58 protein-coding genes (2 of these 58 only partly in view) are annotated in these 55,738 nt (G+C 71.5%); 13 read left to right on the top strand and 45 right to left on the bottom strand.

Translation table 11 applies throughout. The features are described from left to right. Together ACYQ1K_RS16885 and ACYQ1K_RS16890 are read left to right on the top strand one after the other, a co-directional pair. Window positions 1-194, top strand: partial view of an MFS transporter gene (locus tag ACYQ1K_RS16885; RefSeq protein WP_459984281.1) — the end only. The gene continues 1,267 nt to the left of window position 1, outside the view; only the last 194 of its 1,461 coding nucleotides appear in the window; its start codon lies off the left edge, out of view; its stop codon occupies window positions 192-194. A 130-nt stretch (window positions 195-324) separates the two neighbouring features. Next, window positions 325-1,197: a 1,4-dihydroxy-2-naphthoate polyprenyltransferase gene (locus ACYQ1K_RS16890; protein ID WP_459984282.1), complete on the top strand. Its 873-nt coding sequence runs from the start codon at window positions 325-327 to the stop codon at window positions 1,195-1,197. A gap of 424 nt (window positions 1,198-1,621) precedes the next feature. On the opposite strand, the gene ACYQ1K_RS16895 is transcribed toward ACYQ1K_RS16890, so the two are convergent. Then, entirely contained in the window at window positions 1,622-2,287 is a 666-nt protein-coding gene (locus tag ACYQ1K_RS16895) for a CG0192-related protein (RefSeq protein ID WP_459984283.1), read from the bottom strand. Continuing rightward, entirely contained in the window at window positions 2,288-2,545 is a 258-nt protein-coding gene (locus ACYQ1K_RS16900; protein ID WP_459984284.1) for a DUF4229 domain-containing protein, read from the bottom strand. A 48-nt stretch (window positions 2,546-2,593) separates the two neighbouring features. On the opposite strand from ACYQ1K_RS16900, the gene ACYQ1K_RS16905 reads away from it, so the two are divergent. After that, window positions 2,594-2,815, top strand: a complete 222-nt coding sequence (locus tag ACYQ1K_RS16905) for a hypothetical protein (protein ID WP_459984285.1) — start codon at window positions 2,594-2,596, stop codon at window positions 2,813-2,815. Here ACYQ1K_RS16905 and ccsB read toward each other — a convergent pair. From ccsB to hemL, 6 genes are all read right to left on the bottom strand, one after another. Then, the gene (ccsB, locus tag ACYQ1K_RS16910; RefSeq protein ID WP_459984286.1) at window positions 2,812-3,921 is read right to left on the bottom strand and encodes a c-type cytochrome biogenesis protein CcsB; all 1,110 of its coding nucleotides are present in this window, start codon (window positions 3,919-3,921) and stop codon (window positions 2,812-2,814) included. The genes ACYQ1K_RS16905 and ccsB overlap by 4 nt on opposite strands. Further along, the gene (gene resB / locus ACYQ1K_RS16915) at window positions 3,918-5,582 is read right to left on the bottom strand and encodes a cytochrome c biogenesis protein ResB (protein WP_459984287.1); all 1,665 of its coding nucleotides are present in this window, start codon (window positions 5,580-5,582) and stop codon (window positions 3,918-3,920) included. The genes ccsB and resB overlap by 4 nt, the downstream gene beginning before the upstream one ends. Beyond that, window positions 5,579-6,334, bottom strand: a complete 756-nt coding sequence (locus ACYQ1K_RS16920) for a cytochrome c biogenesis CcdA family protein (RefSeq protein ID WP_459984288.1) — start codon at window positions 6,332-6,334, stop codon at window positions 5,579-5,581. The genes resB and ACYQ1K_RS16920 overlap by 4 nt, the downstream gene beginning before the upstream one ends. 64 nt (window positions 6,335-6,398) lie before the next feature. Further along, the gene (locus tag ACYQ1K_RS16925; RefSeq protein WP_459984289.1) at window positions 6,399-6,980 is read right to left on the bottom strand and encodes a TlpA disulfide reductase family protein; all 582 of its coding nucleotides are present in this window, start codon (window positions 6,978-6,980) and stop codon (window positions 6,399-6,401) included. A 7-nt stretch (window positions 6,981-6,987) separates the two neighbouring features. Then, on the bottom strand, window positions 6,988-7,665 hold the full coding sequence (locus tag ACYQ1K_RS16930) for a histidine phosphatase family protein (RefSeq protein WP_459984290.1): 678 nt from the start codon (window positions 7,663-7,665) through the stop codon (window positions 6,988-6,990). Then, window positions 7,662-9,137, bottom strand: a complete 1,476-nt coding sequence (gene hemL / locus ACYQ1K_RS16935; RefSeq protein ID WP_459984291.1) for a glutamate-1-semialdehyde 2,1-aminomutase — start codon at window positions 9,135-9,137, stop codon at window positions 7,662-7,664. The genes ACYQ1K_RS16930 and hemL overlap by 4 nt, the downstream gene beginning before the upstream one ends. 241 nt (window positions 9,138-9,378) lie before the next feature. Here hemL and ACYQ1K_RS16940 point away from each other — a divergent pair, with 241 nt between their 5' ends. After that, complete coding sequence (locus ACYQ1K_RS16940; protein ID WP_459984292.1) at window positions 9,379-10,638, top strand: lytic transglycosylase domain-containing protein; 1,260 nt, start codon at window positions 9,379-9,381, stop codon at window positions 10,636-10,638. Window positions 10,639-10,754: 116 nt separating this feature from the next. Here the strand turns inward: ACYQ1K_RS16940 and hemB are convergent, their stop codons facing one another. The 7 genes from hemB to ACYQ1K_RS16975 form a co-directional block, all read right to left on the bottom strand. Further along, entirely contained in the window at window positions 10,755-11,735 is a 981-nt protein-coding gene (gene hemB / locus ACYQ1K_RS16945; protein WP_459984293.1) for a porphobilinogen synthase, read from the bottom strand. A gap of 85 nt (window positions 11,736-11,820) precedes the next feature. After that, window positions 11,821-13,491, bottom strand: coding sequence for a bifunctional uroporphyrinogen-III C-methyltransferase/uroporphyrinogen-III synthase (locus ACYQ1K_RS16950; protein ID WP_459984294.1), 1,671 nt, complete (start codon window positions 13,489-13,491; stop codon window positions 11,821-11,823). Between the two features lie 29 nt (window positions 13,492-13,520). Beyond that, window positions 13,521-14,468 (bottom strand): hydroxymethylbilane synthase, encoded by a 948-nt coding sequence (gene hemC / locus ACYQ1K_RS16955; protein ID WP_459984295.1) that lies wholly within the window; start codon window positions 14,466-14,468, stop codon window positions 13,521-13,523. Beyond that, on the bottom strand, window positions 14,465-15,754 hold the full coding sequence (locus tag ACYQ1K_RS16960; protein ID WP_459984296.1) for a glutamyl-tRNA reductase: 1,290 nt from the start codon (window positions 15,752-15,754) through the stop codon (window positions 14,465-14,467). Before ACYQ1K_RS16960 ends, hemC begins: the two co-directional genes overlap by 4 nt. Then, a complete protein-coding gene (locus tag ACYQ1K_RS16965) occupies window positions 15,751-16,416 on the bottom strand; it encodes a redox-sensing transcriptional repressor Rex (RefSeq protein ID WP_459984297.1) in 666 nt (221 codons plus the stop codon). Before ACYQ1K_RS16965 ends, ACYQ1K_RS16960 begins: the two co-directional genes overlap by 4 nt. Before the next feature lie 125 nt (window positions 16,417-16,541). After that, window positions 16,542-16,790, bottom strand: a complete 249-nt coding sequence (locus ACYQ1K_RS16970) for a glutaredoxin family protein (protein WP_459984298.1) — start codon at window positions 16,788-16,790, stop codon at window positions 16,542-16,544. Next, window positions 16,787-18,403 carry a class I adenylate-forming enzyme family protein gene (locus ACYQ1K_RS16975; protein WP_459984299.1) on the bottom strand — a complete coding sequence of 539 codons (1,617 nt, stop codon included), beginning with the start codon at window positions 18,401-18,403 and terminating at the stop codon, window positions 16,787-16,789. The genes ACYQ1K_RS16970 and ACYQ1K_RS16975 overlap by 4 nt, the downstream gene beginning before the upstream one ends. A 72-nt stretch (window positions 18,404-18,475) precedes the next feature. Here ACYQ1K_RS16975 and ACYQ1K_RS16980 point away from each other — a divergent pair, with 72 nt between their 5' ends. The 3 genes from ACYQ1K_RS16980 to ACYQ1K_RS16990 all read left to right on the top strand — a co-directional run bounded on the left by ACYQ1K_RS16980 (window position 18,476) and on the right by ACYQ1K_RS16990 (window position 21,722). Beyond that, window positions 18,476-19,351: an HAD family hydrolase gene (locus ACYQ1K_RS16980; protein WP_459984300.1), complete on the top strand. Its 876-nt coding sequence runs from the start codon at window positions 18,476-18,478 to the stop codon at window positions 19,349-19,351. Window positions 19,352-19,534: 183 nt separating this feature from the next. Then, window positions 19,535-20,326 carry a sigma-70 family RNA polymerase sigma factor gene (locus ACYQ1K_RS16985; RefSeq protein ID WP_459984301.1) on the top strand — a complete coding sequence of 264 codons (792 nt, stop codon included), beginning with the start codon at window positions 19,535-19,537 and terminating at the stop codon, window positions 20,324-20,326. Window positions 20,327-20,438: 112 nt separating this feature from the next. Then, window positions 20,439-21,722 carry a DUF5667 domain-containing protein gene (locus ACYQ1K_RS16990; RefSeq protein ID WP_459984302.1) on the top strand — a complete coding sequence of 428 codons (1,284 nt, stop codon included), beginning with the start codon at window positions 20,439-20,441 and terminating at the stop codon, window positions 21,720-21,722. 165 nt (window positions 21,723-21,887) lie between these two features. Here ACYQ1K_RS16990 and ACYQ1K_RS16995 read toward each other — a convergent pair whose 3' ends face one another. From ACYQ1K_RS16995 to ACYQ1K_RS17040, 10 genes are all read right to left on the bottom strand, one after another. Continuing rightward, window positions 21,888-23,171, bottom strand: coding sequence for a lysophospholipid acyltransferase family protein (locus ACYQ1K_RS16995; RefSeq protein ID WP_459984303.1), 1,284 nt, complete (start codon window positions 23,169-23,171; stop codon window positions 21,888-21,890). 7 nt (window positions 23,172-23,178) lie between these two features. Further along, the gene (locus tag ACYQ1K_RS17000) at window positions 23,179-24,222 is read right to left on the bottom strand and encodes an NAD-dependent epimerase/dehydratase family protein (protein ID WP_459984304.1); all 1,044 of its coding nucleotides are present in this window, start codon (window positions 24,220-24,222) and stop codon (window positions 23,179-23,181) included. Window positions 24,223-24,349: 127 nt separating this feature from the next. Then, on the bottom strand, window positions 24,350-24,451 hold the full coding sequence (locus tag ACYQ1K_RS17005; protein ID WP_017933175.1) for a 30S ribosomal protein bS22: 102 nt from the start codon (window positions 24,449-24,451) through the stop codon (window positions 24,350-24,352). Window positions 24,452-24,546: 95 nt separating this feature from the next. Next, window positions 24,547-24,747, bottom strand: coding sequence for a helix-turn-helix domain-containing protein (locus ACYQ1K_RS17010; RefSeq protein ID WP_459984305.1), 201 nt, complete (start codon window positions 24,745-24,747; stop codon window positions 24,547-24,549). Window positions 24,748-24,933: 186 nt separating this feature from the next. Then, a complete protein-coding gene (locus ACYQ1K_RS17015; protein WP_459984306.1) occupies window positions 24,934-26,127 on the bottom strand; it encodes an acetoin utilization protein AcuC in 1,194 nt (397 codons plus the stop codon). 119 nt (window positions 26,128-26,246) lie between these two features. Then, a complete protein-coding gene (gene proC, locus ACYQ1K_RS17020; protein WP_459984307.1) occupies window positions 26,247-27,053 on the bottom strand; it encodes a pyrroline-5-carboxylate reductase in 807 nt (268 codons plus the stop codon). A 102-nt stretch (window positions 27,054-27,155) separates the two neighbouring features. After that, entirely contained in the window at window positions 27,156-27,893 is a 738-nt protein-coding gene (locus tag ACYQ1K_RS17025; RefSeq protein ID WP_459984308.1) for an ABC transporter permease, read from the bottom strand. Next, window positions 27,890-28,606 carry a heme ABC exporter ATP-binding protein CcmA gene (gene ccmA / locus ACYQ1K_RS17030; protein ID WP_459984309.1) on the bottom strand — a complete coding sequence of 239 codons (717 nt, stop codon included), beginning with the start codon at window positions 28,604-28,606 and terminating at the stop codon, window positions 27,890-27,892. The genes ACYQ1K_RS17025 and ccmA overlap by 4 nt, the downstream gene beginning before the upstream one ends. Window positions 28,607-28,634: 28 nt before the next feature. Further along, window positions 28,635-29,426 carry a sugar phosphate isomerase/epimerase family protein gene (locus tag ACYQ1K_RS17035; RefSeq protein WP_459984310.1) on the bottom strand — a complete coding sequence of 264 codons (792 nt, stop codon included), beginning with the start codon at window positions 29,424-29,426 and terminating at the stop codon, window positions 28,635-28,637. Then, the gene (locus tag ACYQ1K_RS17040; protein ID WP_459984311.1) at window positions 29,423-30,370 is read right to left on the bottom strand and encodes a Ppx/GppA family phosphatase; all 948 of its coding nucleotides are present in this window, start codon (window positions 30,368-30,370) and stop codon (window positions 29,423-29,425) included. The genes ACYQ1K_RS17035 and ACYQ1K_RS17040 overlap by 4 nt, the downstream gene beginning before the upstream one ends. A gap of 55 nt (window positions 30,371-30,425) precedes the next feature. Between ACYQ1K_RS17040 and ACYQ1K_RS17045 the strand changes: the two genes are divergently transcribed. The 3 genes from ACYQ1K_RS17045 to ACYQ1K_RS17055 all read left to right on the top strand — a co-directional run bounded on the left by ACYQ1K_RS17045 (window position 30,426) and on the right by ACYQ1K_RS17055 (window position 32,683). Beyond that, window positions 30,426-31,187, top strand: a complete 762-nt coding sequence (locus ACYQ1K_RS17045; RefSeq protein WP_459984312.1) for a DUF3109 family protein — start codon at window positions 30,426-30,428, stop codon at window positions 31,185-31,187. Window positions 31,188-31,271: 84 nt separating this feature from the next. After that, window positions 31,272-31,931 carry a VOC family protein gene (locus tag ACYQ1K_RS17050; protein WP_459984313.1) on the top strand — a complete coding sequence of 220 codons (660 nt, stop codon included), beginning with the start codon at window positions 31,272-31,274 and terminating at the stop codon, window positions 31,929-31,931. Window positions 31,932-31,975: 44 nt separating this feature from the next. Further along, complete coding sequence (locus tag ACYQ1K_RS17055) at window positions 31,976-32,683, top strand: class I SAM-dependent methyltransferase (protein WP_459984314.1); 708 nt, start codon at window positions 31,976-31,978, stop codon at window positions 32,681-32,683. 3 nt (window positions 32,684-32,686) lie between these two features. Here the strand turns inward: ACYQ1K_RS17055 and ACYQ1K_RS17060 are convergent, their stop codons facing one another. Both ACYQ1K_RS17060 and ACYQ1K_RS17065 read right to left on the bottom strand, forming a co-directional pair. Beyond that, window positions 32,687-33,859, bottom strand: a complete 1,173-nt coding sequence (locus tag ACYQ1K_RS17060; RefSeq protein WP_459984315.1) for an NAD(P)/FAD-dependent oxidoreductase — start codon at window positions 33,857-33,859, stop codon at window positions 32,687-32,689. A gap of 39 nt (window positions 33,860-33,898) precedes the next feature. Continuing rightward, on the bottom strand, window positions 33,899-34,966 hold the full coding sequence (locus ACYQ1K_RS17065; protein WP_459984316.1) for a LacI family DNA-binding transcriptional regulator: 1,068 nt from the start codon (window positions 34,964-34,966) through the stop codon (window positions 33,899-33,901). A 109-nt stretch (window positions 34,967-35,075) separates the two neighbouring features. Between ACYQ1K_RS17065 and radA the strand changes: the two genes are divergently transcribed. Both radA and disA read left to right on the top strand, forming a co-directional pair. Next, window positions 35,076-36,485, top strand: coding sequence for a DNA repair protein RadA (gene radA / locus ACYQ1K_RS17070; RefSeq protein WP_459984317.1), 1,410 nt, complete (start codon window positions 35,076-35,078; stop codon window positions 36,483-36,485). 78 nt (window positions 36,486-36,563) lie between these two features. Then, the gene (disA, locus tag ACYQ1K_RS17075) at window positions 36,564-37,646 is read left to right on the top strand and encodes a DNA integrity scanning diadenylate cyclase DisA (RefSeq protein WP_459984318.1); all 1,083 of its coding nucleotides are present in this window, start codon (window positions 36,564-36,566) and stop codon (window positions 37,644-37,646) included. Between the two features lie 118 nt (window positions 37,647-37,764). On the opposite strand, the gene ACYQ1K_RS17080 is transcribed toward disA, so the two are convergent. Then, window positions 37,765-38,604: a hypothetical protein gene (locus tag ACYQ1K_RS17080; protein WP_459984319.1), complete on the bottom strand. Its 840-nt coding sequence runs from the start codon at window positions 38,602-38,604 to the stop codon at window positions 37,765-37,767. An 82-nt stretch (window positions 38,605-38,686) separates the two neighbouring features. Here ACYQ1K_RS17080 and ACYQ1K_RS17085 point away from each other — a divergent pair, with 82 nt between their 5' ends. Then, a complete protein-coding gene (locus tag ACYQ1K_RS17085; protein WP_459984320.1) occupies window positions 38,687-39,553 on the top strand; it encodes an HhH-GPD family protein in 867 nt (288 codons plus the stop codon). Window positions 39,554-39,688: 135 nt separating this feature from the next. On the opposite strand, the gene ACYQ1K_RS17090 is transcribed toward ACYQ1K_RS17085, so the two are convergent. The 17 genes from ACYQ1K_RS17090 to tilS form a co-directional block, all read right to left on the bottom strand. After that, window positions 39,689-42,247 carry an ATP-dependent Clp protease ATP-binding subunit gene (locus ACYQ1K_RS17090; RefSeq protein WP_459984321.1) on the bottom strand — a complete coding sequence of 853 codons (2,559 nt, stop codon included), beginning with the start codon at window positions 42,245-42,247 and terminating at the stop codon, window positions 39,689-39,691. A 198-nt stretch (window positions 42,248-42,445) separates the two neighbouring features. After that, the gene (locus tag ACYQ1K_RS17095; protein WP_459984322.1) at window positions 42,446-42,796 is read right to left on the bottom strand and encodes a histone-like nucleoid-structuring protein Lsr2; all 351 of its coding nucleotides are present in this window, start codon (window positions 42,794-42,796) and stop codon (window positions 42,446-42,448) included. A gap of 87 nt (window positions 42,797-42,883) precedes the next feature. Then, window positions 42,884-43,657, bottom strand: coding sequence for a type III pantothenate kinase (locus ACYQ1K_RS17100; RefSeq protein WP_459984323.1), 774 nt, complete (start codon window positions 43,655-43,657; stop codon window positions 42,884-42,886). A gap of 2 nt (window positions 43,658-43,659) precedes the next feature. Further along, complete coding sequence (gene nadC, locus ACYQ1K_RS17105; RefSeq protein WP_459984324.1) at window positions 43,660-44,595, bottom strand: carboxylating nicotinate-nucleotide diphosphorylase; 936 nt, start codon at window positions 44,593-44,595, stop codon at window positions 43,660-43,662. Beyond that, on the bottom strand, window positions 44,592-46,337 hold the full coding sequence (locus tag ACYQ1K_RS17110; RefSeq protein ID WP_459984325.1) for an L-aspartate oxidase: 1,746 nt from the start codon (window positions 46,335-46,337) through the stop codon (window positions 44,592-44,594). Before ACYQ1K_RS17110 ends, nadC begins: the two co-directional genes overlap by 4 nt. Before the next feature lie 134 nt (window positions 46,338-46,471). After that, on the bottom strand, window positions 46,472-46,891 hold the full coding sequence (panD, locus tag ACYQ1K_RS17115) for an aspartate 1-decarboxylase (protein ID WP_459984326.1): 420 nt from the start codon (window positions 46,889-46,891) through the stop codon (window positions 46,472-46,474). Window positions 46,892-46,902: 11 nt separating this feature from the next. Further along, a complete protein-coding gene (panC, locus tag ACYQ1K_RS17120) occupies window positions 46,903-47,769 on the bottom strand; it encodes a pantoate--beta-alanine ligase (RefSeq protein WP_459984327.1) in 867 nt (288 codons plus the stop codon). After that, the gene (locus tag ACYQ1K_RS17125; protein ID WP_459984328.1) at window positions 47,766-48,749 is read right to left on the bottom strand and encodes a Rossmann-like and DUF2520 domain-containing protein; all 984 of its coding nucleotides are present in this window, start codon (window positions 48,747-48,749) and stop codon (window positions 47,766-47,768) included. Before ACYQ1K_RS17125 ends, panC begins: the two co-directional genes overlap by 4 nt. Before the next feature lie 314 nt (window positions 48,750-49,063). After that, a complete protein-coding gene (locus ACYQ1K_RS17130) occupies window positions 49,064-49,663 on the bottom strand; it encodes a hypothetical protein (protein WP_459984329.1) in 600 nt (199 codons plus the stop codon). A gap of 95 nt (window positions 49,664-49,758) precedes the next feature. Continuing rightward, entirely contained in the window at window positions 49,759-50,265 is a 507-nt protein-coding gene (locus ACYQ1K_RS17135) for a DUF3180 domain-containing protein (protein WP_459984330.1), read from the bottom strand. A 3-nt stretch (window positions 50,266-50,268) separates the two neighbouring features. After that, window positions 50,269-50,838: a 2-amino-4-hydroxy-6-hydroxymethyldihydropteridine diphosphokinase gene (gene folK, locus ACYQ1K_RS17140; protein WP_459984331.1), complete on the bottom strand. Its 570-nt coding sequence runs from the start codon at window positions 50,836-50,838 to the stop codon at window positions 50,269-50,271. Beyond that, window positions 50,831-51,220, bottom strand: a complete 390-nt coding sequence (gene folB, locus ACYQ1K_RS17145; RefSeq protein ID WP_459984332.1) for a dihydroneopterin aldolase — start codon at window positions 51,218-51,220, stop codon at window positions 50,831-50,833. The genes folK and folB overlap by 8 nt, the downstream gene beginning before the upstream one ends. Beyond that, window positions 51,217-52,032: a dihydropteroate synthase gene (gene folP / locus ACYQ1K_RS17150; RefSeq protein ID WP_459984333.1), complete on the bottom strand. Its 816-nt coding sequence runs from the start codon at window positions 52,030-52,032 to the stop codon at window positions 51,217-51,219. Before folP ends, folB begins: the two co-directional genes overlap by 4 nt. 121 nt (window positions 52,033-52,153) lie before the next feature. Beyond that, entirely contained in the window at window positions 52,154-52,762 is a 609-nt protein-coding gene (gene folE / locus ACYQ1K_RS17155) for a GTP cyclohydrolase I FolE (RefSeq protein ID WP_459984334.1), read from the bottom strand. After that, window positions 52,759-54,795, bottom strand: coding sequence for an ATP-dependent zinc metalloprotease FtsH (ftsH, locus tag ACYQ1K_RS17160; RefSeq protein WP_459984335.1), 2,037 nt, complete (start codon window positions 54,793-54,795; stop codon window positions 52,759-52,761). Before ftsH ends, folE begins: the two co-directional genes overlap by 4 nt. A gap of 149 nt (window positions 54,796-54,944) precedes the next feature. Beyond that, window positions 54,945-55,496, bottom strand: a complete 552-nt coding sequence (gene hpt / locus ACYQ1K_RS17165; protein WP_459984336.1) for a hypoxanthine phosphoribosyltransferase — start codon at window positions 55,494-55,496, stop codon at window positions 54,945-54,947. 91 nt (window positions 55,497-55,587) lie between these two features. Then, window positions 55,588-55,738, bottom strand: partial view of a tRNA lysidine(34) synthetase TilS gene (gene tilS, locus ACYQ1K_RS17170; protein WP_459984337.1) — the 3' end only. It continues 824 nt past the right edge of the window; the window shows 151 of its 975 coding nt (coding positions 825-975); its start codon lies off the right edge, out of view; it ends in the stop codon at window positions 55,588-55,590.

The following is a 55,738-nucleotide window of genomic DNA, read 5'->3' on the forward strand; positions in this document are numbered from 1 at the left end:
GGGCGCCGGCGCTCTACACGTTCCTCGCCATGACCCTCGGCGCTCCCGGCTGGGTCATCATCGCCCTCATCGTCCTGGCCGCCGCGGTCGGGATCGGTCCGGCCTCGCATGCGGCCGAGCGCTACCTGGCTCGGTCGGCCGTCGGGCCACCCGTGACCGTCGGGGCGGGCGAGGCGCCTCCGCAGGCACGCTGAGCGAGACGACCCGCAGGAATCATCACGTCCCTGACGCAAGAGTCACAACCGGCGCGCGCCGGTGAGCCGGGTCACGGTCCCGTGGCACCGCGTCGGCGTCACGGGATCCCCCGGTGTTGAATGTCCCCTCGTGGCGACAGCAGCACAGTGGCTCGAGGGGGCGCGCCCGAAGACGCTCCCGGCGGCGATCTCTCCGGTCGTGGCGGGCACCGGCGTGGCGGCGTACGACGACGCCGTGGTCTGGTGGAAGGCGCTGCTCGCCCTCGTGGTGGCCCTCGCGCTGCAGGTGGCGGTCAACTACGCGAACGACTACTCCGACGGCATCCGCGGCACCGACGACGAGCGAGTGGGGCCGCTGCGGCTGACCGGGTCACGCGTGGCGGCGCCCGCAGCCGTCAAACGGGCAGCCTTCCTGGCCTTCGGCGTCGCGGGCCTCGCGGGCCTGGTGCTGGCGGCCACGACGGCCTGGTGGCTCGTCGCCGTAGGAATCGTGTGCATCCTCGCCGCCTGGTACTACACGGGCGGCAAGCGGCCCTATGGGTACGCCGGGCTCGGCGAGGTCATGGTCTTCGTCTTCTTCGGGCTCGTCGCCGTGCTGGGCAGCTACTACGTCCAGGCCGAGAAGTGGTCCTGGGCTGCCCTGTACGCCGCCGTCGGCGTCGGCGCGCTCGCTTGCGCCATCCTCGTCGCCAACAACCTGCGCGACATCCCGACCGACATGGTCGCCGGCAAGCGAACCCTTGCCGTCATCCTGGGCGACGGCCGCACCCGCGCGCTCTACACGCTGCTCGTCGCCGCCGCTGCAGTCGCCGTGGCCGCCGTCGCCGTCTCGACGACGTGGTGGGCCCTCATCGGGCTCGGCTTCCTCGCCATCGCCGGCCGGTCGGCCCGCATCGTCACCGGCGGGGCCGTCGGACCAGCCCTGATCCCGGTGCTTCAGGCGACCGGCCGCGCCGAGCTGGCCTGGGCGGTGCTGGTCGCAGTGCCCCTCGCCCTGAGCTGACGGCCCGCCGCCTGACACGCGGCTCGACCGGCGCCGCGGCACTCGCCGCTGCAGCCGTGCCGAGCGGATGCGTCTCTCGTGGGGTGCACAGGGTCAGCGCTCGCCGTCGGGGCCGCTGAGAGGTGTTGAAGAGGCGGTGCCACTTCGTGAACGAATTCACGAAGTGGCAGCGCCTCTTCAACACCCCGAAGATGGGTGGCCCACGAAGGAGACCACGAGGCCAAGAGTGGCGGATCCGATCACCGCGGAGCCGACCACCGCGGAGCCGCCCACCGCGGAGCCGACCAGCACGACGCCGACCAGCCCTGGGCCGCTACCTGCGGCGCGGGACCCCTTCGACGGCTGCGGGAGCAGCCGTGCGCATCTCCGCGCTCGAGGGGCAGCGCCAGGCGGCGGCGTGGCATCCGCCTGCCGACGGCGCCCGTCAGCGCACCGCCGCGACGACCCCTTCGCCGCCGTCCCAGACAGCCGCGAGCGTCTCGCGGCCCGTCACCTCGGCGGGGAGCACTCGTGGGACGACGAGGACGTGGCCGTCGCACTCGATGACGGCGGACGCCCCGCGTTCGCGCACGGCGACGACACCGGCCGCCGACTCCGGCCCCGACTCCGGTCCCGAATCCGGTCCCGAAACCGACCCAGAAGTCGCCGAGGCCGCCATCGAGCCGCTTCCCTTGACGCGAACCGTCGGCTCGCGCCGCTCGACGATCTCCCCGGCCTTCTCCACGTCGAGGGGCGCCTGCTCATCACCCGTGAGGATCACCCTGAGGTAGGCCCGGACCGCGACCGGGTCGGCGCACGCGTCGTAGATCCAGCGCGTGCCGAGCGCGGTGTGCTCGATCGTGCCGAGGAGGAACTCCTCAGCCCCGACAAGCGGAGCCCCGCGATAGGTCAGCGGGAGATGGAGGAGCCGGTCTCCGGCCCGGAAGAGGAGCGCCTCGATGCCGACCTCCCCGTCAGGGTCGTCGAAGCGGTAGGCGCCGATCTGCGCGAGGCCGTCGAGCCCGCGAGCCCACGGCTGCGTGGGCAGCCAAGCCGCGACGAGCTCGGGCTTGGTCGGCGCCAGCGACGCGTCGCCGTGGACGACGGCCATTCAGTCGTCTTCCTTGGAGCGCATCCGCTCCATGGCGGCGTCGGCGCGCCTCTCGACGCGCGAGGCGAAGGCGACGCGCTGGCCGCTGAGGAGGAAGTAGGACCCGACGCCGCTGAGGATGAACGAGATCAGGAGGACGACGAACACCGAGGTCGCCGACAGGCTGCCGTTGACCAGGATCCAGACCCCCGCGATGACCGCGAAAGTGGCGGCCAGCATCGCCAGACGCATCAGGGTGTAGACGACGAACTCCTTCACCCGATACAGCCTAGGTCCGCGCGTTGATTTCCGAACTATCGTGGGAACGTGCTCAAGGTGTTGTTCGTGCTGATCATCATCGCGATCGCCACGTACGCGCTGGTGCGGGTCGTCCAGCGCCGCGGCGTCACTCCGCCCCTGCCCGGCCCCCTCGCCGGTGCCCGCCGCGGCCAACGTCCCTCAGGGCCTCTCGGCCCCGACGACGACGACGAGTTCCTCCGTGATCTCGACCGGAAGCGCCTCAACGGCGACGGATCGGACAGCTCCTAGGCTCGGGCGCCCGCAGCAGTCACACCAACAGGCACACCGGCCGGCACCGACGCCGGAGCCGGTGCCGCGTAGGAGTGCTGCGACGTCGTCGAGAAGTAGTTGATCCCGATGAAGTTGAACCACAGCGTCGCCAGGCCCACGAGCGCGAGGATGGCGGCGTTGCGGCCACGCCACCCCGCCGTGGCACGGGCGTGCAGGTAGCCGGCGTAGACGACCCAGGTGATGAAGGCCCAGACCTCCTTGGGGTCCCAGTTCCAGTACGACGACCAGGCCTGGTGCGCCCAGATCGGGCCGGTGATGAGGACGGCGAACGTCCAGACCGGGAAGCCGAAGGCGTGGATCCGGTAGGCGACCCGGTCCAGCACGTCCAGCGACGGCACGCGGGAGAGCCAGCCGCCGACCGGACCGCCGCTCTCACGTGATCCGCTCTCACGCGACCCGTAGCGGGCCTTGACGAGATAGACCGCTGACGTGATCCCGCCGAGCGTGAACGCGCCGGTGGCGAGGATCGCCGAGATGACGTGGATGACCAGCCAGTAGGAGTTGAGCGCCTCGGTGAGCGCCGCGACCGGCTCGTAGAGCCACAGCACCGCCACCATGAGGCAGACGAGGACGAACGTCACGACGATCGGGGCCATCCACTGCAGGCCGAAGCGGCGGTGGAGGACGACGTACGCCGCGGCGACCACGAAGGTGCCGCTGAGCGTGAACTCGTACATGTTGCCCCACGGCACCCGGTTCGGGTCCGCGGCCATGCCGCGACCGACGAGGGCGATGAAGTGGGCGGCGACCGCGATGACCGTCAGCAGGAACCCCAGCCGGCCGAAGAGCTCGACCCGGTGCTCGCGGGCGTCGTCCGCCACTCGCGCCGAGGCACGACCCTCGCCGGTCGAGTAGCCGGAGCCGCTAGGCGAAGGCGTATCGAGACCAGCAGCACCGACGGCGGTCCCGACGCGGGTCTCGATACGCTCGCTGACGCTCGCTACTCGACCAGCGGAGTAGAGCGCGGACCACTCCACCAGGTGGGCGAGCAGCGCGAGGAAGTAGACGATCCCCGCAGCGCCGACAGCCTGGTTGGAGAGCATCCCCCAGCTGTTGTCGGTCATGACTTGTCCTCCTGGAGCGCTTCGACGAGCGAGCGTACGACGGCGTCGGTGTCCCCGCCGCCCGAGCGGTCGAGCGCGGCGACCTCGACCAGTGTGCCGCCCTCGGCGCGCCGGGCGCGAACCCAGACGCGTCGGGGCCGGATGAAGAGCGAGCCGAGCAGCCCGATGAGACAGAGGATGACCCCGCCGAGGGCGAGCCCCTTGCCGGGCGACTGGCTGATCTGGAGCCGGTTCCACCTGACGACCTTGTCGAAGGTGACCGACCCCAGGCCGCCCGGCAGCGTGACCGTCTGGCCCGGCTTCATGTCGAGCCGCAGCGGCTGCGACGGCTTGGCGGGGTTCATCACCTGCTTGGCGTGCGAGGTGTCGAGCGCATAGACCGACTGCGGTGCGCCGCTGGCGTTGAGCTCGCCGGCATAGACGTGCATCGAGATCAGCGGGTTGAGGTCGTTGCCCATCAGCGTCGCCGGGTTGCCCTTGTCGTCCATGATGAACGTCGGATAGAAGACGCCCTGCAGGCCGATCTGCTCAGGCTTCGCCGCCGGGGCCTTGACGACGCCGAACGAGAAGAACGTCTGGTTCTGCGGCAGGAAGACCGTGGGGCCGGAGTAGGCGACGTTGCCCTGGCCGTCGCGCACGGTGATGACCGGCGCGTAGCCGTGGCCGATGAGGAAGACCTCGGTGCTGCCGATCTTGAGCGGGTGGTTGACCCGCAGGTCGTAGCGCTTCGCATCCGAGCAGTCGGTCCTCTGACAGTAGGTGAGCTCCGACTGGAAGCCCTTCGCCATCCCCTGCCGTGGGCCCGAGTTGAGCCACTGCACCTTGAAGTCGTCGATGTGGAAGGTGAACGGGTCCATCCGCCTCTCCGAGAAGAGCGACCCGGGGTCGAAGTCGTCGTACTGGCTGAGGGTGTTGGTGAAGCCCGCGTCCTTGCCCACGACGACGATGACGCCGCCCTTGTAGCCGAGCATGCTGCCCATCGCGAAGCCGACCAGCACCAGGATGACCGAGAGGTGGAAGACGAGGTTGCCCGCCTCACGCAGGTAGCCACGCTCGGAGCTGACGGACCCGTCGGAGCCGTCCCCCTCGCCCTTGCGGATCCGGTAGCGCTGGCGCTTGAGCAGCGTCCGCGCCCGAGCGAGGACGACCTCCGGCTCCTCCGGGGTGGTGTACGACGCGGAGTCGGGCAGCCGCAGCAGGTGCCGAGGCGTCGCCGGCGGCTGCGCACGCAGCCCCCGCCAGTAGACGCGCAGGCGCGGCACGATGCAGCCGACGAGCGAGACCATCAGCAGCACGTAGATCGCGCCGAACCACGGCGTGGAGTAGACGTCGAAGAGGCCGAGCCGGGAGTAGATCGGCGTCAGCGTGGTGTGCGCGTCCTGCCAGTTCGAGGCCTTGATGGAGTCGACGCCGCTCTGCGGGATGAGCGAGCCGGGCACCGCCGCCAGCGCGAGCAGGAGCAGCAGGATGAGCGCGGTCCGCATCGAGGTCAGCTGGCGCCAGCTCCAGCGGGCCAGCTCACGCAGGCTCAGCTCGCCGGGCCGGCGGCCGGGCTGCTCGGGGCGATCCGGCTGGTCGGGCTCCCCGGCGACGCCGTCGGGCAGGTCAGGGATGCGACCCTCGGGGCCCGTCACTGTGCGCTGGGTGGTCTCGTGGGTCATACCGACACCGTCCAGCTGTCGACGAGGTGGATCTGAAGCCACTGCACCGCCCAGTCCCACCAGCCGGTGAGCATCGCGAGGCCGATGACCACGAACATCGCGCCGCCGATCCGCGTCACCCAGCGGATGTGCCGGCGGATGAACGTCATGGCGCCCAGCGCGCGCCGCCACAGCAGCGCGAAGACGATGAACGGCAGGCCGAGTCCGACGCAGTAGAACGCCAGCAGCAGGCCGCCACGCGAGGCGGTGCCCTCGTTGCCGGCGAGGTTGAGCATCACGGCGAGGGCAGGCCCGATGCAGGGCGTCCAGCCGACCGCGAAGAGCACGCCGAGCAGCGGAGCGGCCACCAGGCCGACGGCGGGCACGCGATGGAAGCGGACGTCGCGCTGCAGCCACGGCACCACGCCCATGAACGCGAGCCCGAGGAGGATCGAGATGACGCCGAGGACGACCTGGAGCTGCCGGTCGTACTCGACGAGCCAGTCCCCCACCGTCCCGGCCGCCACCCCGAGCAGCACGAAGACGGCGCTGAAGCCGAGCACGAAGAGCAGGGCGCCGGCCAGCATGCGGCCCCGGCCGCCCCGTCCCTCGGCGAGGTCGGCGCCCGAGAGGCCGGTGGCGTAGGAGAGGTAGCCCGGCAACAGCGGGATGACGCATGGCGAGAAGAACGAGACGAGGCCTGCGGCGACCGCCAGCGGGAGGGCGAGCAGCAGCGAGCCGTGGTCGGCGGTCGCGTGGACCCAGCCGGTCATCGGGGTCCCCGATCGGTTGTTCGTGGAGGAGCGCAGCGGGGGAGCGAAGAAGCGAGCGGGGTGATCATGTGCCGACCTCGCAGTGCGCGGCGGACGCCGAGGCCGCACAGTCGACCAGGTCGGTGAGCGTCAGCTTGCTGGGCACGGCACCGCTGATGGTGGCGCTCATCCGCCCTTCGGGATCGAGGATGACCGTGGACGGCGTGGGCCTCGGAACGCTGTGGAAGGCCAGCAGTGCGCGCCCGTCGGGCGCATAGAAGGACGGGTACGTCGCCCCGACCGACCGCTCGAACGCGAGACCGTTGTCCGCGCTGTTGTCGCGGGTGTTGATCCCGACGAACGTCGCCTTCCCCGCCAGGTCATCGCTCGCCTGCTGCAGGAGCGGCATCTCGGTGCGGCACGGGCCGCAGCCCGACCACCAGATGTTCACCACCACCGGCTTGCCGCGGTAGTCGGCCAGGTTCAGCTTCTTGCCGTCCAGGGTAGTCCCGGACAGCTCGACCGGTGCGCCGCGATCCTTCGGCGCCCAGGTCGTGACCTGGCCGTCGCCGGTGATGTAGCCGCCGGCGTTGGTGCCCGAGAGGCTCTGGCAGCCACTCACGACCAGCGCGAGCAGGAGGAGGACGGGGGGAAGTCGTCGGAGCATGAGGATGTCAGGGCTTCAGCTGCTCGGGGGCGTCGCCGGCCGAGAACGGCGCCTTCCGGTCCTTCGCGGGGATCAGGTCGCCGGCCGGCTCGCTGTAGGAGACCTGGGTCAGCTTGTCGCCGACGAACCCGAGCGAGGTCAGGGAGCAGAGGGTGCACTGGCGCTTGCGGGGGTCGTGGAGGAAGCTGCGCCGCTCGATGTGCAGACGGGTGGTCCAGATCGGGAGCTGGTGGCTGACGATGACGGCCTCGTGTCCCTCGGCCGCGGCGCGGGCGTCGTGGACCGCCGCCATCATCCGCGTGACGATGTCCCGGTAGGGCTCGCCCCAGCTCGGCTTCATCGGGTTGTAGAGCCGCAGCCACGTGCGCGGGTCCCGCAGCGCGTTGTCGCCCGGCGCGAACCGCTTGCCCTCGAAGTCGTTCCACGACTCGATGACCCGCTCGTCCAGCGTCGGCGTCAGCTCGAATCGCGAGGCCAGCGGCGCCGCCGTCTCCTGAGCTCGCTCGAGGGGGCTGGACACGATGTGGGTGATGTCGCGCTCGCGCATCACGTCGGCGACCCGCTGGGCCATCTTCTGGCCCAGGTCGGAGAGGTGGAAGCCGTCGCGGCGCCCGTAGAGGATGCCCTGCGGGTTGTGGACCTCGCCGTGGCGCAGCAGGTGGACGACGGTGTCGGGGGTGGTCATCGCGGTGCCTCCTCGCTGGTCGAGTAGGCCGAGCCGCTGGGCGAAGCCTCCTCGCTGGTCGAGTAGGCCGAGCCGCTGGGCGAAGCCTTCTCGCTGGTCGAGTAGGCCGAGCCGCTGGGCGAGGCCGTATCGAGACCCCGGCTCGCCTCCGCCGCGGCCAGCGCCGCCTCGGGCAGGGCTGCAAGGATCGTCTCGACGGCACGGTCGTCGTGGGCGGAGGAGAGGAACCAGGCCTCGTAGGCACTCGGCGGCAGGTAGACGCCGCGCGCGAGCATCGCGTGGAAGAACGCGGCGTACGCCGTCACGTCGGTCCTCGACGCGGTCGCGAAGTCCGTCACCGCGGAGTCGGTGAGGAAGATCGAGAACATCGTGCCGGCACTCTGGACGACGTGGGGGACGCCGGCCTGCGTGAACGCCTCCGATGCCGCCGCCTTGACGGTCTCCGCGGCCGCCCCGATGTGCGCGTACACGTCGTCGGTGGCCAGACGCAGCGTGGCGAGGCCGGCGGTGGTGGCGATCGGGTTCCCGCTGAGCGTGCCCGCCTGGTAGACGGGGCCGACAGGTGAGAGCCGCTGCATGATCTCGGCACGACCACCGAACGCCGCGGCCGGGAAGCCGCCGCCCATGACCTTGCCGAACGTCATCAGGTCGGGGGTCCAGCCCTCCGGCCGGCCGTCCAGCCCCCACGCCCCCTCGCGGGTCACGCGGAAGCCGGTCATCACCTCGTCGCTGATGAACAGCGCGCCGTGCCGCCGGCAGATCTCGGCGAGGAAGCCGTTGAAGCCCTCCGCGGGGGGCACAACGCCCATGTTGCCGGGCACCGCCTCGGTGATGAGGCACGCGATGCGGTCGCCGTGCTCGGCGAAGGCGGCCTCCACGGCACCCCGGTCGTTGTAGGGCAGGACCAGGGTCAGCTCGGTGCTGCTGGCCGGGACGCCAGGCGTGCCGGGCACCGCGAACGTCGCCAGACCGCTGCCGGCGCTCGCCAGCAGCGCGTCGACGTGACCGTGGTAGCACCCGGCGAACTTGATGACCACGTCGCGCCCGGTGAAGCCGCGCGCCAGGCGGATCGCCGACATCGTCGCCTCGGTGCCGGAGGAGACGAACCGGACCTCCTCGACGGGCGTGCGCGCGACGATCTCCTCGGCGAGCTCGACCTCGGGCTCGGTGGGGGTGCCGTACGACGTCCCGCGAGCCACCGCCGCCCGGACCGCGGCCTGGACCTCCGGGTGCGCGTGCCCGAGCAGCATCGGCCCCCACGAGCAGATGAGGTCGACGTAGGTGTTGCCGTCGACGTCGGTCAGCCACGGCCCCGTCGCCTCACGGATGAACCGCGGCGTGCCTCCCACGGCGTTGAACGCGCGGACCGGCGAGTTGACCCCGCCGGGCGTCACCGCCTTCGCTCGAGCGAAGAGCTGCTCGGAGACAGGCGCGCGGCGCACGTCCTCTGGGTGTCGGTCGAGCGTGGGCACCGGGTCATTCTCCCCGAGAGTGCCAACTCCGACGAAGTCGGGGCCCGCCGGTGGAGGCACGTGAGACCGGTCTCATGGGTACGTGTGTGCCGGGAGGCGTCGACGACCCGTCCAAGAGCCGCTCAGGACCCGCTCACGAGCCGCCCACGAGCCGCCCATACGGCGATGTGACTGGTGCGTAACTTGGGGGCGCCCAGCGTCGTTGGGACATACGTCACACGGGGAGCAAGAGGGAGAGCCCATGACCGCCACACGGCATGGTCGGCTGAAGAAGGCCACCGCGCTCGTGCCGCTCGCGCTGCTGTCGGCGGCGTGGACCGTCTCGATCAGCACGACAGGAGCGTCGCAGGCGACCGCCGGCGACTCGCACCCGACGCTGCCCGATGGCACGGCCGTCCCCGGCAAGGCCCTGCAGATCCCGGCCAGCGTCTCCACGCCCGACAGCACGCTGCTCGGGGTGACCGGGGAGAGCGCCACCCAGATCGTGTCGGACTCCTCGGCGTCCTCGATCCCGTCGGCGGCGCTGGCGGCGTACCAGCGCGCCGAGACGGTGATCAACAAGGCGGACACGACCTGCCACCTCCCCTGGCAGCTGCTCGCTGCGATCGGCCGTGTCGAGTCCGACCACGGTCGCGCGAACGGCAACCAGCTCTCCTCCGCGGGCGTCTCGCAGCCCGGCGTCATCGGCAAGGCCCTCGACGGCCACGACGGCACCACGAGGATCGTGGACACCGACGGCGGGCAGTACGACGGCGACACGGCGTTCGACCGTGCCGTCGGGCCGATGCAGTTCATCCCGTCGACCTGGTCGACCGTGGGCGTCGACGCCGACGGCGACGGTCAGCGCAACCCACAGGACATCAACGACGCGGCCCTCGCCGCCGCGGTCTACCTCTGTTCGGGCACCGACGACCTCTCGTCGTCCACGGGGCAGTCCGCCGCGGTCTACCGCTACAACCACTCCGCGTCGTACGTCGCCACCGTGCTGGCCGTCATGCGGTCCTACCTCGCCGGCGACTACACCGCCGCGCCCGACGCGACGATCTCCGCCAGCTACTTCGCGCCCGACCCTGCCGCGGCCTCGCGGCACGCGCGCCGGCACGGCGCCCGCCATCAGCACCGGCATCCGTCGGCCGGCTCGGTCGCCTCCCACGCCTCGCCATCGGCTCCGGCGTCGTCGAGTGGTTCGGCGACCGGCTCCACGCCGCACTCGCCGAAGCCGTCGACCCCGCCGGCGCCCCACACATCGGTCCCGGCGGCTCCTGTGCCGAGCGCTGTCTCGAGCGCCGCCTCGAGCGCGACGCAGCCGGTCGTCCACGTCCTCGACGCCGCCGAGGCGCTGGCCCTCTGCAACCAGCAGCTCGCCCCGATCGACCCGCTGGGCGTGCTCAAGGGCGCCAGGCAGGCGTGCGCGGACAAGGTCAAGGGCAAGACCAAGGCGGCCGCCCTGGCCATGATCCCGAACACCCTCGCCGGCGTCCGAGCCTGGCTGGGCCTCTGACGTCCGGCGGAGCGTCGTCCGGGGCGTGCGATGGCAAGGCGGCGGCGCGAAGGCGACCTTGAGGGCGAAGCGGTCGTCGAGCGCCGCCAACGCAGCCAGCGTTCGGTCCGGGGGCGCTAGAGGAGGCGGGTGGCCTCGACGGCCCAGTAAGTCAGAATCACGTCGGCACCGGCCCGCCGGAAGGCGGTGAGGGTCTCGAGGATCGCCGGCTCCCGGTCGATCCAGCCGTTCGCCGCAGCGGCCTCGACCATCGAGTACTCGCCGGAGATGTTGTAGGCCGCGACGGGGATGTCGACGGCATCCTTCACCTGCCGCAGCACGTCGAGGTAGGCGAGGCCGGGCTTCACCATCACGATGTCCGCGCCCTGCTCGACGTCGAGCAGCGCCTCGCGGACGCCCTCGAGGGCGTTGGCGGGATCCTGCTGGTAGGTCCGGCGGTCGCCCTCCAGGGAGGAGCCGACCGCCTCTCGGAACGGACCGTAGAAGGCGGAGGCGTACTTGGCGCCGTACGCCAGGATCGAGACGTCGGAGCGGCCCGCGCGGTCGAGCACGGATCGGATCACTGCGACCTGGCCGTCCATCATCCCGGACGGACCGACCATGTGAACCCCGGCGGCCGCGTGGGCGAGCGCCATGTCGGCATACCGCTCGAGCGTCCGGTCGTTGTCGATCCGGCCGGCCTCGTCGAGCACGCCGCAGTGGCCGTGATCGGTGAACTCGTCGAGGCAGAGGTCGCTCATCACCGTGAGGTCCGTGCCGACCTCGGCGACGGCGTCGGCGATGGCGAGGTTCAAGATGCCGTCGGGATCGGTCGCCCCGGACCCGACCGCGTCCTTGTGCTCGGGGACACCGAACAGCATGACGCCCCCGATTCCCGCCTCGGCCGCCTCCGCGACGGCCTTGCGCAGGGAGTCACGCGTGTGCTGCACCTGACCCGGCATCGAGCTGATCGGCACGGGCGCGTCCGCGCCCTCACGCACGAAGAGCGGGAGGATCAGCTGGCGCGGCTCCACCGACGTCTCGGCAACCATCCGACGCAGCGCCGGCGTCTGACGCAGGCGCCGAGGACGGATGACGGGCCGTTCGAAGTCGTTCATTCCAGACCCTCCTTGCCGGGATAGTTCGGGACGTTTCCGACCGTTACCGACAAGTAGACGGGGGGAAACGTCCCGAACTACCTCGCTACTTGGCCTTGGCCCGACGAGCGGCGGGCTTGCGGTCCGACGGCTTGGTGACGGGCTGGCCCGCCTCGATGAGGGACGCGCGACGTGCGGCGCCGAAGTCGGCGAGCGCGTCGGTGAGCGCCTCGATGGACGGCTCCGGCGAGAGCACGTCGACCCGCAGGCCGTGCTCCTCGGCCGTCTTGGCGGTGGCGGGGCCGATCACCGCGATCACGGTCGACGGGTGCGGCTTGCCGGCGATGCCGACGAGGTTGCGCACGGTCGAGGACGAGGTGAAGACGACAGCGTCGAACTTGCCGCTCTTGATCGCGTCACGGGTCGGAGCCGGCGGCGGAGCGGCCCGGACGGTGCGGTACGCGGTCACGTCGTCGCACTCCCAGCCGAGGTCGACCAGGCCGGCGACGAGGTTCTCGGTCGCGATGTCGGCGCGCGGCAGGAAGACCCGGTTGATGGGGTCGAGCAGGTCGTCGAACTCCGGCCAGTCCTCGAGCAGACCGGCGGCCGACTGCTCACCCGACGGCACCAGGTCGGGGCGAAGGCCCCACTCCAGCAGCGCGGCGGAGGTCTTCTCGCCGACGGCGGCGATCTTGAGGCCGGAGAAGGCGCGAGCGTCCAGGCCGTACTCGTCGAACTTCTCGCGCACTGCCTTGACCGCGTTGATCGAGGTGAACGCCACCCACTCGTAGCGACCCTCGACCAGGCCGCGGATCGCCTTGTCCATCTGCTGCGGGTTGCGCGGCGGCTCGACGGAGATCGTGGGGACCTCCTCGGGCACGGCGCCGTAGCCGCGCAGCTTCTGCGACAGGGCGGGGGCCTGCTCCTTGGTGCGGGGCACCAGCACGCGCCAGCCGAAGAGCGGCTTGGTCTCGAACCACGACAGCGTCTGGCGCAGGTCGACGACCTTGCCGACCACGATGACGGCCGGCGGGGCCATCCGGGCGGCGCGCGCGTCGGCGGCGATGTGCTCGAGCGTCGAGGTGACCGTCGCCTGCTCAGTCGTCGTGCCGACGCGGGTCATGGCGACCGGGGTCTGCGGCGAGCGGCCGGCGGCGATGAGCTCCTTGGCGATGTCGCCGACCAGGCCGACGCCGGAGAGCAGCACGAGGGTGCGGTCATCGGCGTACGCCGACCAGTCGACCTTCTCCCCGCAGGTCACGACCGCGACCTCGCGGTGGTCCTTGGTGGTCAGCGGGATGCCGGCGTAGGCAGGGACCGCGGCGACCGAGGAGACGCCGGGGACGATCTCGAAGCCGATGCCGGCCTTCGCGCAGGCCTGAGCCTCCTCGGGGCCCGAGGCATAGAGGAACGGGTCGCCGGTCATCAGCCGGACGACGCGCAGTCCGCGCTTGGCCTGCTTGACGACGACCTTGGCCCGGGCGGCGTGCGTCAGCGGCTGGCCGTCCTCGCCGAAGCCGCCGTCGACGAGCTCGGGGCCCGCATCCTCGGTGGTGGAGCCAGTCGAGATCCCCTCGACCGGCTCCGGCAGGCCGAGCAGCGCCCGCACCAGCCGTCCGTGCTCAGGTGCCTCGGTGACCACGACGTCGGCCTGACGAATCAGGTCGGCGGCACGGACCGTCAGCAGCTCGGGCGCGCCCGGCCCACTGCCGACGAACGACACCCAGGGGATCGTCGTCTGTCCAGACTGCGCCGTGCGTCCGGTCTCTCGCGCCATGTCTCTTGCCCTCTGCCTCTAGACGCCGTTCAGGCGTCGTGTCCTGCGTCCTCGCCGAGGGCGCCTGCACCCTCGGCGAGCATCTCCTTGGCGAGCCGTGTCCCGACCTCCACACCGTCGTCCGGAGCACCGCTCGCTGACATCCGCACCGCCACCGCACCATCGGGTGACAGCGCGACGGCCCGCACCCAGAGCTCGTCGCCGTCGTCACCCTCGACGACCTCGGCGAGCGTCCCGATCGGCGCCGCGCAACCACCCTCGAGGGTGGCCAGCACTGCCCGCTCGGCCTCGACAGCGGCCCGCGTCCGAGGGTCGTCGAGCGCCCTCAGGGCTCCCGCGAGCTCGTCCCCGGCCCGGCACTCGATCCCCAGCGCGCCCTGCCCGGGGGCGGGCAGCACCTGCAGGGGGTCGAGTGTCTCGGTCACCTCGTCGAGGCGGCCGATCCGAGCCAGTCCGGCCCGGGCGAGGACGACGGCGTCGAACTCCCCGGAGCGGACCTTGCCGATCCGGGTGTCAACGTTTCCACGAACACCGACGACATCCAAACCGAGGCCCAGGGCGGCCAGCTGAGCGGCCCTCCGGGGCGACCCGGTGCCGACCTTCGCGCCGTGTGGAAGCTCGCCGAGCGTGAGCCCGTCCCGCGCGACGACGACGTCGCGCGGGTCCTCCCGCTCAGGCACGGCGGCGAGGACGACACCGGAGTGGGCGTACGTCGGAAGGTCCTTGAGCGAGTGGACGGCCACGTCGACCTCGCCGGCCACGAGCGCGTCGCGCAGGGCGCTGACGAAGACGCCGGTGCCCTGCGGGGCGGTCTCGGTCAACGGCGTCCCGGCCGCCTGGGACCGGTCGCCGTCGGTCGTGATCTCAACGAGCTCGACCTCGCGACCGAGCCGCTCGCGGATGAGGTCCGCGACGTGGCCGGACTGGGTCGTCGCCAGGAGCGAGCGGCGCGTGCCGATGCGCACCGCCGCGCTCACGGGACCACTCCGGAGTCGTTGTCGGGTACCACCGAGCGGGTCACCGCGTCGACGGCGTCGGGGTCGAGCGCGAACAGCTCGGCGAGCGCGCGCTCGTAGGAGACCGCACCCTGCTCTCCTGCGAGCTCGCGGACCCGGACGGTCGGCTCGTGCAGCAGCTTGTCGGCCACGCGGCGCACGGCCTGCAGCACCTCGGCCCGCGCCTTGGCGTCGAGGTCGGGCAGGCGGTTGTCGAGCCGGGCCATCTCGGCGTCGACGACGCTCGTCGCCATGGTGCGCAGCGCCACGACCGTCGGCGTGACGCTGGCCTGGCGCCTGGCCGACAGGAAGGCGGTGACCTCCTGGGTCACGATCCGCCGGACCGCTGCGACCTCGTGACCGGCGTCGGTGCCGTGCAGCACCGTCGCGAGCTCCTCAAGCCCGACGAGGGTGACCCCGGGCAGCGCGGTGACGGCCGGGTCGACGTCGCGCGGCAGGGCGAGGTCCACGATGCTGAGCGGACCGCTCACCATGTCGCGGGTCACCAGGGTGCCGGTCGCGCCCGCGCAGGTGATCAGCAGGTCGGCGTCGGCGATCCGGGCGGTCAGGTCGGCGAGCGGAGCGGCCGTGCCGCCGTACTCGCTCACGAGGCGCTCGGCCTTCGTCAGCGTGCGGTTGACCACGGTGATGCTGGCGGCGCCCAGCCGGCTGACGGTCGCCGTGGCGAGCCCGGCCATCCCGCCCGCGCCGACGACCACGACTCGTGAGCCCGCGACGCCCTCGGGCATCGCCTGGTCGAGTGCCGCAGTCACCAGCGTCGGAGCGGCGCGGTCGATGTCGGTCTCGGCGCGGGTGCGCTTGCCGACGCGCAGCGCCTGCTGGAAGAGCGTGTTGAGCGCGGGGCCGACGGTGCCGAGCTCCTGGCCCAGCCGCAGCGCCTCCCGGGTCTGGCCGAGGATCTGACCCTCGCCGACCGCCATGGAGTCCAGACCGGCCGCGACCTGGAACAGGTGCGAGACGGCGCCGTCGTCGTAGTGGACGTAGAGATGCGGCAGCAGCGCCTCGACCGCGCCGCCCGCGCGCTCGACGAAGAGCCGCGAGAGGCCCTCGACCGAGCCGTGGAAGCGGTCGACCTCGGTGTAGACCTCGAGCCGGTTGCAGGTGGCGATGACAGTGCCCTCGGTGACGTGCTCATTGGCGATCACGTCCGTGACGAGCTTGTGCACGCCCTCGGAGTCCAGGGCGAGGCGCTCGAGGAGGGAGACGGGAGCAGTGTTGTGAGAGATGCCGACGACCAGGATGCTCATGCTGGTTCTCCGTGTGCCTTGCGCTGCTCGTGGTAGGCGAGGATCTGCAGCTCGATGGAGAGGTCGACCTTGCGCACGTCCACGCCCGGCGGGACGGACAGCACGATCGGCGCGAAGTTGAGGATGCTGCTGATGCCGGCGGCCACCATGCGGTCGGCGACGTCCTGGGCGGCGAAGGCCGGCACCGAGATCACGCCGATCGCCACGTCGTTCTCACGAACGATCTGCTCGAGGTCGTCGAAGGGGCGCACGACGATGCCGGCGACCTGCTCCTCGTGCAGCGTGGGGTCGGCGTCGAGCAGCGCCACGACCCGGAAGCCACGACTGCGGAAGCCGGAGAAGTTCGCCAGCGCGTGGCCGAGGTTGCCGATGCCGACGATCACGACCGGCCAGTCCTGCGTCACCCCGATCTCGCGGGCGATCTGGTAGCGCAGGTAGTCGACGTCGTAGCCGACGCCTCGCGTGCCGTAGCTGCCGAGGTAGGACAGGTCCTTGCGCAGCTTGGCGCTGTTGACGCCGGCGGCCGACGCCAGGTCCTCGCTCGAGCAGGTCGTGATGCTCGCCTCGGCGAGAGCGGTGAGGGCACGGAGATAGACCGGGAGCCGCGCGACGGTGGCCTCGGGGATGTCCCGGACGGCGTCGGTGGGGGTCCGTGCGGTCACGTGCGTCTCTCTCGTTGCCCTGGGCGCGCAACGGGGGCCGCCAGCGGTCCGGACGCGTCGCACGCCGTAGGCTCACTTTAGGAGCTTGTGAACGTGAGAACAAAACGAGCGGGGTGTGGCGAACGTTACTCCGCGGGTCGCGCGAGGGCTTCGCGCAGGCGATCGGCCGACACGCGCCAGAAGTCGTGCTGACGCCCGTCGACGAAGGTGACCGGGACCTCGTCGGTGAACCGCTCGCGAAGGGCGGGGTCATCGTCGATGGAGACCTCTTCGAAGGCCTCCCCCAGCTCGGCGCAGACCGCCGCGATGACCGTGCGGGCGTCGTCGCACAGATGGCAGCTCGGCCGGCTGTAGAGCGTGACACGCGCGGTCACCGGGGCTGCTCCTGGACGCGGCGGCGCTCGATGGTGCGCAGGCGACCCTTCTGCACCTTGCCGGTGGGCGTGTGCGGGAGGGCGTCGACCAGCTCGACCCGGGTCGGCCGCTTGAAGCCGGCCAGCCGCTCCGCGCACCGGGCGAGGATTCGCTCGACCAGGTCGGGAGGAGCCGCGCCGGCAGGCACAACATAGGCGACGACCGCCTCGCCCGTCGCAGGGTCGGGGACGCCGATGACCGCGACCGCGGCGACGCCCTCCACCTCGCCGATCGTCTCCTCCACCTCGATCGGGTAGACGTTGAAGCCGGAGACGATCACCAGGTCCTTGATGCGGTCGACCAGCGTCAGGTCGCCGGACGGCGAGAGGAACCCGACGTCGCCGGTCGCCCACCAGCCGTCGGCGTCGGGGCCCTCGGCGCCGTCGGGCCAGTAGCCGCTGAACAGGTTGTCGCCGCGGACGTGGATCTCTCCCGGGTCGCCGAGCTCGGGGGCCGCGCCGTCCTCGTCGACCAGCCTGAGCTCGACGCCGGGAAGCGCCGCGCCCACCGAGCCCCGCTCGAGCGAGGTCGAGCACAGCGTCGAGGTCACGACGGGCGCCGCCTCGGTCAGCCCGTAGCCCTGGTGCACACCGATGCCGGTGCGCTCGGTGAACGCGTCGGCGAGGCCCGGGTCGAGCGGCGCGGAGCCCGAGAGGAGCAGTCGCACGGGACCGAGCCGGTCGTCGACGACGTGGTCCTGCACCCAGCTGGCGATCACCGGCGGCGCGACCGGGACGACGCTGCAGGCCTCGTCCTCGATGAGGTCGAGCGTCCCCTGCGGCTCGAACTGGTCCACCAGGAGCAGCTTCGCGCGTCGCCGCAGCACCGACCCGAGCACCGCGTTGAGGCCGTAGACGTGGAAGAGTGGCAGCACGCCGAGGACGACGTCGTCCTCGTGGATCATCGGCGGGTCGACGGCGGCGATCTGGTCGAGGTTGGCCAGGAGGGCCCGGTGGGTGAGCATCGCGGCGCGCGGTCGACCGGAGGCACCGCTCGTGTAGAGGAGGACCGCGAGCCGCTCGGGGTCGGTCAGCTCCGCGGACGGCCGGATGACGTCGGCCCGCAGGGCGGCGTAGTCCCGCTCCGGCGAGCGGGCGGGAGCGCCGAGGACGTAGATCCGGGGACGCACCGTGCGCCGCAGCAGCTCCGCGTCCGGGGCGCCGAGGTCGAGCTCGCCGGCCATCGCCCGGTCGATCTGCCTCATCGCCTCGCGGACGGCCCCGATCGCGTCACTGTCCGCGAGGACGAGCCGGGCGCCCGCGTGCCCCACCATCCGCGCGATCTCGGTGCCGGTCGCCCGTGGGTTCACCGGAACCGCGACCGCCTGCGCTCGCAGCGTCGCCAGATACGCCACGACGAACTCGAGCCGGTTCGACATCGCGATGACGACACGGTGGCCGGCGACGATCCCGGCCTCGCCGAGCCCCGTCGCGACCCGGCTGACCTCCTCGTCGAGTCCGCCCCAGGTCAGGCTGCGGCCGCCGGCCTCGACCAGCGCCAGCTTGGCCGGGCTCTCCAGCGCTGCCAGCCCGAGCAGGTCGGCGACACCGCTGACGTTCCCGGGCCATGACATAGGCGCGATCCTATGCAAAGGGATCGACACTGGTCAGGGCCGTTCGCCTCACGGTGCCCTAGATTGAGGGCCGTGGCCGCGAACCCGCCCCGCAGGAACCTCACGCGCCGCTCCACCTTGGCCGGCGAGGCCGCCGCGGCAGCGGCCGAGGTCGAGTCCGCGCTGATGACGCCCGCGGTGCGTGACACTGCGGCCTTCTTCGACGTGGACAACACGATCATGCAGGGCGCCAGCATCTTCCATCTCGCGAAGGGGCTCTACAAGCGCAAGTTCTTCACCACGCGCGAGATCCTCGGGGCGGCGTACAAGCAGGCCTACTTCCGCCTCGTCGGGGTCGAGGACCCCGAGCACGTGGCGTCGGCTCGAGCCTCGGCCCTCGCGTTCATCGAGGGCCACACCGTCGCCGAGCTCCGCGCCGTCGGCGAGGAGATCTTCGACGAGGCGATGGCCAGCCGGATCTGGCCGGGCACGCGTGCGCTCGCGCAGATGCACCTCGACCAGGGCCAACGGGTCTGGCTCGTGACGGCCGCCCCCATCGAGATCGCCGAGATCATCGCGCGCCGGCTCGGTCTGACCGGCGCGATGGGCACCGTGGCCGAGCACGTCGACGGCGTCTACACGGGCCGCCTGGTCGGCGACATGCTCCACGGACCCGCGAAGGCGGAGGCGGTCCGCGCGCTGGCCGAGAAGGAGAGCCTGGACCTGGCGCGCTGCTCGGCCTACTCCGACTCCCACAACGACCTGCCGATGCTGTCCCTGGTCGGCAACCCGATCGCGATCAACCCCGACGCCCGACTGAGGGCCTACGCGCGGGAGCAGGGCTGGCGCATCCGGGACTACCGCACCGGGCGCAAGGCCGCCCGTGCGGGCATCATGACCGCGGCCCTCGGAGGTGCCGTCACCGGAGCGGTGGCCGCGGGCGTCGCGCTGCGCGGTCGTCGGGACTGAGCAGCTGGGTTTGAATCCCCCGCGGATGGGGTACCGGCATCTGTTGTCCCTATCTCGCCGTCCAGTGGACGGTCCGATAACGATCTGTGCAGGGCCCTGACAGCACGTCGCGATTCGTTTACCATCGCGACTAAGTTAACGGTGAGTAGCAACGGCGGAGACTGGCCTGGGGAGGGCGGTGGCATGCCACACGGCGAGGTGCTCGCGCGGGGGCTCGACGCCCTCCGCGCCGCGGTCGCCGAGGCGCTCAGGGCGGCGCAGCCGGCGTACGCCGGTCCCGGGGTCCTCCTCATGGCCGCGGGGCCGCTCGCCGAGACGCCGCCCGACTCCGGACCCGACGACGTCGTCCCTGGCGAGGTCGGTCCGAGCGCCTCAGGCCCCGACGACCGCGAGCTCGCCGCGTCCTCGGAGGCGTCCGAGGACGACCGGCAGCGGCTGATCGCCCTGGTCGAGCTGGCCCGCACCGGCGACACGGAGGCGTTCGGCCTCCTCTACGACCACTACCACCCAGCCGTCTACCGGTTCCTCTACTACCGCACCCGGTCCCAGGCGCTGGCCGAGGACCTCACGTCGGAGACCTTCTTCCGCGCGCTGCGCTCGATGACCGCGTTCCGCTGGCAGGGCAAGGACTTCGGCGCCTGGCTGATGACGATCGCCCGCAACCTGGCGACCGACCACTTCAAGGCCGGCCGCACCCGCCTCGAGCTCACCACCGAGGACATGGGTCTGCACGACGACACCGCCGACGGCCCCGAGAACGAGGTGCTCGCCGGGATCACCAACGAGATCCTGCTGCAGTCCCTGGCGAAGCTGCCCGACGAGCAGCGCGACTGCGTCGTCATGCGGTTCCTGCAGGGCATGAGCATCGCCGAGACCGCCGCGGTGCTCGGGCGCAGCGAGGGTGCCGTCAAGCAGCTCCAGCTACGCGGCGTCCGCAACCTGGCGAAGCTCGTGCCGGACGGGCTGCGTGGCTGACGATGCCGACCGTAACCATCTGCCTGCCTGCGTCGTTGGTCCCCACGACTGCGGCATCGCGCGGCACCGTGTCGCGCCCTGATGACCGCTCCGGCAGAGAGGGATCGGACCGATGACCCCGGCGTTCGGATCGCGCCGCCGTGCCGAGCAGCTCGACGCGCTGCTCGAGGGCAGGCTGACGGAGGCACCGTCGGCCGAGCTCGGCGCGTTGGCGGCGCTCGTGGACGAGGTCCGGTCCCTGCCCGAGGTGACGCCGCGGGCGGAGTTCGCGGCGAGCCTCCGTGACCGCCTCATGGCCGAGGCACCCCAGGCGCTCGCCATCGCCCCCACGGACAGCTCCGCCGCCTCGGCGCGCCTGACGGTCGGTGGGCGGACGGCCGCCACGCGGCCCGCACGGACCTCCCGTGAGCGCCGGATCGGCGTCGCGATCGCCGCGTTCTCCCTCGTCGGTGCGACCGGTGTCTCGGCAATGGCCTCGCAGGGCTCCCTGCCGGGCGACACGCTCTACCCTGTCAAGCGCCTCATCGAGGATGCGCGCGCGTCGCTGGCCATGGGCGAGGACGCGAAGGCCGACGTCCTCCTGTCGCAGGCGCGCACACGGCTCGACGAGGCGCACGAGCTCAGCGCTCGCGACGAGATCGACACCGCGCAGGTGCGGCACACCCTCCAGGACTTCGTCGACACTGCCGACCACGCCTCGACCCTGGTGCTGGCCGACTACGCCGCCCACGGCGACCAGCAGTCGATCGAGGAGCTGCACTCCTTCGCGAGCAAGAGCCTGACGAGCCTGAGCAGCCTCGTCGGGGTCCTGCCCACCAGCCTCGACGGCACGCTCGCCGACGTGACCAACACGCTGATCGCGATCGACCAGTCCGCGGCTCAGGCCTGCCCCGCATGCGGGGGCCCCGGGATCACGGAGCTCCCCTCGCAGCTCGTCAGCCTGCTCTCGGCCACGACGAGCGGCCTCACCACGCCGAGTGCCTCGACGACGAGCGCGCACGCCACGGCACCGAAGGGCGGCAAGCGGGCGGGCCGGGGCCCGACACCCGGCACGTCGACGGCGTCGAGCGGCTCGCAGTCGAACCCGCTGACCGACGCGGCCGAGGCGGTCATCGGCGGGCAGTCGGGCAAGCCGAGCAGGGGCCCGACCAGCGTCGGAGGCGCGGTCGGCAGCGTCGGCGGAGCCGTCGGCGGCACGGTGAGCGGTGCCGGCGGCGCGGTCAGTGGCGCCGGAAGTCAGCTCCCCAGCCCCGTCGGCGGCGTGGTGAGCGGTGCCGGCGGCGCCGTCAGTGGCCTCGGCGACACGGTCGGCGGCGTGACCGGTGGCCTCGGCAACACCGCCGACGGCCTCCTCGGCGGCCTGACCGGCAGCCCGAGCGCCTCACCGACTCCCTGACCGCGAGCAGACCCAGATGACCGCGCCCCAGCCGGCGAGCAGACCCAGATGACCGCGCCCCAGCCGGCGAGCAGACGCAGATGACCGCGCCCCGGCCGGCGAGCAGGCGCAGATGACCGCGCCGCAGCCGGCGAACAGACGCAGATGACCGGCCATCTGCGTCTGTCAGCGGAAGACGGACGGGCGCTGCATCAGCAGAGAGTAGAGCGTCTGCTGGATCGTCTCGCGCACCTGGTCGGTGACGTTGAAGACGAGCATGGGGTCGTCCGCGGCACCCGCGTCGTACTCGTCGGTGCGGATCGGCTCACCGAACTCGATGATCCACTTCGACGGCAGCGGCACCAGGCCGAGGGGCCCGAGCCAGGGGAAGAACGGCGTGATCGGCAGGTAGGGCAGCCCGAGGAACCGGGCGAGGGAGGGGATGTTCCCGATGAGCGGGTAGATCTCCTCGGCGCCCACGACGGCGAGCGGGACGATGGGCACGCCCGTGCGCAGCGCCGCCGAGACGAAGCCACCGCGCCCGAACCGCTGCAGCTTGTAGCGGTCGCTGTAGGGCTTGCCGATGCCCTTGAACCCCTCGGGCCAGACGCCCACGAGCTCACCGCCGCGCAGCATCCGCTCCGCGTCCTCGTTGCACGCCAGCGTCGCGCCTGCCTTGCGCGCCATCGCGCTGACGAACGGCATCCGGAAGACGAGGTCGGCTCCGAGTGGACGCAGGAAACGGCCGGTGTGGTCGTGGATGCTGACCATCGTCATGAGGCCGTCGACCGGGATGGTCCCCGAATGGTTCGAGACGACCAGCGCTCCGCCACGCGCGGGGATGTTCTCGGTGCCGCGGACCTCGATGCGGAACCACTTCTCCGCGATCGGACGCAGGGTCGCGAGCAGGAAGCGCTGGGTCAGCTCGGCGTCGAAGCCGTACTCATCGACGACGTAGTCCCCGGTGACGCGGCGGCGCAGGAAGGCGAGCAGCCGCGCGAGCTGAGGCTCCCAGTCGTCACCGAAGATCTCCCGCGCGGCGGCGACGAAGGCGGCCTGCCAGTCGCCGACCGGGATGCCGGCCAGCGGCCCGCGCTCGCGTACGACGACGGAGGGCTGCGCCGTCGACGTCGTCTCGGCCGACGGCTCCGGGACCGCGCGGAGGAGGCTCTCGTCGGAGGCAGCCTCGTCGCGGGTCGGCTCGCCGACGAGGGTCCCCTCGGTGGCGATCTCGTCAGCAGCTGCCTCATCGGCCGCCACCTCGCGGGCAGGGACCTCCTCGGCAGGGATCTCTTCGGCCTGGATCTCCTCGGCCGGCTTCCTCGCCCGAACAGGGCGCCGAGCGGTCGGGACCGGCTTGCCGGCGAGGCTGCGTGCGGCCGAGGACGGCCGCTGACCGGTGCCACGCCCGGGCCGGCCGCGGGTGCCGATCGGGATGACCTCGGCGCCGCTCTCCTCCATCTCGCTCATCGCTCACTCACCCCCGTGCTCCTGACTCCAGCGAGGCCCGGCGAGACGGCAGGCGGTCCTCGAGGTCGGCGAGGAACCGGTCGGCGCGACCACCGGTGGGCACCAGCGTCGCCCTGAGGTCATCGACGATGGACGCGGTGGAGTAGCGCGGCTCGAAGCCGAGGTCGCGGCGCATGCGGGTGGTGTCGACGCCGCGGCCGTAGGTCAGCAGGGCCTGCAGTTCGGGCGAGAACTCCGCCACGTGCATCGAGCGCAGCACCTCGCCCACAGCGGCGAAGGCGAGGCCGGGAAGCGGAAGCGTGGCTCGCTGCAGGCGGCGCACGACCTGGCTGAGCGAGAGCAGGCCGTCGCCGGCGATGTTGAACGTGCCGGGCACCTCGGCCGCGACCGCGTGGCCGATCGCGCCGAGCAGGTCCCGCTCGTGGAGGAACTGCAGGCGCGGGTCGAACCCGAGCGGCGTCGGGATGACCGGCATCCGCAGGTAGGACGCGATGGGGCTGTCGACCTTGGGGCCGAGCACGTTCGCACAGCGCAGGATGGTGACGAGCACCTCGGGTCGTCGGCGCGCGAACCCGCGCACGTAGCCCTCGATCTCTGCGACGTCCTTCGCATAGCCCCCGCGCGGCGGGCGACGAGGCTCCATCTCCTCGGTGAACATCGCGGGGTCGCGGCTGCTGGCGCCGTACACCGTCGTCGTGGACTTCACCACGAGCTGGCGCACGCTGGGCGCTCGCTGACAGGCGGCGAGCAGCTGCATCGTGCCGATGACGTTGAGCTCCTTCATCGTCGACCGGCCGCCGCCCTGCGGGCCGGGGGTCGCGATGACGCTCATGTGGACGACGGTGTCGACGTCCTCTTTGGCGATCACCTTGGCGATCACCGGGTTGCGGATGTCCGCTCGCACGAACGACATCCCGCCGACGTCACCGCGCGGCGGCACCACGTCGACTCCGATCACCCGCTCGACAGTGGGGTGGTCGGCAGCTGCGCGCGCGAACTTGCGCCCGAGGTCTCGAGAGACCCCGGTGACGAGAACGACGCGTCCGCCCACGTAGCGACCCTATCGACTCAACCGACGAGGGATCCGGCGCGGCCGGGTGAAGTTGACCACCCGCCGCGAAGGTCGCGTGGCTCGGGTGCCGCGCGGCGAGCCCTTTCGGGCCGCGCGGCCTCCCACGTCACTTGCCGAGCTTGCGACGCGCGACTCGCGTCTTCTTCAGCAGCTTGCGGTGCTTCTTCTTCGCCATGCGCTTGCGGCGCTTCTTGATGACAGAACCCACGGGAAACCTTTCAGGTACGCAGATCCGGCTCGAGCCGGACCGGCACAGCCTAGCCGTCCGGTCCGACACGGGCGGAATCGAGAGGATCCCCGGGACTACCCGGCGTTGTAGAAGGAGTTGCGGATGTACTCGTTCGCATCGTCCTCACGGACGCGGAAGGAGCGGCCCACTCGGACGGCCGGCAGCTCCCCACTGTGCACGAGACGGTAGACCGTCATCTTCGAGACCCGCATCATGGCAGCGACCTCAGCGACGGTCAGGAACTTCGCCTCGGAGAGCTCAGGCTTCTCAGCCATCGTGTCCACCGTACTTTCTTGTGGCGCGCCATCGGCTTCCCCACCGATGCTCTCACGCGCCGCGTGCCGTGAGAATAGAGCCTGATGTGACTGGTGGGGAAGAGGAAACCACTGCGACTTACCCAATTCTCGGCGTGTCGCCTTGCAACTCGCTAGACCAGTTGATCTCGATTTTTACTTTGCCGGTCACCACACGCTCGGGTCGAGGCCGTGCAGCGGGAAGGCGGCCATCCGAGTGGCGTGCACCTGACGGTCCAGCCACGCCTCCGGGTCATACCCCTCCCTCCAGTCACGGTAGCGCGGCTCGCGCCCGTCGGTCATGCGTCCCGGTGCCACCCGGCCGAGTCGGTGCAGGACGTGCTCACGCCATCCGCCCGGCGTCTCGAGGGCCGGGTCCAGCGGCTGGCCGCCCACGATCGCGAGCAGATGCGTCCAAGCGCGAGGGACGACGTCCACGACGGCGTACCCCCCTCCGCCGAAGGCCACCCAGCGCCCCCCGGCGACGTCGTGGGCGAGCTGGTGCAGAGCCAGGTACGCCGCCCGCTGGCCGTCGACGGTGAGCATCAGGTGCGCCAGCGGGTCCTCGGTGTGGGAGTCGCAGCCGTGCTGGGTCACGAGGACCTCCGGCTCGAAGCTGTGCAGCAGGTCCGGCACCACGGCGTGGAACGCCCGCAGCCAGCCGGCATCCGCGGTGCCAGGTGGGAGCGCCACGTTGACGGCAGTGCCCTCCGCGTCGGGGCCGCCGAGGTCGGAGGCGAACCCGGTGCCGGGGAAGAGCATCTGCCCGGTCTCGTGGAGGCTGATGGTCAGCACCCGCGGGTCGTCCCAGAAGGCCCGCTCGACGCCGTCGCCGTGGTGGACGTCGACGTCGACGTAGGCCACCTTCTTGGCACCGTTGTCGAGCAGCCAGCGGATCCCCGCGGCGACGTCGTTGTAGACGCAGAACCCGCTCGCCTGCCCGCGCATGGCGTGGTGGAGGCCGCCCATGATGTTGGCCGAGTGGAGCGACGACCCGGTCCAGACCTGCCGGCACGCCTCGACGCTCGCGCCGACGATGTGGGCGCTGGCCTCGTGCATGTTGGCGAAGACGGGGTCGTCCTCGGTCCCCAGCCCGTGAGCCAGGTCAGGTTGGAGCGTGCGACCGGCGCGTCGCACGGCCTCGATGTAGGCCGGGTCGTGCACGGTCGCGAGGAGGTCGTCGTCGGCCATCGGCGCAGGAACAGTGGCCAGTCGCGAGCCGGCGGAGCCGACCACGTCCAGTTCGGCCGCCAGGCGCATCGTGAGGTCGACGCGGATGGGGTTCATCGGGTGGCTCGGCCCGAAGTCGTACTCAGTGAGGCCCTGGTCGAAGACGACCGTCGCCGGCCCGTTGCACTCCACAGAGCCGAACCTACCTCCGATCGCCGAGAGCAGGCCTCAGGCGGGCGGCTGCGGGCGACTGCGAGCGGCTGCGAGCGGCTGCGGGCGACTGCGAGCGGCTGCGAGCGGCTGCGGGCGGCTCAGCCCTCCGCGGCGATCTCCAGCGACCGGTCCCGACTGGCCCGCGTCGCATCGAGGAACGCGGCACGGACCGCGGCGGACTCGAAGACACGCAGGGCGGCGGCCGTGGTGCCGCCCGGCGAGGTGACCTGCTCGCGCAGGACGGCCGGGTGCTCGCCGGTCTCCCGCAGCAGCAGAGAGGAGCCCACCAGCGTCTGGGTGGCGAGCTGGGCCGCGATGCTGCGCGGGAGCCCGAGGTGGACACCCGCCTCGATGAGCGCCTCGGCGACGTAGAAGACGTACGCCGGGCCGGACCCCGAGATGGCCCCGGCGGCGTCCATCTGCTTCTCGGGCACGACCGCCACCTCGCCCACCGCCCTCATCAGCTCGGCCGCGTCGGCGACGTCGTCGTCGGAGGCCGTGGTCCCTCCGGACAGGACGGACATCCCCTCGCCGACGAGGGAGGGCGTGTTCGGCATGACCCGCACGACCGCGACTCCGTCCCCGACGGCGGCCTCCATGGCGGCCGTCGTGATCCCCGCCGCGAGCGACACCACCAGCTGGCCGGCCGACAGGTCGAGCGAGGACAGGAGCGCGACGACGTCGTACGGCTTGACCCCGACGACGACGATGTCAGCGCCCGCCGCGGCCTCGGACGAGGAGGCGGCGCGGACGCCGTACCGCGCCGCGAGCTCGTCGCCCCTCTCGGCCCGGCGGACGCCGACGACCAGGTCCGACGGCGCGTGGCCCGACTTCACGAGGCCGGCGAGGACCGCCTCGCCCATGTTGCCGACGCCGACGACCGCGATCCGGGAGCGAGAGGACATGGCCGGGAGTCTAGGTGGCCCGGGACGTCAGGCGAGTCGGCCGCCTCGACAACCGGACCGCATGACGTCTCGCCGCGTCTGGCCGGGGGCGAGCGGGCCGGGTCACGGCGTGCGTCGACGCAGCGTCACGGCTCCGAGTGCCAGCCCGGCCACACCGAAGCCGATCACGACCGCCAGGTCGCCCCACACCGACGAGGTGCCGTCCGAGGCGACCAGGTGCTGCATCGCGTCGACGGCATAGGAGAGCGGGAGCACGTTGCTGATCGCCTCGAGCACCGGCGGAAGGTCGTCGCGGGCCACGAAGAGGCCGCACAGCAGGATCTGCGGGATGACGACGACCGGCATGAACTGCACGGCCTGGAACTCGGTGCGGGCGAAGGCGCTCACGAAGAGGCCGAGCGCGGTGCCGAGGATCGCATCGGCGATGGCGACGACGCCCAGCATGACGACCGAGCCGCCGACATCGAGCCCGAGCGGCCCCACGCTGACACCGACCGCGACGACCGACTGGACCGCCGCGAGCACCCCGAAGGCGAGGGCATAGCCGAGCAGCAGGTCGAGCCGTCCGAGGGGCATCGCGAGGAGCCGCTCCAGCGTGCCGCTGGAGCGCTCGCGCAGCGTCGTCACGCTCGTCACCAGGAACATGACGACGAAGGGGAAGATCGCCAGCAGCGCCGGCCCGATCTCGTCGAAGGGCGAGACCGGCTTGTCCCGGAACATCCACCAGAGCAGGACCATGAGCAGCGCGGGGACGAGCAGCAGCATCGCGACGGTCCGGTGGTCGCGGCGCACCTGGGTGAGGACGCGGGAGGCGACGGCGAGGGTACGACGCAGGCTCATCGCCCACCGCGCACGATCGCCAGGAACGCCTGCTCGATGTCGTCGACGCCCGCCTTCTCCTTGATCTGCGCGGGCGTCCCGTCGGCGAGGAAGACGCCGTCGCGCATGAGCAGCAGCCGGTCGCAGCGCTCGGCCTCGTCCATGACGTGGCTCGAGACGAGCACGGCGGCTCCGGCGTCGGCGAGCCGGTGGAACGTGTGCCAGAGGTCCTCGCGCAGCACCGGGTCGAGTCCGACGGTGGGCTCGTCGAGCACGAGGAGGTCGGGACTGCCGAGGAGGGCGACCGCCAGGGAGACGCGGGAGCGCTGACCGCCGGAGAGGTCGCGCACGACGGCATCGGCGTGATCGGCCAGGTCGACGACCGAGAGACATCGACCGACCTCGTCGCGCCCCAAGCCCAGGACGCGGGCGAAGAAGAGCAGGTTCTCGTTCGCCGTCAGGTCGTCGTACACGCTCGCGGCCTGGGTGACGTAGCCGATCCGGGACCTCAGGGAAGCAGCCCCTGCAGGCTCACCCAGCACGGTGACCGACCCGGTCACGTGCGCCTGGACGCCGACGAGCACGCGCATCAGGGTCGTCTTGCCGCACCCCGACGGCCCGAGCAGCCCGGTGACCTCACCTGCCGGGACGGAGAAGTCGAGCCCGTGAAGCACCTCCCGCTCGCCCCTGCGCACCCTGAGGTCGCGAGCCTCGACCGCAGGGTGCTGTTCCATCACGCTGTCCGGGTGAGCACGGGCCGGGTCACGACGACGCTCGAGCGCCGAAGTGCTCGCGAGCGAAGTCCAGCGACTCCCGTAGGTCCTTCTCGCGATCTGCCTTCGTCGCCGCCTTGCGGGTGTTGATCTCGACGACGATCTCGCCGTCGAACGCGCTGCTCGCCAGGTGCTGGAGGAACCGGTCGGCGCCGGTGGTGCCGCGGCCCGGCACGAGGTGCTCGTCCTTGGCCGAGCCGGTGCCGTCCGTCAGGTGGATGTGCCGCAACCGCGACCCGAGCCGCTTGGCCATCTCGACGACGTCGTCGCCGGCGATCGCTGCGTGCGAGAGGTCGATCGTCGCGTTGGCGTAGGACTCCTCCGACGGGTCGCGACCGGGGAGGTACATCTCGACGCCGCGGCGCGACGAGGCCTTCCACGGATACATGTTCTCGACGCAGAAGTCGAGGCCGGTCTCCTTCTCGAGCCGCTCGATGCCGGCGACGAAGCCCGCGGCGTACTCCTTCTGCCAGCGGAACGGCGGATGCACCACCACGGTGCCGGCGCCGACCGCGTGGGCCATGTCGGCGGAGCGGTAGAGCTTGCCCCAAGGCTCGGTGCCCCACACCCGCTGGGTGAACAGCAGGCACGGCGCGTGGATGGCGCTGATCGGGATGTCGTGGTGCACCGAGAGCTGGCGGACCGCCTCCACCTGCTGAGAGAGCCCGTCGACGCCGACCATGACCTCGACGGCGTCGTAGCCGACGCTCGCCGCGTAGGCGAAGGCATGTGCGGTCGACTCGGGATAGACCGAGACGGTGGACAGGCCGACCCCCGTCACATCGACTCCGCGGGCACCAGGAAGCTGAGGTGGTCGAGACGCTCGAGGATGACGCCCTCGCGCAGCGCCCAGGGGCAGATCTCGAGCGCCGGCAGGTCGAAGATGTCCATGCACGCCTCCGCCACCAGCGCCCCCGGCACGATCTGGTGAGCACGGCTCGGGCTGACGCCTGGCAGCTCCGAGAGCTCCGAGAGCGACATCGTCACCAGCTTGGGGATCCAGGTGCAGAGCTCGTCGAGGGGGAGCTTGCGCCGCACCAGCAGACCCTCGCCGGACGGCGCCGCGCCGCAGATGCGCGCGAGGCTGCGGAAGGTCTTGCTCGTCGCGACCGCCTTGTCGGGCACACCCGCCCGGATGAGATGCCCGGCGTCGCGGGCGATCTCGGCGCGGATCTGGCGGCGCAGCTCCCGCAGGTCGTCCTCGCTCGGGGGTCCGTCGGCGAAGTTCCGGGCGAGCCGGGCGGCGCCGAGCGGCAGGGACCAGGCGACGTCGGGCGCCTCGTCGGAGCCTCCGGCGAGCTCGAGCGACCCGCCGCCGATGTCGAAGACGGCCAGGCGGCCGGCGGACCAGCCGAACCAACGGCGGACAGCGAGGAAGGTCAGCCGCGCCTCGTCCTCGCCGCTGAGCACCTCGAGGGTGACGCCGGCGCTCCCGGCGACGTGGGCGAGCACGGCGTCGGAGTTGACCGCGTCACGCACCGCCGAGGTCGCGAAGGCGAGCATCTCGCTGCAGCCCTTGTCCTCGGCGACGGCGACCGCCTCACGCGCGAACCCGGTCAGCGCCGCGATCCCGTGCTCGTTGACCGAGCCGGTCTCGTCGAGGTGCTCGGCGAGCCGGAGCGGCTGCTTGAAGGAGTACGCCGGCAGCGGTGCTGCACCTCCGTGCGCATCCACCACGAGGAGGTGTCCGGTGTTGGAGCCGATGTCCAGCACGCCCAGCCGCATGGGTCCACGCTACCGGGCGAGCGGCGCCGCCTCGGCCAGACGTAGGATTTTCCCCATGCCCGAGGTGCCCCTGGACTTCCCACGCGCGTGGGTCGAGTTCGTCAACCCCGACGACGAGTCCGAGGTGATGAGGTGCGACCTCACGTGGCTCACCTCGGCCTATGAGTGCATCTTCGGCGGCGGATGCAAGGGCATCTATGCCGATGCGCCCGACATGGGGTGCTGCACGCTCGGCGCGCACTTCGCCGACAAGGCCGACGAGCGCCGCGTCGCGGGCTTCGTCGCCCAGCTCACCGACGACGAGTGGCAGCTCAAGCCGAAGGGCGAGGTGCGCACCCGGGACTGGGTCGAGAAGGACGACGAGGGCGCCCGCAAGACGCGGACGGTCGTCGCGGGCGGGCAGCAGGCGTGCGTGTTCCAGAATCGTCCCGGCGCACCGCAGGGGGCCGGCTGCGCCCTGCACATCCTCGCGATGAACCAGGGCCGCTCCCACGTCGAGACCAAGCCGGACGTGTGCTGGCAGCTGCCGATCAAGCGGGCCTTCCGTGACGTGGAGCGGCAGGACGGGACGACCTACACCGAGGTGACGATCACCGAGTACGACCGACGCGGCTGGGGCCCCGGCGGTCACGACCTCGACTGGTACTGCTCGGGCAACACCGAGGCGCACATCGCCGTCGAACCGGTCTACCTGACCCACGAGCCGGAGCTGGTCGAGCTGATGGGGCAGGCGGCGTACGACGAGCTGGTGGCCCACTGCGAGGCCCATATCCGCTCCCGATCGGCCCTCGCCCTGCATCCCGCCGACCCGCGCTGAGCCGCAGGCTTCGGGATCCTCTCGATGTCAAGAGATTCTGACCCCCCTGTCCGGGCCCTCTCAGGAGTTGTTCAGAATCTGGGCATGCGCCTGGACCATCTCTCTTACGCAGCGGGCCCTGATGGGCTGGTCGGCACCGCGAAGCGCATCGGCGAGCTCCTGGGACAAGAGTTCGAGGACGGTGGCGTCCACCCGCGCTTCGGCACCCGCAACTACACGCTGCCGCTCCGGGGCGGCATCTACCTCGAGGTCGTCGAGTGCCTCGATCACCCGGCATCGGACAAGGCGCCGTTCGGACAGGCCGTGAAGGCGCGCTCGGCACTCGGCGGCGGCTGGATCGGCTGGGTCATCTCCGTCGACGACATCACGCGCATCGAGGAGCGGATCGGCCGCCCCGCGCAGCCGGGCAACCGGCACAAGCCCGACGGGACCGAGCTGCGCTGGAAGCAGCTCGGCCTCAACGACCTCCTCGTCGACCCGCAGCTCCCCTACTTCCTCCAGTGGACCTCCGCGCCCGAGCTCCACCCGGGCAACGCCGGGTCCGACGTCACCCTCACCGGCATCGAGATCTCGGGCGACCCCCAGCGGGTCCGGGAGTACCTCGGCGAGTCGCTCCGCGACCGCGTCGACCCCTGGACCGGCAAGCCGGCCGAGAACGTCGAGGTCCGCTGGGTGGCCGAGCACGGCACGCCCGGGCTGGTGGCCGCGAACTTCGCCACGCCGAACGGGACCGTCCGGATCTGAGCGCCGGACGTCATGCGAACCGGCCGCCTGGACAGCCACCCCGTATGACGTCCTCGCGCATCACATCGCACGGGGCCATCCCGAGCCCCAACATCTGGCACCACACCGCGACCTACGAGCTGGAGAACCAGGCCGCCGACCCGCAGGGCGCGCTGTGGCGGGCCATGCAGTCCCTCGTGGACTGGTCGGACCGGGACGTGCTCGACCTCGGCTGCGGCACGGGCTACCACCTGCCGCGGTTCGCCGAGACCGCCCGCACGGTGACCGGTGTGGAGCCGCATCCGTCGTTGGTCTCGTTGGCCCGGCGGCGGACCAGGCGCGTGGCGAACGTCGCCGTCGTGGAGGGCCTCGCCCAGGCGATCCCGCTGCCTCCCGCCTCCGTCGACGTGGTGCATGTGCGCTGGGCGTACTTCTTCGGGCCCGGGAGCGAGCCGGGCCTGGCCGAGCTGGACCGCGTCGTACGCCGGGGCGGCACCGCGATGGTCATCGACAACGACGCCTCCCGCTCGACCTTCGGCGCGTGGTTCCGCCGCGGCTACCCGATGATCGACCCGGACGCGGTGGAGCGGTTCTGGTCGCTCCACGGCTGGACGCGGGTGCCCGTGGACATGGGGTGGTCCTTCCGGACACGCGCCGATCTCGAGGCGGTCGTGCGCATCGAGCTCGCTCCCGACCTCGCCGAGGAGGTGCTGGCCGCCCACGACGGCACGGACGTCGACTACGCGGTCAACCTGTGGTGGAAGCGGTTCTGATCCTCACTGCAGGTCCGTGAGCTGATCGGGGTCGACCTGGGTGCCGACCATCTCGCGCAGGCGGTCGTTGACGTCCCAGATGTTGACGTTCATCCCGGCCGTCACCCTGCCCTCCGAGAGCCAGTACGCCACGAACTGGTCGTTCTCCAGGCTGCCTCGGACCACCACCTGGTCGTCGGGCGAGGAGTGCCCGACGTACTCCATCGAGAACTCGAACTGGTCGGTGTAGAAGTAGGGCTGCCAGTCGTAGGCGCTGTCGCGTCCGAGGATGCCCGCGGCGGCGAGCCGGCCCTGCCGGATCGCGTTGTCCCAGTGCTCGACGCGCAGGCGCTTGCCGAGCGTGGTGTTGTGGGCGTTGGCGACGTCGCCGGCCGCGTAGATCCGCGGATCGGCGGTCCGGAGGTGCTCGTCGACCACGATGCCGTTGTCGACCTCCAGCCCGGCTCCTCGGGCCAGGTCGGCGTCAGGTGCGACGCCGACCGCGACGACCACCGTGCCGGCCTCGACGGCCCCGGCCGAGGTCTCGACACCCGTCGGTGTGATCGCGGAGACCGTGACCCCGGTCCGGACGTCCACGCCGTTGCGCAGATGGAGGTCGCGCAGATAGGTGGCGAGCTCCTTGCCCAGGATGTGGCCGAGCGGGAGGTCGAACTGCTCGAGCACGGTCACCTCGCAGTCGTAGCGTCGCGCGGCCGCCGCGACCTCCAGCCCGATCCAGCCGCCGCCGACGATCGCGACGCGACCGCCCTGCTCCAAGGCCGTCCTGAGCCGCTGGGAGTCCTCGATGGTCCTCATGTAATGAGCCGAGTCGGCACCGGGCAGGTCGGGGACGCGGGGGGTCGCGCCGGTCGCGATCACGAGGGCGTCGTAGGGCACGGCGTCACCGGTGCTGAGCGTCACGGTGCGAGCGTCCCGGTCGATCCCCGTGGCGGTCACGCCCGAGATCAGCCGGACGCTCTGGGCGTCGTACCACTCCAGCTCGTGCGGGAAGGCCTTCTCGAGGGGGTCGGCCCCCGTGAGGTAGGCCTTGGTCAGGGGCGGCCGCTCGTACGGCGGGTGGGGCTCGCGACCGACGAGGGTGATGCTGCCCTCGAAGCCCCCGCCGCGCAGGGTCTCGACCACCTTCGCAGCCGTGAGCCCGGCACCCACGACCACCACGCTCTGCGGGATCTCCATGGGCTCATCGTGGCGCCTGCGGGCGGGTGTTGACCAGGGTCAGGCTCGATCGGGGCCGCTCGTCCCGCGGATCTCGAGCGAAGGCGTGAGCATGACACCCGGCCCGACCTGGGAGGGCGTCGCGAGCAGGCCCTCGAGCGCCTTGACGAGTGCGATGGCCGCCTCCTCGAGGGGCTGGCGCACGCTGGTGAGGCCGGGCCACACGGTCTGGGCGACCTGGCTGTCGTCGAAGCCGACCACCGCGACGTCGTCACCAGCCTGGAGCCGCCGCTCCGCGAGCGTGTGCATCACGCCGATCGCGAGTGTGTCGGACGCGCACACGAAGGCCGTCGGCGCCGCCTCGTCGAGCATGACCCCCGCGGCGCTGCGGCCCGACGCGACGGCGTCCTCGACCCGCGAGGCCAGCCCCGTGGTGGGCAGTCCCGCCCTGTGCATCGCGCGCAGCCAGCCCGACCGACGCTCCTCCCCCAGCACCGAGTCCTTGCGCCAGCCGATCCAGGCGATGCGCGTGTGACCCTTCTCGATGAGGTGGCGGGTGGCGAGCTCGGCGCCGGCGGCGCAGTCGATGTCGACCCACGGATGCCGGGCGCTCCCGTCCTCCCAGGGCCGGCCGAAGGAGACGAACGGCGCGCGGCGGTCGCGCAGCCACGAGGCCTGGTCCTCGCCGAGGTAGGTGTCCGTCACGACGAACGCGTCCACCGCCGTCGAGCGCAGCAGGTCGTCGTAGCCGGCCAGCGGGTCGTCGTGGTCGCTGGTGAAGAGGAGCACGTGGTAGCCCGCTTCGCCGCTGGTCTCGACGAGCGAGTGCACGAACCGGTCCATGACCGCGCTCGCCGTGCCCTCCTGGACCGGCGAGATCCGCAGCCCGATGAGATGCGACGAGCGCGTGCGCAGGTTGCGCGCGGCCCGGTTGGGCTTGTAGTCGAGGTCGTCGATCGCCTGCTGGACCCGGGCCAGGGTGTCGGCGCGGAGGAGGTCGGGGTTGTTGACGGCGTTGGACACGGTCTGGCGCGAGACGCCGGCGAGTTCCGCCACGTCGGCCAGGGTGGGCGCGGAGACCGGGAAGCGCCCCCGGCGGCCGGCCTCGACCCTTGATCGTTCCAACACCTGCCCAGCATACGAGGCGACCTCCTTGCTCGCCGCCTGCGTGCCGCGCCTGTCGTGTCGTGGGCGCGCGTCCGCGACGCTGTCGGTGGCGTGACCTAGCGTCCTCGTCATGTCGAGAGCCGCCCCCAAGCCACGCTCGGTCTTCCGCTGCTCCGAGTGCGGATGGGAGACCGCCAAGTGGGTGGGCCGCTGCGGAGAGTGCCAGGCCTGGGGCTCGGTGGCGGAGGTGGCCACGACGCCGGTGGGACGCACGGCAGCGGCCCCCGTCACGACCCGAGCAGTCCCCATCGGCGAGGTGTCGGTGGAGGAGTCGGCCTACCGCTCCTCGGGCGTGCCCGAGCTCGACCGCGTGCTCGGCGGCGGCCTGGTCCCCGGCGCGGTGATCCTCCTCGCCGGCGAGCCCGGTGTCGGCAAGTCCACGCTCCTGCTGGAGGTGGCAGCGCAGACGGCGCGCTACCAGCGGCGAGCGCTCTACGTCTCGGGGGAGGAGTCCGCCTCCCAGGTGAGGCTGCGCGCGGACCGCACCGGAGCGGTCCAGTCGGAGCTCTACCTCGCCGCGGAGACGGACCTGGGCGCGGTGCTGACCCACATCGAGGAGACGCGGCCGGCGCTGCTCGTCGTCGACTCGGTCCAGACGATCGGCGCCTCCGGCATCGAGGGCGTCCCCGGTGGCGTGTCGCAGGTGAAGGAGGTGGCGGCCGCGCTGGTGCGCACCGCCAAGACCCGCAACATCACCACGGTGCTCGTCGGGCACGTCACCAAGGACGGCACGATCGCCGGACCGCGGGTCCTCGAGCACCTCGTCGACGTGGTGCTGGGTTTCGAGGGCGACCGCAACTCCCGGTTCCGGATGGTGCGCGCGATGAAGAACCGCTTCGGCCCCGTCGACGAGGTGGGCTGCTTCGACCTCTCGCCCGAGGGCATCAGCGCCGTCACAGACCCCACCGGTCTCTTCGTCGAGCGACACCATCAGCCGGTCGCCGGCACCTGCGTCGCCGTGACGATGGAGGGACGTCGCCCGATGCTGGCCGAGGTGCAGGCGCTGGTCACCCCGTCGGTGCTCGACAAGCCGCGCCGCACTACCTCCGGCCTCGACGGCTCACGCGTCGCGATGGTCCTCGCGGTCCTGCAACGGCACTGTGGCTACGGCCTGGCGTCGCGCGACATCTTCGCCTCGACGGTGGGGGGCGCCCGCGTCACCGAGCCGGCCAGCGACCTCGCCGTCGCCGTCGCGGTCGCGTCGGCGACCACCGGGGACGCCGCGCCGCCCGGCGTCGTCGCGATGGGCGAGATCGGCCTGTCCGGCGAGCTGCGACGCGTGCGCGACCTTCCGCAGCGGCTCGCCGAGGCCGCGCGGCTGGGCTTCTCGGTGGCGGTCGTGCCGGCCGAGCCCGGCGACCGATCCCCGATGCCCCGCGAGCGGCGGGTCGACGACATGCGCGTCTTCGAGCTGCGCGACGTGCGCTCGGCGCTGGAGTTCCTCCGCCTCACTCCACCCGTTCGCGAGTCCCACGGGTGAGACGACCACGGAAAGTGAAGGAGCGCCGCCCCTGACCGATAGACTCAGCGGGCCGTCGTAGGAGAGGAGGGCGAGGCGTTGGGCCCAGATCGCCCTGAGGACACCCTCAAGCTGCGCGAGACCCTCTCTCAGATCGCGCCCGGAACGCCCCTTCGCGACGGCCTGGAACGGATCCTGCGCGGACGCACCGGCGCGCTCATCGTGCTGGGCTATGACAAGACCGTCGACTCGATCTCCACCGGCGGCTTCCAGCTCGATGTGCCGTTCACGTCGACCGGCCTGCGAGAGCTGGCCAAGATGGACGGCGCGATCATCATCGACGCCAACATCAGCCGCATCATCAAGGCCGCCGTCCACCTGATGCCAGACCACACGCTTCCCTCCGTCGAGACCGGCACCCGGCACCGCACCGCCGACCGCGTCGCGCGCCAGACCGGCTTCCCCGTCGTCTCGGTGTCGCAGTCGATGCAGATCATCGCGGCCTACGTCGGAGAGACCCGCCACGTGCTGGAGGACTCCGGCCAGATCCTGTCCCGGGCCAACCAGGCGCTGGCGACCCTGGAGCGCTACAAGATGCGCCTCGACGAGGTCGCCTCGACCCTCTCAGCGCTCGAGATCGAGGACCTCGTGACCGTCCGCGATGTCGCGGTGGTCGCGCAGCGGCTCGAGATGGTCACGCGCATCGCCCGGGAGATCGAGGACTACATCGTCGAGCTCGGCACCGACGGCCGTCTCCTCGCGCTGCAACTGGAGGAGCTCGTCACCGGCGTGGACGTCGAGCGTGAGCTGGTCATCCGCGACTACCTGCCCCGCGGCCGCCGGTCCAAGAGCCCCGAGGAGCTGCTCGCCCAGCTGGAGGCTCTGTCGGCGACCGAGCTGGTCGACCCCGCGGCCACCGCGCGGGTCCTCGGCCTCGGCAACAGTGAGCACCTCGACGGCGCTGTCACGCCTCGCGGCTACCGCCTGCTCGCCAAGGTCCCCCGGTTGCCGGTCAGCGTCGTCGACCGCCTCGTCGACCACTTCGGCACGCTGCAGAAGCTGCTCTCAGCCGGCATCGACGACCTCCAGGCCGTCGACGGCGTCGGCGAGCTGCGGGCCCGATCGGTCCGCGAGGGCCTCTCCCGCCTCGCCGAGTCGACGATCCTCGAGCGCTACGTCTGAGGCGCTGACAGAGCCTCGAGTCGGCGCATCCTCTCAGCCAAGGTGCGCCGACTCGGCATCTGTGGATCGTCAAGACACGCCGACTCGGCGTGCCTGATGCCCACTCAGCGCCCGTGCGTCAGTCGACGCGGCGGCTCTTCTTGCGGACCTTCGACGGGTCGGTCTGCGGCTCCTGGCGTGCACCGGTCGTCGGCGCCGCTGAGGCGGCCCTAGTCGGCGTGGGCGTAGGGGTGGGCTTCGGGAGCGGCCGGGGTCTGCGGAGCGCGAACTGGATGTCCTGCGGCTCGCCCCCGAGCGCGGCGACCGCCACGTGGTAGTAGCCGGGCATCGCCCACTGCGTGTGGCCGGAGCACGTCGCGTCGGACCGCCGTGAGTTCCACGCCACGTTGACGACGGTGTCGGTGTCGCGACGCACGACGACGCTCTGCGTCGGCACGGCGTGCGGGCAGTCGATCGTGGACCAGACCCGGTCCGACCCCGAGGTGATCTTCACCTGGATGGCCTTCGGGCTCGTCCGCCAGGTGCACGCCGTGGTGACCATCGTCCGCAGCGTCAAGCGCACGAGCACCGTCCGCGTCGCCTGGGCGTCGGTGACGGACGGGGTGACCACGACGTCGTCGTCGGAGCAGATGCCCGTCGGAGCGGGCAGGGTCGGGGAGGCGCCGAGGGTCGCCGAGGGGGTCGGCGCGACCGAGGTCGACGGGCCGACGCTGACCGCCGCACCCGGGAGGCCCGTGCCCGTCGCGTCCGTCCCACCGGTGGGGGACGGCGACGGCGCCGCGGACGTCGTCGACCTCGTCCGGCTCGAGACGTCGGTGGCCTTGGCCTCAGAGCTGTCTCCACCGCCGCCGACGAGCCGGGAGATGCCGACGACGAGCAGCAGCAGGATCCCGAGCGCCGCCATCCGGCGTCGCCAGTACACCCCCGGAGGAAGGGGTCCACGGGTCAGCGACGTCATGCGCGACAGGTTAGGCGGCGCGGCGGCTCAGACCGGGGTGCCACTCCGAGGCCCCCGCCCACACGGCAGAATCAGCTGCGCCATGACCGACCTGCACGAGGCCATCCTGGGCTGGTACGACGCCCACCAGCGCGACCTTCCGTGGCGCCGCCCGGAGGCGACCCCATGGGGCGTCATGGTCAGCGAGCTCATGCTGCAGCAGACCCCCGTCGTGCGCGTCCTGCCCGTCTGGGAGACGTGGATGACGCGCTGGCCGACGCCGAGGCACCTGGCCGCCGAGCCGAGCGGCGAGGCCGTCCGCGCCTGGGGGCGGCTCGGCTACCCCCGGCGCGCGCTTCGCCTGCACGCGGCCGCGACGGTGATCGTCGAGCGGCACGGCGGCGAGGTGCCCGACGCCTACGCCGACCTTCTCGCTCTACCCGGCGTCGGGGACTACACCGCCGCGGCGGTCGCCTCCTTCGGGTTCGGCCGGCGCCACGTCGTCCTCGACACGAACGTCCGACGGGTCTTCGCCCGACTGCTGGCGGGGCACGAGCTGCCCGCCCCGGCGGTCACGAAGGCCGAGCGCGCCCTCGCGGAGTCGGTCCTCCCCCATGACGGGACCGCCCCTGTCTGGTCGGTGGCCGTCATGGAGCTCGGCGCGCTGGTCTGCACGGCCAGCTCGCCGCGGTGCGAGGCCTGCCCAGTCGCGTCGCAGTGCGCTTGGCAGGAGGCCGGCAGGCCGCCGTACGCCGGTCCCGCACGCAAGGCCCAAGCCTGGGCCGGCACCGATCGCCAGTGCCGCGGGCGCCTCCTGGCCGTCCTCCGCGATGCCGACGGCCCCGTCCACCGCACCGCGCTCGAGGCTGTCTGGGACCGCCCGGAGCAGCGCACCCGCGCCCTCGCCGGCCTGCTCGAGGACGGCCTCGCCATCCAGGTCGGGCCGGACGTCTTCGCACTGCCGGGGTAGTACGGGACGTTCCCCACGGTCTACTGACCGGTAACGGTCGGAAACGTCCCGAACTACCCCGGCAGAGCGACCGGCCCCCGCCCGGACATGACGATGCCCCGGACCCAGCAGGGGGTCCGGGGCATCGTCATCAGGTCACTCCTCGGTGGCCGGGGGGTTCTCCAGGTCCTCGAGGTCGGAGAGGTCACCGATGGCGGCAGCCTCGAGCGGGGGGATGTCGGGCAGCGCCGCCACCTTCTGGCCCTTGAAGGTGAAGGCCGCGGACGGCCCCTCGCCCTCGACGTCCACGAGCACGATCTGGCCGGGGCCGACCTCGCCGTAGAGCATCTTCTCGGCCAGCACGTCCTCGAGCTCGCGCTGGACCGTCCGCCGCAGCGGACGCGCACCGAGCACCGGGTCGAAGCCGCGCACCGCGAGCAGCTCCTTCGCGGCAGTCGTCAGCTCCAGGCTCATGTCGCGGTCCTTCAGGCGGACCTCGACGGCGGCGATCATGTTGTCGACCATCGAGATGATCTGCTCCTGCGACAGCGGCGGGAACACGATGATCTCGTCGACACGGTTGAGGAACTCGGGTCGGAAGTGCTGCTTGAGCTCGTCCGACACCTTGGCCTTCATCCGCTCGTACGACCCCGCCGCGTCGCCGGCCTGCTGGAAGCCCAGGTGGACCGACTTGGCGATGTCGCGCGTGCCGAGGTTGGTCGTCATGATGATGACGGTGTTCTTGAAGTCCACCACCCGACCCTGGGAGTCGGTCAGGCGACCTTCCTCCAGGATCTGCAGCAGGCTGTTGAAGATGTCCGGGTGGGCCTTCTCGACCTCGTCGAAGAGGACCACCGAGAACGGCTTGCGGCGGACCTTCTCCGTCAGCTGGCCGCCCTCTTCGTAGCCGACGTATCCCGGCGGCGAGCCGAAGAGGCGCGAGACGGTGTGCTTCTCGCCGAACTCCGACATGTCGAGCTGGATGAGCGCGTCCTCGTCACCGAAGAGGAACTCGGCCAGCGTCTTCGACAGCCACGTCTTGCCGACGCCCGAGGGGCCCGCGAAGATGAACGACCCACCGGGACGCTTGGGGTCCTTCAGGCCCGCACGCGTACGCCGGATCGCACGGCTGAGCGCCTTGACCGCCTCGTCCTGACCGATGACGCGCTTGTGCAGCTCGTCCTCCATCTTGAGCAGTCGGGTCGACTCCTCCTCGGAGAGCTTGACGATCGGGATGCCGGTCGCGACGGCGAGCACCTCGGCGATGAGCTCCTCGTCCACCTCGGCGACCTCGTCCATGTCGCCGGCACGCCAGGCCTTCTCACGCTCGGCCTTCTTGAGGATGAGCTGCTTCTCCTCGTCGCGCAGACGCGCGGCCGCCTCGAAGTCCTGGCCGTCGATCGCGGCCTCCTTGCGGACGCGGACGTCGGCGATCTTCTCGTCGTACTCCCGCAGGTCGGCGGGCGCCGTCATCCGGCGGATCCGCAGCCGCGAGCCCGCCTCGTCGATGAGGTCGATCGCCTTGTCGGGCAGGAAGCGGTCGGAGATGTAGCGGTCGGCGAGCGTCGCCGCCGAGACCAGGGCCTCGTCGGTGATGGTGACGCGGTGGTGCGCCTCGTAGCGGTCGCGGATGCCCTTGAGCATCTCGATCGTGTCGGCGATCGACGGCTCGGGCACCTGGATCGGCTGGAAGCGGCGCTCGAGCGCGGCGTCCTTCTCGAGGTACTTGCGGTATTCGTCGAGCGTCGTCGCACCGATGGTCTGCAGCTCGCCGCGGGCCAGCATCGGCTTCAGGATCGAGGCCGCGTCGATGGCGCCCTCGGCGGCACCCGCACCCACCAGGGTGTGGATCTCGTCGATGAAGAGCACGATGTCGCCACGGGTGCGGATCTCCTTGAGCACCTTCTTGAGGCGCTCCTCGAAGTCACCGCGGTAGCGGCTGCCGGCCACCAGCGCGCCGAGGTCGAGGGTGTAGATCTGCTTGTCCTTCAGCGTCTCGGGCACGTTGCCCTTGACGATGTCCTGCGCCAGGCCCTCGACGATCGAGGTCTTGCCGACGCCCGGCTCGCCGATGAGGACCGGGTTGTTCTTGGTGCGCCGCGAGAGCACCTGCATCACGCGCTCGATCTGTTGAGCACGTCCGATGATCGGGTCGAGCTTGCCCTCGCGCGCGTCCTGGGTCAGGTTGCGCCCGAACTGGTCGAGCACCAGGGACGACGACGGCGCGTCGCCGGACGTGCCGGTCGAGGCCGCGGCAGACTGCGAGGACTCCTTGCCCTGGAACCCGGAGAGCAGCTGGATGACCTGCTGGCGGACCCGGTTGAGGTCGGCGCCGAGCTTCTGCAGCACCTGGGCGGCGACGCCCTCGCCCTCGCGGATGAGGCCGAGCAGGATGTGCTCGGTGCCGATGTAGGAGTGACCGAGCTGCAGCGCCTCGCGCAGGGACAGCTCGAGCACCTTCTTGGCACGCGGCGTGAAGGGGATGTGGCCGGACGGCGCCTGCTGGCCCTGGCCGATGATCTCCTCGACCTGGGCGCGCACCGCCTCCAGGGAGATGTCGAGGCTCTCCAGCGCCTTCGCGGCGACGCCCTCACCCTCGTGGATGAGACCGAGCAGGATGTGCTCGGTGCCGATGTAGTTGTGGGAGAGCATGCGGGCCTCTTCCTGGGCCAGCACGACCACCCGACGGGCTCGGTCCGTGAACCGCTCGAACATGCGCATCGCTCCTCAAGCTTGCGGGGTGGACCGGTGACCCGGATCATTCGGCGATCCGTGTCGCAGGTCTCGTGGAGAAGTAACCCCGCGGACAGCCTACGCGTTCCGGCCAGCACACCTTCCCTCGTGCGCTGACAGCGAACACGCCCCGCGGCCGAGGACCGCGGGGCGTGCTCGGGGGTGGGTCAGTGGTCGACCTCAGTGGGCGGACTCGTACGCCGAGCGCACCTCGCCCGGGATCCGGCCCCGATCGGGGACGTCGTGGCCGTTCTGGCGAGCCCACTCACGGATCTCCTTGGCGCTCGCGGTCGAGCCGGATCCTGCGCTGGCGCCGTTCGCGCTCGCGGCGGCCCGACGCGGGCTCCGACGGCCCCCGCTCACCTTGCGGCCGTGTCCCACGTAGACGGCCAGCGCCTCGCGCAGCTGGGCGGCGTGGTCGTCGTTGAGGTCGATCTCGTACGTCGCACCATCGAGGGCGAACGACACCGTCTCGGTCGCCTCCGAGCCGTCGAGGTCGTCCTCGAGAACGATGTGGACCTTTTGCGCCATCGTGATTCCTTTGCCGTCGCCCGAATGGAAAAGCGCCTCCACTATGGCATACGGCACCAACGACGTGGAATCACGAAAAGTCCGCCGCTAGGAATTGCGGCGGTAAACCAATTCCAGTCCTTGCAGCGTGAGCCAGGGAGCGTGATCGGTGAAGCACCGGCATTCGTCCGCCACGAGCGAGGCGAGATATCCGGTCGCAATCACGTCGACGTCGGCTTCCGGCACACCCAGAGCCTCGATCATGCGGCCGACGATCCCCTCGACCTGGGCGGCGACGCCGAAGAGCATCCCCGACTGGAGCGCCTCCACCGTGTTCTTGGCGATGACGGAGCGCGGCCTCGCGAACTCGACCTTGCGCAGCTGCGCCCCGCGGCGTCCGAGCGCCTCGAGGGAGATCTCGATTCCGGGAGCGATCGAGCCGCCGACATACGCGCCTGCGGAATTGACGACGTCGAATGTGGTGGCGGTGCCACCGAAGTCGACGACGATGCACGGACCGCCATATCGGGTGGCGGCCGCAAGTGCATTGCAGATCCGGTCCGTCCCGACTTCTCGGGGATTGTCCATGAGGATGGGCACGCCGCTGCGCACGCCCGGCTCGACCACGATATGGCGAAGCCCGGAGAAATGCCGGACGAGCATGTCGCGCCATTCGTGCAGAACCGCCGGCACCGTCGCGCAGACCGCAATTCCCTCGATCTCGTCGAGCCGCTTCCCCACCAGCCCGCGGAGCAGGACCGCCCACTCGTCCGAGGTGTTGCGCTCGTCGGTCGCCACGCGCCAGTCCGCCGCGACCTCGCCGTCGTCGAGGAGCCCGAGGATGGTGTGGCTGTTGCCGATGTCGACCGCGAGGAGGGACATCGTCAGGCGTCCGTCGTGGACTCGAGGTCGAAGCCGATGTCGAAGACGCGGACCGAGTGGGTGAGCGCCCCCACGGAGATGAAGTCCACCCCCGTCTCCGCGACCTCGCGGGCGCGCTCGACCGTCAGGCCGCCGGAGGCCTCCAAGGTGGCCCGTCCCGCGGAGATCTGGACCGCCTCGCGCATCTGCTCGCTGGACATGTTGTCGAGCAGGATCCGGTCGCAGCCGACCGCCAGGAGGGCGCGCAGCTCGTCGAGCGTCGTCACCTCCACCTCGACGGGCAGGCCCGGGTAGGTCGCGCGCACCGCCTGGAACGCCGGCACCACGCCGCCCGCGGCGATGACGTGGTTGTCCTTGACGAGAGCGAGCTCGGAGAGGGTGGAGCGGTGGTTGACGCCGCCGCCGCAGCGGACGGCGTACTTCTGGAGGTTGCGGAACGTCGGCAGCGTCTTGCGGGTGTCGAGGATCCGCGCCCGGGTGCCGGCGACCGCGTCGACCCACGCGGCGGTCGCGGTGGCGACCCCGGAGAGGTGGGAGGCGTAGTTCAAGGCCGTCCGCTCGGCGGTGAGCAGACCGCGGGTCGGGCCTGCCACCCGCATGACGACGTCGCCCGGCTGCACGCGGGTGCCGTCGGGGACGCGGTCGGTGATCTCCACGTCGCGGCCCATCACGTAGCAGAAGACCAACGCTGCGACGCCCAGTCCCGAGACGACGCCGGGCTCGCGGACGGCGAAGTCGCCCCGGGCGCGAGCGGCGATCGGGATCGTGGCGACCGAGGTGACGTCCTCGGCCGGCATCTCGCCCGGCCGCGGCTCGGGCAGGTCCTCGTCGACGGCGGTCTCGACGGCGTCGTACAGCTCCCCGACGTCGATGCCGGCCGCCGAGAGCTCGGCGCGCAGCTCGGCGGGCAGCTTGTCGAGCTCGGTGCGGACGATCATCGCGGGACAGCTCCTTCAGGTGTGACGAGATCGACGCGGTAGCCGGGGGCCGACGGGTCGGTGGCGGGCGCCGGCGTGAACGCGACCGACGTCGCCCCCTCGACCATCTCGGCGTCGCAGTGGCCCGCCCAGTGGGCGTCGTCCCGATCGGGGAAGTCCTCGCGCCAGTGCGAGCCCCGCGTCTCCTGGCGCAGGAGCGCCGACTCGGCGAGGGCGAGCGAGATCGTGAGCACGTTGGTCGCCTCCCAAGCGGCCGGGTCGATCTCCTCCGTCTTCTGCGCCGCGATCGCCCCGAGCCGCTCGACCGCCTCCGACAGCCCCGCGGCACTGCGCAGCACGCCCGCGCGTGCGCTCATGATCTCCTGGATCTGCCTCAGCGCCGAGCCGGGCACGAGACCCGCCGCTCCGCCGTGACGCGACGGCTCGCTCAGGGGCCGCAGCTCGCCGGGAAGCACCTCGGCGATCCGCCGCGAGAACACCAGGCCCTCGAGCAGCGAGTTGGAGGCGAGCCGGTTGGCGCCGTGGACGCCGGAGCACGCGACCTCTCCGGTGGCGTAGAGACCCGGCACCGAGGAGCGGCCCCAGAGGTCGGTGTGCACGCCGCCGGAGGCGTAGTGGCACGCGGGCGCGACCGGGATGAGCTCGGTGACCGGGTCGACGCCGTGGGCGCGGCACGAGGCGAGGATGTTGGGGAAGCGCCGCTCCCAGAATCTCGATACGGCGGCTCGTTCCTCGCCGCCTACTCGATCCCCGAGGCCTTCATCCAAGCCGAGGTGCCGGGCGTCGAGCCACATGTTCGGGCGTCCGGTCTCGAGCATCCGCTTCATGATCGCCTTGGAGACGATGTCACGCGGCGCCAGGTCGGCCAGCTCGTGGACGTCGGGCATGAAGCGGTCGCCGTCGTCGTCGACTAGGAACGCGCCCTCGCCCCGGACCGCCTCGGAGATGAGGGGCTGCTGACCGCGGGAGCCGGGGCCCAAGTACATCACCGTCGGGTGGAACTGGACGAACTCGAGGTCGCGCAGCCGCGCGCCCGCCCGGAGGGCGATCGCCATGCCGTCCGCGGTGCTGACCGCCGGGTTGGTGGTCTGGGAGAACACCTGCCCGAGCCCTCCGCTGGCCAGCACGACCGCGCGCGCTCGGACCAGTCCCACCCCGTCGGCGTCGCCCTCCCCCATCACGTGGATGGTGAGCCCGGCGACGGCCCCGTCTTCCGCCGTCACCAGGTCGACGACCATGGCGTGCTCGAAGACCCGGATCTCCGGGGCGCGCCTGACCGCCTCGATGAGCGCCCGCTGGATCTCGGCGCCGGTGGCGTCGCCGTTCGCGTGGGCGATCCGGTCGCGACGGTGACCGCCCTCGCGGGTCAGGGAGAGGTTGCCCTCGGGGTCCTTGTCGAAGTTGGCGCCCCAGTCGATGAGCTCGCGCACGGCGTCGGGGCCCTCGGTCACCAGGACCCGGACCGCCTCCACGTCGCAGGCACCCGCGCCGGCGACGAGGGTGTCGACCTCATGCTGCTCGGGGGTGTCCTCGGGACCGAGCGCAGCCGCGATCCCGCCCTGCGCCCACTGCGTGGAGCCGGCTGCCAGCACGTCCTTGGACACGACCGCGATCCGCTCGACCTGACCCCGCAGCCGAAGGGCCGCCGTCAGCCCCGCGATGCCCGAGCCGACGACGATGACGTCGGCCCACTCGGTCCATCCCGGGTCACGGGAGGCGAGCAGGCCGGGGAGCGACGTCATGGAGGGAGGCTAGCGCTGCGGGTGCCGTGCCTGTTCGTCGAGGTATGTAGGCGAGTCATCAGTTCCCGCGCGGAATTCCACGTGGGAAGTGACCATTCGCCTGCATACCTCGACGAACAGGCACTGGCGGCGCGTCACCGGCTGGCGACCAGGTCCCCGCGCTCGAGGCCGTGCCCGGCGGGTACGTCGGCGGGGTCGCTGCCGAGCGTGACGACCCGGTTGTCCGCGTCGACGAAGACCACGTGCGGCTCGAGCGCCTTCGCCTCCTCGGTGGTCAGCTGGGCGTACGCGATGAGGATGACGATGTCACCGGGGTGCACGAGGTGCGCGGCGGCGCCGTTGATGCCGATCACCCCGGAGCCGCGCACACCGGCGATGGTGTAGGTCTCGAGGCGGGCCCCGTTCGTCACGTCGACGATGTGCACGAGCTCGCCCGGGAGGATGTCGGAGGCGTCGAGCAAGTCCTCGTCGACGGTCACGCTGCCGACGTAGTGCAGGTCGGCCTGGGTGACGGTGGCGCGGTGGATCTTGGACTTCATCATGGTGCGCAGCATCGCGAGCTTCCTTAGAACGTCAGGGGCATGTTGTCGATGAGCCGGGTGGTGCCGACCTTGGCGGCGACGAGGATGCGCCCCTCGGTGCCGGGCTCGGGATCGTCGGGCAGCTCGCCCAGGTCCGCCGCGCGCACGGCGAGGTAGTCGAGCTCGATCGATGGCTCGGCCTCGAGCACGCTCATGGCGGCCCAGCGGGCCTGCGGCACTCCGAACGACGCCCGCTCCTGCGCCGTCCTCAGCGCCCTGCTGAGCGTCGTGGCGGCCGCCCGGTCCGAGGCGGACAGGTAGCGGTTGCGGCTGGAGAGGGCGAGGCCGTCCGGCTCGCGTTGGGTCTCGCCGCCGACGATCTCGATGCCGAGGCACAGGTCCTCGGCCATCCGGGTGATGAGGGCGAGCTGCTGGTAGTCCTTCTGCCCGAAGACCGCGACGTCCGGGCGCACGAGGCCGAACAGCTTCGCGACCACCGTGAGCACGCCGCGGAAGTGGCCAGGGCGGCTGGCGCCCTCGAGGATGTCGGCCAGGCCACCGGGGGCCACGGTCGTCATGTCGGCGCCCGCGCCGCCGGGATACATCTCCTCCACGCTCGGCGCGAAGACGACGTCCACACCCTCCCGCTCACACACCTTCAGGTCCAGCTCCAGCGTGCGCGGATAGCGGTCGAGGTCCTCGCCCTCACCGAACTGGAGCGGGTTGACGAACACGCTCAGCACGACCGGCCCATCGCCGACCCGCTCGCGGGCCACCCGCATCAGGCTGGCGTGGCCCTCGTGCAGGGCGCCCATCGTCGGGACCAGTCCGACGCGCCGGCCGGACTCGCGATGTCCGGCAAGGATCGACGCGAGCTCCGCACGGCTGCTCGCCAGGATCGGGGCGCTCACCGGTCCGCCGACAGGGGGAGACGCTGGGCGAGACCCTGGTGGGGACGCTGGGGCCCGCGGGTCCGGACGGGCATGCGGGCGGAGCGCTCCGCGGCGTCGAGCAGGCCGGCGATCTTGCGAGCCCGGATCGGCAGGAGCCGGCCGTCGGCCTCGGCACGCTGGAGGGTGGCGCGGGCCATCGCGACGTACGACCGCAGCGTCTGCGGCGCGTTGGCCGTGAGGTCCTCGAGGTGCGCCGCCACCGTGCCGGCGTCACCGCGCACGATCGGGCCGGTGAGAGCCGCGTCGCCGTGCGTCAGTGCGTTGTCGAGGGCGGCGGTCAGCAGCGGACGCAGCGTCCCGGCCGGGTCGCTGGCACCGGCCGCGGCGAGCATCTCCATCGCCTCGGTCACGAGCGTGACGAGGTGGTTGGAGCCGTGCGCCAGACCCGCGTGGTAGAGCGTGCGCATCTCCTCGGGCACCCACATCGGGCTCCCCCCGAGCTCGGCGACCAGGAGCTCGGCGAACGCGCGGTCGGACGTCTCCGCTGTCAGCCCGAAGACGCAGCCCGCGAGGCGGTCGAGGTCGACGCCCGTGCCGGTGAAGGTCATCGCCGGGTGGAGCGCGATGGTGTGAGCGCCCACCTCGTGCGCCGGCGCCAGGACGGAGAGGCCATGGCGACCGGAGGTGTGGACGACGTACTGCCCCTCGCGGATCGCGCCCGCGCCCACCAGCGAGACGACCACGTTGGCGAGCATGTCGTCGGGCACGGTGAGCAGCAGGATCTCCGCGGCGCGTGCGACAGCGGTCGGCTTCGCCACCGGGACGCCCGGGAGCAGGTCGGCGATGCGCTCGCGGGAGGCGTCGGACTCGCCGGCGGCCGCCGCGATCTCGTGGCCGGCGCGGCGGAGCGCCGCTGCCAGGACGGCGCCGACGCGGCCGGCGCCGATCACCCCCACGCTGGCCGGAGTGGCGACCCCGTGATGACGCGAAGAAGTCATTGCTTTCAGCCTTTCGTTCCAGTCCCTCCGACCACCTCTCGAGGACTCCGCCTGAGAGGCCGGTGTGGGTACCGGACGTGTTCTGAACAGTGCAACGACGACGTTACGCGGACGCTTCCACGGTGGAAATGCGAGGGGGTTGTGACCTCGGCTACACCCGGCGAACAGACGCAGATGGCCGCCTCGATCGGCGCGAGCGGGCGCAGATGACCAGCCGAATGCCGACGAGCGGTCGCAGATGATCACGCATGGTGGTCATCTGCGACCGCTCGGCGGGTCCAGGGCGAGCATCTGAGTCTGCTCGGCGGGGATGGTCAGGCGGTGCGGGTGCTGCTCCAGCCCTGAGCGGTCTGGGCGGCGGTCAGCTCGGCGCGGACGGTGTCGAGCTCGGTCTCGAGCTCGTGGACGCGGACGATCGCCTCGGCCGCGCGCTGCTCGGCCTGCTCGAGACGGACGGCGAGCGCCTGACCGTCGCGCTCGGCCTGGTCGGCCCGGCGGGCCTCCTCCGTCCGAGCACGGACGGCGTCCGCGGCACGCTGGTGGGCGGCGGCGAGGGCGGCCTCGAGGTCGGCGATCGTCTCGGTGCGCCGGCTGATCTCAGAGGTCATGTAGGCGTCGTGACGAGCCTGGTCGGCGACGCGGGCGTCGGTGATGGCGCGGTAGCCCTGCGCCTGCTGGGCACGGTCGCGTGCGGCCTCGACCCGCGCGGCCAGCAGCTCGGAGTGGGTGATCTTCGTGGCAGCGGCACCCAGGGCGACCGCGAGGACGGCGGCGAGGCTGACGACCAGCCACGAGCCGCTGACGACCGCGCCGACGACGGCGAGCGCGGCCAGCGCAACCAGGACCACGGCGACCGTCACGCGCGTGCTGCGCTGACGACGCCGTGTGACGGATGTTGCCGATGGGGAAGCCATGCTGGTCACGGTAGGCCATCCTTCCCGCTGCACCCGCCAACCGAGCGGCGAAACGCCGCGCGGGTCTCGATCGGCACCACGCGAGGCCGCCGGGATCAGGGTCGGTCGTCGTCCGGGCGTACGCGGCAGGCGCGCTCCAGCATGAGCCCGCCGAGGCAGATGAGCGCGCCCGCGATCGCCGCCACCAGCGAGCGGACCACCCGCTGCTGGGCGAGCTCGGCGTCGATCCCGAGCCAGCTGACGGCGTACCCGAGGTAGCTCCCCGCCACCAGCGCACCCACGAGCGCGCAGGACCGGGCGAGCACGAGACGGTTCACGGCCTGGTGCGAGAGGAGGCGCTCACGGCGGATCTGGACGGCGCGGTAGGTCACCCAGGCGGTCCAGCCCATGATCGCGGCGACGAGGAGCAGCGTCAGCGGCTGGACCCAGGTGACGACCGGCGCCGTGCCGCGCAGCCTCTCGGCCACGGGGTGGAGCACCCAGCCGAAGACCAGCCCGCCCACGGCCCAGGCCGTGATCGAGCCGGGACCGGTGGGCCGCAGGTGACCTGTCTCCGGCGGCTGAGGAGTCTCCGGGGGTTCCGGAAGCTGGTCCCGGCTCACCGGCTAGGAGAGGTCGAGGACGAGGTCGTCGCGCCGTACGACGCCCTTCTCCCCCGCCTTCTCCAAGAGGTCCGCCACAGCGCCGAACCCGGGGATCTCCGCGTCGGGCTCGAGATCGTGCCACGGCCGGAGGACGAAGCCCCGCTCGGCCGCGCGCGGGTGCGGGAGCTGCAGCTCGTCGGTGTCGCTGACCTTGTCCCCGACGACGATGAGGTCGATGTCGAGGGTGCGCGGGGAGTTCCGCACCTCGGCACGCTGACGGTCGAAGGCGTCCTCGATGGCCAGCGCCCGATCCAGGAGGCGCTGCGCCGAGAGCGTGGTGTCGGCGAGCACGACGGCGTTGAGGAACAGGCCGGCGTCGCCGGGGCTGTCGACCGGATCGGTCTCGTAGACCGCGGACACGCCGGTCACCCACACGTCAGGGGTGTCCGCGAGCGCGTCGAGAGCGCCCTGCAGCGCCGAGAGCCGCTCGCCCAGGTTCGACCCCAGCGAGAGCACCGCGCGCCGGATCGGACGCATCTCTCCCGTGAGCGTGTCGGCGTCGATGATGTTCGGGTTCGGCGTCTCAGTCACGGGCGGGGCCTCCGTTGGCTCGGGTGATCGTCAACGCGACGTCCGAGTACGTCGCGTCGATGGGCGCGTTCGGCTTGTGAACCGTGACGCGAACCCATTCAACACGGCTGTCCAAGGTGCAGACGTCCGCGATGCGCTGGGCAAGCGTCTCGATCAGGTCGACCGGATCACGCTCGACGGCGGCCTTCACCGCCGCGACGAGACTCCCGTAGTCGACCGTGTCTTGCAAGTCGTCCGACGCTGCCGCGGGGGCCGTGTCGAGGCCGAGGACGAGGTCGATGACGAACACCTGCCCCTCGCGCCGCTCGAAGTCGAAGACCCCATGGTGGGCGAAGCACTCCAGGCCGGTGATGGCGAGCTCATCGATCGTCGGACGGGTCACGGACCCATTCTCTCGACCACCGCCAGCGCGTCGCGAGTGGCCCTCACGTCGTGGGCGCGCAGCCCCCAGACGCCGTGGGCGGCGAGCAGCGCGACGAGGGCCGTGTGGGCGTGCTCGCGGTCGGCGACCGGCCGTGGCTGACCGTCGGTGCCGGGCAGCAGCCTGCCCAGGAACGCCTTGCGGCTCGCGCCGATCAGCACGGGCAGCCCGAGCTCCTTGATCGCGTCGAGGCCGCGCAGGAGCTCCCAGTTCTGGTCGGCCGTCTTCGCGAAGCCCAGCCCTGGGTCGAGCACCAGCTTCTCGATCCCCGCGGCCCGGGCCGCGTCCACCCGTTGCTGCAGCTCGGCACGCACGGCGGCGACGACACCTCCGGGGGCGTCGTACGACGTCAGCGTCTGCATGACGTCGGAATGGCCGCGCCAGTGCATGCACAAATAGGTCGCGCCCGCGTCCGCCGTCACCGACAGGATCCGGGAATCGGCCAGCCCGCCGGAGACGTCGTTCACGATCGACGCGCCCGCCTCCACGGCCGCCTCGGCGACCTCCGAGCGCATGGTGTCCACCGAGACCACCGCTCCGGCCGCCGCCAGCTCGGAGATGACGGGCACGACGCGGGCGAGCTCCTCCTCCACCAGCGGTCGGGTCGCGCCGGGACGCGTCGACTCGCCTCCGATGTCGAGGATGTCGGCGCCGTCGGCCAGCAGCTCCCGCCCGTGCGCGACCGCGTCATCGGTCGCGAGGAACCGCCCGCCGTCGGAGAAGGAGTCAGGCGTGACGTTGACGATCCCCATCACGAGGGGGCGCTGGGGCATGGGCGCGAGACTATCCGCGGGAGCCCGCTGCATGCTCGTCGAGGTATGCAGCCGAATGCCCACTTCCCGTGCGGAGCTCCGCACGGGAAGTGTCAGCTCGGCTGCCTACCTCGATGGACAGTCAGCGGCGGTGGATGAGCGCCATCGCCTCGGCGCGGGTCGTGGCGTTGGACCGCATCGTGCCGCGGACGGCGGAGGTGATGGTCCGGGCGCCCGCCTTCTTGATGCCGCGCATCGTCATGCACAGGTGCTCGGCCTCGATCACCACGATGACGCCGCGCGCCTCGAGGATCTCCATCAGCGAGTCGGCGATCTGCGTGGTCAGGCGCTCCTGCACCTGCGGCCGCTTGGCGTAGACGTCGACGAGGCGCGCCAGCTTGGACAGCCCCGTGATCTTGCCGGAGTCGGCCGGGATGTAGCCGACGTGCGCGACGCCGGTGAACGGCACGAGGTGGTGCTCGCACATGGACCACAGCTCGATGTCGCGCACGAGGATCATCTCGTCGTGGCCGAGGTCGAAGGTCGTCGTGAGGACGTCCTTCGCCTCCATGCGCAGGCCGGCGGTCAGCTCGGCGTAGGCCCGCGCCACCCGGGCCGGCGTGTCGAGGAGCCCCTCCCGGTTCGGGTCCTCCCCGATCGCGATGAGCAGCTCGCGCACGGCCGCCTCGGCGCGCGCCTGGTCGAACGGGCCGGCCGGCTTGACCTCGCCCAGCGTCACGGGCTCGATCATGCGTGACCCTGCTCGGTGGGTGACGGCGCGGGAGCGGGGGTCGCGGCACCGTTGACGGCACCGTTCGTGCCGCGGACGCCAGCCAGCGTGGCCGCCTGCATCGCTGCCGCCCGGTCGCGGATCCACTGCGGGACCTCGACGGCGGGGATGTCGGACGGGATGCGGGTCGGCGAGCCCGTCCAGGCAGGGCGCTCGGGGCGGCGGCGCAGGGGCTTGAAGATCTCGGCGATCTCCTCCTTGCCCAGCGTCTCCTTGTCGAGCAGCGCGAGGACCAGGGCGTCGAGGACGTCGCGGTTCTCGATCAGGATGTCGTAGGCCTCCTGGTGGGCGTTGGCGAGGAGCTTCTTGATCTCCTCGTCGACGATCCCGGCGATCTCCTCGGAGTAGTTGCGCTGGTGGCCCAGGTCGCGGCCGAGGAACGGCTCGGAGCCGGAGTCGCCGAGCTTGATCGCGCCGAGGCGCTCGGTCATGCCGTACTGCGTGACCATCGCGCGGGCCACGCTGGTGGCCTTCTCGATGTCGTTGCCGGCGCCGGTCGTCGGGTCGTGGAAGACCATCTCCTCGGCCGCCCGGCCGCCGAGCATGTGGGCGAGCTTGTCGAGCATCTCGGAGCGGGTCTGGGAGTACTTGTCCTCGTCGGGCATCACCATCGTGTAGCCCAGCGCCCGCCCGCGCGGCAGGATCGTCACCTTCTGCACCGGGTCGTTGTGCGGCATCGCCGCAGCCACCAGGGCGTGGCCGCCCTCGTGGTAGGCCGTGATGAGCTTCTCCTTGTCGCTCATCAGGCGGGTGCGGCGCTGCGGGCCGGCGATGACGCGGTCGATGGCCTCGTCGAGGTGGCTCTTGGTGATCATCTTCTCGTTGGCGCGAGCCGTGAGCAGCGCGGCCTCGTTGAGCACGTTGGCGAGGTCGGCACCGGTGAAGCCCGGCGTACGCCGTGCCACGGAGATCAGGTCGACGTCGGCCGCCAGCGGCTTGCCGCGCGAGTGGACCTTCAGGATGTGCTCGCGACCGGCGAGGTCGGGAGCGTCGACCTGGATCTGGCGGTCGAAGCGACCCGGACGCAGCAGCGCGGGGTCGAGCACGTCGGGACGGTTCGTGGCCGCGATCAGGATGACCCCGCCGCGCACGTCGAAGCCGTCCATCTCGACGAGCAGCTGGTTGAGGGTCTGCTCGCGCTCGTCGTGACCGCCGCCCATGCCGGCGCCACGGTGGCGGCCGACCGCGTCGATCTCGTCGATGAAGACGATCGCCGGAGCGTTCTCCTTGGCCTGCTCGAACAGGTCACGCACGCGTGAGGCACCCACGCCGACGAACATCTCGACGAAGTCCGAGCCGGAGATCGAGTAGAACGGCACGCCCGCCTCGCCGGCGACGGCGCGAGCGAGCAGGGTCTTGCCGGTGCCGGGCTGGCCGTAGAGCAGGACGCCCTTCGGGATCTTCGCCCCGACCGCCTGGAACTTGGCCGGCTCCTGCAGGAACTCCTTGATCTCCTGGAGCTCCTCGACGGCCTCGTCGGCGCCCGCCACGTCGGCGAATGTCGTCTTCGGCATGTCCTTGGAGATCAGCTTCGCCTTCGACTTGGCGAACTGCATGACCCCTCGACCGCCGCCGCCCTGCACCGAGTTCATGAGGAAGAGGAACAGCACCACGATGAGGACGAACGGCAGGATGAAGCTGATGATCGAGCCCAACAGGCTGGGCTTGGCGACCTCGGAGTTGAACTTCTCGATCGTGCCCTTGTCGACCTGCGTCTGCACGGCGCTGAGCAGGGCCTGCTGACCGCCGTCCACCCAGTGCGTGGTGACCTGGTCGCCGCCTGAGCGCACACCCTTGTCGAGGGTCGCCTTGATCTGCTGGTCCCCGTCGACGAACGTGATCGACTGCACGTCGCCGGCGGTGATGTACTTCATCATCTGGGACGTGGGGATCTCGTCCCCGCCGGTGTGGGGGGCGAGGTACTGCAGGGCGAGGAGCACGCCGACCACGGCGACGACGATCCACAGCCAGGGACCCTTGAAGATGCGCTTCACAGGCTTCTCTCGAACTCGACGAACTCAGGAACCGGGGAGGTTGCCCCTCAGGGGACAACGAACCGGATCACCCGATTGTCCCACGCGACCGAAGTCGGTGTCCTCCCCACGGCGAGGGGCAGCTGCGGCGGGGTCGCCGAGCTCCGCCCTCATGAGTACACGTGGGGGGCAAGCGTGCCGATGTCGCGCAGGTTCCGGTAGCGCTCGCGGTAGTCGAGGCCGTAGCCGACGACGAACTCGTTGGGGATGTCCCAGCCGACGTACTTGACCTCCACTGGCATCTGCTGGGCCTCCGGCTTGCGCAGGAGGGTGGCGATCTCGACGCTCGCCGGGCCGCGGCTGGAGAGGTTGGCCAGGAGCCAGCTGAGCGTGAGGCCGGTGTCGATGATCTCGTCGACGACCAGCACGTGGCGGCCCGCGATGTCGGTGTCGAGGTCCTTCAGGATCCGCACGACTCCGGAGGACTTGGTGCCGGAGCCGTACGACGAGACCGCCATCCAGTCGATCTCGACGTGCCGCCCGAGCGATCGGGCGAGGTCGGCGATCACCATCACCGCCCCGCGCAGCACGCCGACGATGAGGAGGTCCTTGCCCTCGTAGTCCTTCTCGATCTGCTGGGCCAGCTCTGCGATGCGAGCTTGGATCTGCTCTTCGGTGAAGAGGATGTCCACGAGGTCGTCCTTGACGTGCTCAGCGTCCATGGAGGCTCACCCTAACCGGCCCCCACCGGGCTGTGTCGGGCGGCGCCCGCGGAGGGGTCGCAGGGGTGGGCGCAGGGTGGCCGGTGGCCCGCTAGCCGCGGGCCGACTCGATCGAGAGGATCCCGTCACGGCGTACGCCGCGCAGGTGGCCGGGCAGATCGACCCAGCGCTGCCCGTGCCAGTCGGTGACCAGCGCGTCGAGGGCCAGGACGTGCTCGTGGAACAGCTCCGCGGCCGGGGAG

It is taken from the genome of Nocardioides sp. AN3 (assembly GCF_054653495.1).

Coding starts and splice junctions, on each gene's coding strand:
- ccsB (WP_459984286.1), bottom strand. CDS start 3,921: ATGACCGACAACAGCTGGGGGATGCTCTCCAACCAGGCTGTCGGCGCT.
- ACYQ1K_RS17010 (WP_459984305.1), bottom strand. CDS start 24,747: ATGGCTGAGAAGCCTGAGCTCTCCGAGGCGAAGTTCCTGACCGTCGCT.
- resB (WP_459984287.1), bottom strand. CDS start 5,582: ATGACCCACGAGACCACCCAGCGCACAGTGACGGGCCCCGAGGGTCGC.
- ACYQ1K_RS17095 (WP_459984322.1), bottom strand. CDS start 42,796: ATGGCGCAAAAGGTCCACATCGTTCTCGAGGACGACCTCGACGGCTCG.
- ACYQ1K_RS16950 (WP_459984294.1), bottom strand. CDS start 13,491: ATGGCGCGAGAGACCGGACGCACGGCGCAGTCTGGACAGACGACGATC.
- ACYQ1K_RS16975 (WP_459984299.1), bottom strand. CDS start 18,403: ATGTCATGGCCCGGGAACGTCAGCGGTGTCGCCGACCTGCTCGGGCTG.
- ACYQ1K_RS17050 (WP_459984313.1), top strand. CDS start 31,272: ATGCGCCTGGACCATCTCTCTTACGCAGCGGGCCCTGATGGGCTGGTC.
- ACYQ1K_RS16920 (WP_459984288.1), bottom strand. CDS start 6,334: ATGACCGGCTGGGTCCACGCGACCGCCGACCACGGCTCGCTGCTGCTC.
- hemB (WP_459984293.1), bottom strand. CDS start 11,735: ATGAACGACTTCGAACGGCCCGTCATCCGTCCTCGGCGCCTGCGTCAG.
- ACYQ1K_RS16930 (WP_459984290.1), bottom strand. CDS start 7,665: ATGACCACCCCCGACACCGTCGTCCACCTGCTGCGCCACGGCGAGGTC.
- ACYQ1K_RS17080 (WP_459984319.1), bottom strand. CDS start 38,604: ATGACGTCGCTGACCCGTGGACCCCTTCCTCCGGGGGTGTACTGGCGA.
- ACYQ1K_RS16940 (WP_459984292.1), top strand. CDS start 9,379: ATGACCGCCACACGGCATGGTCGGCTGAAGAAGGCCACCGCGCTCGTG.
- ACYQ1K_RS17125 (WP_459984328.1), bottom strand. CDS start 48,749: ATGACTTCTTCGCGTCATCACGGGGTCGCCACTCCGGCCAGCGTGGGG.
- nadC (WP_459984324.1), bottom strand. CDS start 44,595: ATGATCGTCCGCACCGAGCTCGACAAGCTGCCCGCCGAGCTGCGCGCC.
- ACYQ1K_RS16925 (WP_459984289.1), bottom strand. CDS start 6,980: ATGCTCCGACGACTTCCCCCCGTCCTCCTCCTGCTCGCGCTGGTCGTG.
- ACYQ1K_RS16985 (WP_459984301.1), top strand. CDS start 19,535: ATGCCACACGGCGAGGTGCTCGCGCGGGGGCTCGACGCCCTCCGCGCC.
- panD (WP_459984326.1), bottom strand. CDS start 46,891: ATGCTGCGCACCATGATGAAGTCCAAGATCCACCGCGCCACCGTCACC.
- proC (WP_459984307.1), bottom strand. CDS start 27,053: ATGTCCTCTCGCTCCCGGATCGCGGTCGTCGGCGTCGGCAACATGGGC.
- radA (WP_459984317.1), top strand. CDS start 35,076: ATGTCGAGAGCCGCCCCCAAGCCACGCTCGGTCTTCCGCTGCTCCGAG.
- ACYQ1K_RS17060 (WP_459984315.1), bottom strand. CDS start 33,859: ATGGAGATCCCGCAGAGCGTGGTGGTCGTGGGTGCCGGGCTCACGGCT.
- ACYQ1K_RS16995 (WP_459984303.1), bottom strand. CDS start 23,171: ATGAGCGAGATGGAGGAGAGCGGCGCCGAGGTCATCCCGATCGGCACC.
- ccmA (WP_459984309.1), bottom strand. CDS start 28,606: ATGGAACAGCACCCTGCGGTCGAGGCTCGCGACCTCAGGGTGCGCAGG.
- ACYQ1K_RS17040 (WP_459984311.1), bottom strand. CDS start 30,370: ATGCGGCTGGGCGTGCTGGACATCGGCTCCAACACCGGACACCTCCTC.
- ACYQ1K_RS17055 (WP_459984314.1), top strand. CDS start 31,976: ATGACGTCCTCGCGCATCACATCGCACGGGGCCATCCCGAGCCCCAAC.
- ACYQ1K_RS17090 (WP_459984321.1), bottom strand. CDS start 42,247: ATGTTCGAGCGGTTCACGGACCGAGCCCGTCGGGTGGTCGTGCTGGCC.
- ACYQ1K_RS17130 (WP_459984329.1), bottom strand. CDS start 49,663: ATGGCTTCCCCATCGGCAACATCCGTCACACGGCGTCGTCAGCGCAGC.
- ACYQ1K_RS16960 (WP_459984296.1), bottom strand. CDS start 15,754: ATGAGCATCCTGGTCGTCGGCATCTCTCACAACACTGCTCCCGTCTCC.
- folP (WP_459984333.1), bottom strand. CDS start 52,032: ATGCCCCAGCGCCCCCTCGTGATGGGGATCGTCAACGTCACGCCTGAC.
- ACYQ1K_RS17085 (WP_459984320.1), top strand. CDS start 38,687: ATGACCGACCTGCACGAGGCCATCCTGGGCTGGTACGACGCCCACCAG.
- ACYQ1K_RS17045 (WP_459984312.1), top strand. CDS start 30,426: ATGCCCGAGGTGCCCCTGGACTTCCCACGCGCGTGGGTCGAGTTCGTC.
- hpt (WP_459984336.1), bottom strand. CDS start 55,496: ATGGACGCTGAGCACGTCAAGGACGACCTCGTGGACATCCTCTTCACC.
- folE (WP_459984334.1), bottom strand. CDS start 52,762: ATGATCGAGCCCGTGACGCTGGGCGAGGTCAAGCCGGCCGGCCCGTTC.
- ACYQ1K_RS16895 (WP_459984283.1), bottom strand. CDS start 2,287: ATGGCCGTCGTCCACGGCGACGCGTCGCTGGCGCCGACCAAGCCCGAG.
- ACYQ1K_RS16990 (WP_459984302.1), top strand. CDS start 20,439: ATGACCCCGGCGTTCGGATCGCGCCGCCGTGCCGAGCAGCTCGACGCG.
- ACYQ1K_RS17110 (WP_459984325.1), bottom strand. CDS start 46,337: ATGACGTCGCTCCCCGGCCTGCTCGCCTCCCGTGACCCGGGATGGACC.
- ACYQ1K_RS17100 (WP_459984323.1), bottom strand. CDS start 43,657: ATGTCCCTCCTCGCGGTCGACATCGGCAACAGCCACACCATCCTCGGG.
- ACYQ1K_RS17025 (WP_459984308.1), bottom strand. CDS start 27,893: ATGAGCCTGCGTCGTACCCTCGCCGTCGCCTCCCGCGTCCTCACCCAG.